The organism is Clostridium ihumii AP5, assembly GCF_000612845.1.
Taxonomy (GTDB): Bacteria; Bacillota; Clostridia; order Clostridiales; family Clostridiaceae; genus Clostridium_J; species Clostridium_J ihumii.
The window spans coordinates 1-57,671 of sequence record NZ_CCAT010000086.1 but is presented as its reverse complement, the minus strand read 5'-3'; the positions used below and the strand labels follow the sequence as shown (position 1 = coordinate 57,671).

The following is a 57,671-nucleotide window of genomic DNA, read 5'->3' as shown; positions in this document are numbered from 1 at the left end:
TATTTGTTATGGTAGAGGTGATAAGAAGAGTTATATTAAAGCCACTATTACGTATATATTTTATTCAATGGTATTAGCAGGAATAACTTTTTATATTTCTATAAATAGCAAAAATTATTTTTCAATAAATAGGAATACATTTACTTTTAATTATAAGAAATTAATGTTGGCTATAATTATTTTTTATTTAATTTGTGAACGATTAATTACTTATATAAAAAGTAGAAAAAATCTATTTGATTATGTTTATAATCTTAATATAAAAATAGGTGAAGAAAATATAGATGTTAAAGGTTTTTTAGATACAGGAAATGAACTTAGAGAGCCTATAACAAATCTTCCAGTTATTATTATAGAAAGGGAATTGTTAAAAAATATAAATATAGATTCTTATACAAAGTATACTATAAGTTATTCTGTAGTTAATGGTGGGTGTGGGAAACTTTTAGGATTTAAACCAGATGATATAGTTATAAAGGGTGAAAATGAGAATATTTTAAAAGAGTCAATATTAGCTATATGCGACAATAAATTGAGTAAAGAAAATGATTATAATGCATTATTACCGAGAGGAATATTAATTTGATGGGAGGGGTTAATTTGATTTTAAAAAAACTAGTAAAAAAAATAACGGAAAAGGTAAGTGTTTTTTTAAGTCAATTCAAAAAATTAAGTAAGTCTATATATTATATAGGTGGAAATGATGCATTGCCACCACCATTAACAAAGGAAGAGGAAGAAGAGTTAGTTAAGAAACTTGTAGATGGTGATGAAAGTATAAGGTCTATACTAATAGAAAGAAATTTAAGGCTAGTTGTATATATAGCTAGAAAATTTGAAAATACAGGAGTTAATGTAGAAGATTTAATATCAGTAGGAACTATTGGATTAATAAAAGCAGTTAACACTTTTGATCCAGAGAAAAAAATTAAGCTTGCTACATATGCATCGAGATGTATAGAAAATGAAATATTAATGTATTTAAGAAGAAATAGTAAAATAAAGACAGAAATATCATTTTATGAACCATTAAATATAGATTGGGATGGAAATGAACTTCTTTTATCTGATATTTTAGGAACTGAAAATGATGTTGTTTACAATTCTATTGAAGATGAAGTAGATAAACAGTTATTGGTTATAGCTATGGATAAGCTGAATGATCGTGAAAAAGAAATTGTTGAATTAAGATTTGGATTAAATGGATACAATGAAAAAACACAAAAAGAAGTAGCAGATATGCTTGGAATATCACAATCTTATATTTCAAGATTAGAAAAAAGAATAATCAAAAGATTAAAAAAAGAAATTAATAAAATGTTATAAGGTTTGTCTCAGGTATAAAAGTTATTGTATAAGGAAATAATTAAAATGCAATTACTCTGAAGGGAATGATGACCTTATGATGATAAACAAAGTAGAAATATGTGGAGTAAATACAGCCAAATTACCAGTCTTAAAGGCTAAAGAAATGAGAGAACTTTTAGAAAAAATGCAAAATGGAGATGAAGAATGTAGAGAAAAATTTATAAAAGGTAATTTAAGGTTGGTATTAAGTGTTATTCAAAGATTTAATAACAGGGGAGAAAATGTGGATGATTTATTCCAAGTTGGATGCATAGGACTTATAAAAGCTATAGATAATTTTGATTTAAGTCAGAATGTAAAATTTTCTACTTATGCAGTTCCTATGATTATTGGAGAAATAAGAAGATATTTAAGGGATAATAATTCAATTAGAGTTAGTAGATCACTTAGAGATATCGCATATAAAGCATTGCAAGTAAGAGATAGACTAATTAGTAAAGATAATAAGGAACCTACAGTATCACAAATAGCTAAAGAACTAAAAATCTCTAGAGAAGAAGTAGTTTTTGCATTGGATGCTATACAAGATCCTGTGTCTTTATTTGAACCTATTTATCATGATGGTGGAGATGCTATTTATGTTATGGATCAAATAAGTGATAACAAAAATTTAGATGATAGTTGGCTTGAAAACATATCTATAAAGGAAGCTATGACCAAATTAAGTGATAGAGAAAAGCTTATATTAAACTTAAGATTTTTTGATGGTAGAACACAGATGGAAGTAGCAGATGAAATAGGAATTTCTCAGGCACAGGTATCTAGACTAGAAAAAACAGCATTGAAACATATGAGAAAATATGTGTAAGGCCTTATTTTAAGGCCTCTTTTTTTATCTTATAATAAATTGTGAATATTTATTATAAGTATAAATATATATATAATAATAAATTTATATTTATAAAACAAAAGGGGGTAAAAAATTGGAAAGTTCAATGTATGCTATTAATGGATTAAAAATGATGGAAGTAATAGATTTAAACACTGGAGCTAAACTTGGATATATAAAAGATTTAAAAATAGATTGTGATGAATACAGAGTAAAATCTATAGTACTTCCAACACAAAAAGTTGGATGGTTTTCTAAAGAAAATAATATAGAGATTCCATGGGAAAAGATTAGAAAAATAGGTGTAGATGTGATATTAATAGATGGAGATGGCATAATTGATATAGATGAAGAGTAAAAAATTAGTTACTATAAAAATAGTTATAGAATTTTGTTTTAATATGTGTATAATAAAAATATAATAAATTGTTTTAAGAAAGTAGTGAATGAAGATGAAATGTCCGTTTTGTAGTGCAGAAGATAGTAAAGTAGTTGACTCAAGAGCTACAGAAGATAGTTTAGCTATTAGAAGAAGAAGAGAATGTCTTAATTGTGGAAAAAGATATACTACATATGAAAAAGTAGAATATATGGCTATATTAGTAATTAAAAGAGGTAAAGATAGAGAATTTTTTAATAGAGAAAAAATAATAAGAGGCATAGTAACTGCTTGTCAAAAAAGACCAGTACCAAGAGCTATAATTGAAAATATTGCTGATGAAATAGAAAAAACATTAAATAACAATATGATTCTAGAAATTAGTTCAGAAGAAATAGGAGAAATGGTACTTGAAAAACTTAAACAAGTGGATGAAGTTGCATATGTAAGATTTGCATCAGTGTATAGACAATTTAATGATATAGATACATTTTTGCAAGAAATACAAAATTTAAGAAAAAATTAGCAATAAAAGTAAATGTTTAATTAAACATTTACTTTTATAATATAGGAATGCAAGTTAAAAAAGTCAATTATTCTTATTTCAGTTGAGAAATATATATTTAAATTATTGCACAAAAATTAGAAATTAATGATAGATAATTAACAGTGAAAGATAAAACTGAAGTCTTAGTTTTTTTTGAATCAATTTTTATAATAGTTTGATTTGTACATTTACTGTCAATTGTCAATTTTAAAAATATAGATTAGAATTTAGCATTAAAATTATTAATTGGAAACATACATAACTTAAAGTTTAAATTTAAATTCCTATATAAGTAAAAAAGATTAAAATTATAAAATATATTATAATTTTATAATAAAAGTTTTGAATTTTATAAATAAACAGTTAGAAAGTGTGGAGTTATGGAAATTTTAAAAAATGATAAAAACAAATTTTTGAAATATAGAGTAGGTAATATAAACGTGGTATTTTCAACTGCGGAAGGAAATCTTAGTTTTAATAAAAGAACTGAAGAAGGGATATATAATTTAAATAAATTGAAGGATACTTTTAAAGTAAATAATGTTGTATACTTAAATCAAATTCATAGTGATATTATATACGAACTTAAAAACAATGATATAGTAAACTTAGAAGGAGATGCCATTATTACTGATGAAAAATCTGTTGCTATAGGAGTATTTAATGCAGACTGTGTGCCAGTAATAATAGTAGATGAAAAAAGTAAAGTGATTGCAGCTATACATAGTGGCTGGAAAGGAACTATAAAAAAAATAGTCTATAAGACAATAATGAAGATGATTAAAGATTATAATTGTAAAGAAGAAAACTTAAAAGTATTTATAGGGCCGCATAATAAAGTATGTTGTTATGAGGTAAGTGAAGAATTAATAGATAATTTTAAGGAAGAGTATGTTAATATTAATATAAATGAAGGTAGACATTTAAACTTAGAAAAATGTATAATATCACAAATAAATGAGTTTAATATCTTACCTGAAAATATTAATCTATTAGGGGTTTGTACTCATTGTTCAAAGGAATACAAATTATTCTCTTATAGAAAATCAGAAGAAAGAGAGGGAAGACTATTCTCATTTGTATATATAGAATAGAGTAATATTATGTCAGATAAAAGAATTTTAGTTGTAGATGATGAGGAACATATTGTAGAGTTAATTAAGTTTAATTTAGAAAAAGAAGGATGCACTGTCTTTACTGCAAATAGTGGGGATGTTGCACTAAAAATTGCAAAGGATAAAATGCCAGATCTTATACTATTAGATCTTATGCTTCCAGGAATAGATGGCTTAGAAGTTTGCAAACTTATAAGAAAAGATGAAAATATATCAGAGATTCCTATAATAATGATAACAGCGAAAAGTGAAGAGATAGATAAAATAGTTGGACTTGAAATAGGAGCAGATGATTATATAACGAAGCCATTTTCAGTTAGGGAAATGGTTGCTAGAGTTAAAGCTATTATGAGAAGAACATCAAATAAAAAAGAAGTTAATAATTTTAGTTTTGATAATATATATATAAATTTTGATAAACATGAAGTTAAAAGAGATGGTGAAAAAATAGAACTTACGCTAAAAGAATTTGAACTTTTAGAGATACTTATAAAAAATGAAGGAAAAGTTGTTACAAGAGAATTTCTTTTGGATAAAATATGGGGTTATGAATATATTGGTGAAACAAGGACAGTAGATGTTCACATAAGGCATTTAAGACAAAAAATAGAGAGTGATGATAAAAATCCTATATATATTCAAACTATAAGAGGGATAGGATATAAATTTAATAATGAAAAAAACTAAAAAAAATTCATTAATGAAAAGAAAGTTAACAATATATATATTGCTTGCTATAATTGCAGTATTTGTATTGGTAACTACGTTGTTTATAAACTCAATAAGTTATCAAAAAGAAGAAAATACAAAAAGAAATTTTAAAATTTATACTGAGATGATTAATGATGTATTGAAAGAAAAAAATTCAGAAGAAGAGTTTGGGAAAATAGTAAATACATTAAAAGATCAAAAAATAAGAGTTACAATTTTAGATTTAGAAGGTAATTTAATAGTTGACAGTTTTAAAGATGAATATGATAGTGAAGAGTATAATATTAAATCGGAAATACTAGAATCTACGGAAAATGGACAAGGCTTCAATGTAAGAAGAAGTGAATATTTAAATAAAAATATGATTTATTATGCTGAAAAATTTGATAGTTATATAATTAGAATTTCTGAAGTTGTTGAAATAATCAATAGTGATGATAAAGCATATATATATATATATGTATTATCTATAATAAGTACTGTGGGTTTTTCTATTTGGATAGCTAGTAAATTATCATATATAATATCTAAACCTATTAGTGATTTAGAAAAAACGACATCGTTAATTGCAGAAGGAGAACTTTGGAGGAGAGTTAAAATTTCTTCAAAGGATGAAATTGGTCAATTAGGTGAAAGTTTTAATGAAATGGCAGATAAATTAGAATTAACCTTAAATGAAGTGAAAGAAAAACAAAATAGATTATCAGCAATATTACAAAGTATGGACAGTGGTGTTATAGCTATTGATATAAACAATAATATAATAATGGTAAATCCATATGCTAAAAAGATATTTAATATTTGTGAAGATGTTATAGGCAAAAATATTAAATGTATAGGTACTGATTTTGATATTTTTTCTATATTTCAAGATGCTGATGAAAATTATAATGAGATTAAAATTGAAAAGCCTAAAGAAATTTATTTAAGGATAAGAACTGCGAATATAATAAATAGAAATCAACATATAGGTAAGGTGGCTGTAATTCAAGATGTTACCGATATAAAGAGGCTAGAAAATGTAAGAAGTGAATTTGTTGCAAATGTATCACATGAACTTAAAACCCCATTAACTTCTATTAAAGGTTTTACAGAAACTTTAAGATATGTAGATGATGATGAAACTAGAAATAAATTTTTAGGGATAATAGAAGAGGAAAGTGATAGGTTAACAAGATTAATATCAGATATACTTGCACTATCAGATATTGAAAGAGAAAAAGAATTCAAGTTAGTAGATGTAAATATAAATGATATAATAGTAAATATATTTGAACTTATGAAAAATTCAGCTAAAAATAAAAATATTAAATTAGATTTAGAATTGGATAATGTAGGCGCTGTAAAAGGTGATGTCGATAAGATAAAGCAAATGATAATAAATCTTGTAGACAATGCTATAAAATACTCAGAGGGTGAAAATATAATAGTTAGAAGTATAAATTCTAAGAATTATTGTATATTAGAAGTAGAAGATGATGGTGTAGGAATATCTAAAGAACATTTATCAAGGCTTTTTGAAAGATTCTATAGAGTAGATAAAACTAGGTCTAGAGCTAGTGGTGGTACTGGACTTGGACTTGCTATAGTAAAACATATAGCATTAAAATTACAAGGTGAAATTGGTGTAGAAAGTACATTAGGAAAAGGTACAAAGTTTATAATTAAATTACCTTATATATAAAATAAAAAATTCCTTGTAGAAGGAATTTTTTATTTTATATATGTTTGTTTTTCAATACGTATATTGACTAATAAGCTTAATTAATATATTATAACATAATGGTATAGATAGCTTTAAATATGGATATAAGTTATATATATCTGTAAAATTGTACATAATCATATATAGTATAGAGAAAAATAATATATATTATTTAAAACTAGCCTATATAATTTTTAGATAAGGAGGAAGAAAATGAAAAATATTGTAGCAAAAGTTCTTCCTAATAGCATAGCAGAAGAAGTAGAAATTGAAAGTGGAGATAAACTTTTAAGTATTAATGGAAATGAAGTTAAAGATATTATAGATTACAAATTCTTAATTACAGATGAATACTTAGAAATAGAAGTTGAAAAGCCTGATGGTGAAATATGGGAAATAGAAATAGAAAAGGATTATGATGAAGATTTAGGTATAGTTTTTAAAGAAGCAATTTTAGATAAACCTATGAGTTGTCATAATAAATGTATATTCTGTTTCATTGATCAATTGCCAGAGGGAATGAGAAAAACTTTGTATTTTAAAGATGATGATTCTAGATTATCTTTTTTACAAGGTAACTTCCTAACATTAACAAACATGAAAGAAGAAGACATAGATAGGATAATTAAATATAGAATTAGTCCTATAAATGTTTCAGTACATACTACGAATCCAGAATTAAGAAAGCAAATGCTTAATAATAGATTTGCAGGTAATATATATGATATATTAAAAAAGCTTGCAAATGCAGGTATTAAAATTAATACTCAAATTGTTTGTTGTAAAGGCATAAATGATGGTGAAGAACTTATAAGAACTATTGAGGATTTATATAAGTTATATCCTAATATAGAAAATCTAGCTGTTGTGCCATTAGGGGTTACAAAGTATAGAGAAAGTTTAGCAAAACTAAAATTATTTGATAAAGAAAGTTCAAAAGATCTTATAGTATATGTTTCAAAATTACAAGAAAGATATATAAAAGAAACTGGAAGTCCTTTTGTTAGATTATCAGATGAATTTTATGTAATGGCAGACATGGAAGTTCCAAGTGAAGAACATTATGGAAATTATGAACAATTAGAAGATGGAATAGGTATGATACGAATGCTTAAAAATACCATTGAAACTGATGTTGATAATTTAAATGAAACTGGAAAAGGAACATTTACTATAATTACTGGAGTTTCCGCAGAGAGATTTATAAAAGATGCTGCAAAAAAAATAATGAAAGTAAACTCTAATATAACTATTAATGTTATAGGGGTTGAAAATGACTTCTTTGGAAGAACAATAACGGTAGCGGGATTATTAACAGGAAGTGATATAATAAGAGCAGCTAAAGAAAATGTTCTTGGAGAATACATAATAATGCCTAATAACATGTTGAAAAGAGGATATGAATTAGGTGATGAAGGTAATGGATTATTGTTAGATGATTACACTGTTGCACAATTAGAAGAAATTTTAGAAAGAAAAATATTAATATGTGATTATTCAGGTGATGACCTTATAAACATAATTAATGAACAGTTAAGGGAGGATTAAATATGGGAAAACCAGTAGTTGCTATAGTTGGAAGACCTAATGTTGGTAAATCAACATTATTCAATAAATTAGCAGGAAAAAGAATAGCTATAGTTCAAGATACACCAGGAGTTACAAGAGATAGAATTTATGCAGAGGCTGAATGGCTTAATCATAATTTTACAATGATAGATACAGGTGGTATAGAACCAACTAATGAAGATATTATAATGGCTCAAATGAGAAGACAAGCGAATATAGCAGTTGAGACAGCGGATGTTATCGTATTTATTGTAGATGGAAAAGCTGGACTTCATCCATCAGATTACGAAGTTGCTCAAATGCTTAGAAAAAGCAACAAGCCTATAGTTTTAGTTGTAAATAAAGTTGATAGAATAGAATTAGAAGATAATGCGTATGAGTTTTATAACTTAGGAATGGGAACACCTGTTACTATATCAGCATCACAAGGATTAGGTCTTGGAGATATGCTAGATGAAGTTGTAAAACACTTTAATAGTGATGGCGAAAATGAAGAAGATGATGAATATGTAAGAATAGCTATGATAGGAAAACCTAATGTAGGTAAATCTTCATTAATAAATAAACTTTTAGGTGAAGATAGAAATATAGTTAGTAATATTCCAGGAACAACAAGAGATGCTATTGACAGTAAATTAGAAACAGAAGAAGGCAAGTTTATATTAATAGATACTGCTGGATTAAGAAGAAAAAGCAAAGTAAAAGAAGAAATCGAAAGATATAGTGTAGTTAGAACACTTGCAGCTATAGAAAGAGCAGATATATGTATATTAATGATAGATGCTACAGAAGGCTTAAGTGATCAAGATGAAAAAATAGTGGGATATGCTCACGAGTTAAACAAAGCTATAATGGTAATTGTTAATAAATGGGATTTGGTTGAGAAAGATGACAAAACTATGAAAGAATTCCAAGCTAATATAGCAAAAGGATTATCATTTATGAGTTATGCTACATATCTATTTATTTCTGCAAAAACTGGTCAAAGAGTAAATAGAGTTCTTAAAGTTGCAAAAGACTGTTATAGTAATTACAGTAAAAGAATTGCAACTGGTGTTTTAAATGATGTAATAAGTAGAGCAGTACTTATGAAAGAACCACCAATAGTTGCGCTAAGAAGGTTAAAAATATTCTATGTAACACAAGTTGGAACTAAACCACCAACATTTATATTCTTTGTTAATGATCCTAATTTACTTCACTTCTCTTATGAAAGATATTTAGAAAATCAATTAAGAGAAAGCTTTGATTTTAAGGGTACAGGTATAAAATTAATATTTAGACAAAGAAAAGAAGATTAGAATTTTAAAACTTCATTTAGTATGATATTATATAATAACATACTAAATGAAGTTTATTTATATTTAAAATAGGATAACTTATTAAGGTTATGTGTAAATTTGAAAAAATTTAGTTAAATACCAAGTTAATAATGTAAATAAATAAATCATAGATTTTTATTAGAGAAATTAAAATATTGAGTATAAAATTCTATTTAGAAATTTTAAATAAATTTGGAGGTGTAATTTATGAATTTAAATAAAGTATGTTTTTTAGGAGCTGGAAGTTTTGGAACTGCATTAAGTGTTATGTTAGCTAAAAAGGGTATAGAAGTAGCTATTTGGGCTCATAGCAATAATACAATTGAGGATATTAATTTAAGAAGGGAAAACATAAAATATTTACCTAATATAATTATACCGAATAATATTAATGCTTATAGTGATATGGAATGTGCTATTAAAGATAGTAAAATAGTAGTCTTGGCAGTTCCATCCCATGCTATAAGAGATGTTAGTAAAAAAGCTTCGAAATATATAAATAAGGATCAAATTTTGGTTACTGTAGCTAAGGGACTGGAAAATAAAACTTTTAAAAGAATGTCCGAAATAATAAAAGAGGAAATACCAATTTCAGAAGTTGTAGTTTTAAGTGGACCATCTCATGCGGAAGAAGTTGCACTAGATATACCTACTACAGTAGTTGTTGCGTCAGAAGATATGAATGCAGCAAAAATAGTTCAGGATGTTTTTATGTCTAATAAATTTAGAGTATACACTAATAGTGATATTATTGGTGTTGAAATAGGTGGAGCATGTAAGAATATAATTGCACTAGCAGCTGGTATTTCAGATGGTATAGGATATGGAGATAATACAAAAGCAGCACTTATGACAAGAGGTATGAGTGAAATAATAGATATAGGTGTAAAACTAGGTGGAAAGAGAGAAACTTTTAATGGTCTTACAGGAATGGGAGACTTAATAGTTACTTGTACTAGTATGCATAGTAGAAATAGAAGAGCAGGAATTCTTATAGGTGAAGGACTTAGTGCTGAAGAAGCTACAGAAAAAGTAGGTATGGTTGTAGAAGGAATCAAAGCTTGTCGTGCTTTTTATGAACTTAAAAATAAAGACAATGTTTCAATGCCAATAACAGATACTTTATATAAAGTTTTATTTGAAAATAAAGATCCTAAATATGGTGTATATGAATTAATGTCCAGAGATAAAAAGGATGAACAAAATATAGAGTAGAAAAAATGATAAAAATAGAGCTTAACTTTATTAAAGTTTAAGTTCTATTTTGTTGTTTAAAATTATAAAAATTATCTACAAGTTTATATGTAAGGTTAAATTAAGGTTAATGTTATTTTTATGTAAGTTAATGAATATATAATAAATTTTGTAAGATAAAAAAATATTTACTAAGATTTAAGGAGAGATTTAAATGAAAAAGAGATTTTTAGCATTAATGATAGTAGCAATAATACCATTTTCAATGGTTGGATGTGGAAATAGCAATAAAACAGTAAAAAATGATAAAAAAATAGAACAAAGTAATAAAGAAGAAAAGAACGAAAATATAATGGAATTTGACAATATGGGAATAGCATTTACTAAACCTGAAGGATTTAATGAAATGAAAGAAAATCAGGGAATTGTAGACATAATGGCAACTGGAGAAGGAAATGATGGAGTTTATGGAACGGTAGTTGGTACATATGCAAGTAGTAGAGGAATTAAAGAAATGCAAGACTTTTCAAAGGAAAATGAAAGTAAATTAGCTGACGATAAAAAATTGACTAAAGAAGAGGAACAAAAGTCAATTGAAGAGTATTCAAAAAAGATGGGAGAAGTATTTAAACCTTTATTTGAAATAGTTGCAGTAGAAAAGGATAAAGTGAAAAAGGAAACTTTAGATGAATTAAAAGTTAAGTATAATAATAGTGAAAAAGTAGGAGAACAAAAAAATATAGAATATTATTTAATGTTTGGAGCAAAAGATGAAAGTCTTAAGGGATTAAATAATGAAGAAAAGAAAGAATATGAAGAATATTTATCTAAAGTTAGTGAAATAAAAAGTAGTATAAAAACTATTGATATAGTTACTGTAAAAGATGAAATGGATAAAATAAAATCTTCCAATATTGTAGAATTTAATTCAAAAGATGTTAAAGGTAATGAAGTTTCTTCAGATATGTTTAAAGATTATAAATTAACTATGATTGATATATGGGGAACTGAGTGTGGACCATGTGTCAGCGAAATGCCAGAACTTGAAGAGTTATACAAAGAACTTAAAAACGAAAAAATAAACCTTATAGGAGTTGTAAATAATGCTAAAGATGAAGAAACTACTAAGGTTGCAAAAGAAATATTAGAAAAAAAAGGAGTATCATATACGAATATAGTTCCAGATGAAAAGTTGGAAAAAGGTATATTAAAAGATGTTGTAGGAACACCAACAATATTATTTGTAAATGACAAAGGTGAAATAGTTGGAGATCCTATTATCGGTGGAAGAGGCAAAGATGAGTATAAGAAAATAATTTCAGAAGTTGTAAAATAGTAATTTGATTTAGGGAGTAAGTGGGTATGAAAAAGATGATTTTGAAATATTCTATTTTAGCTATGAGTATTTCATTTATAATTATTGGGGTATATAGAGATGAGGCGAATATGGTATTACAAAAAGCTATAAATATATGTTTGGAGTGTATAGGAATTGGATAAAAGAAGAATAACACAAATAATTACAACTATACTTACAAACAGTAATATAAATGGATTTTTAAATGGAACAATATTTAAAGGAAAATCCAAGAAAGCTTGTGTTCCGGGACTTAATTGTTATTCTTGCCCAGGAGCATTAGGCTCATGCCCTATAGGTTCATTACAAGCGGTTATAGGAAGTATGAAATATAATCTTTCTCTTTATGTTATAGGAATAATGATGTTCTTTGGTGTTTTGTTTGGAAGATTTATCTGTGGATTTTTATGTCCATTTGGACTTATACAAGATTTATTAAATAAAATTCCATTTAAGAAGATTAAAGTAAATAAAAAAATTAATAATATAATGAAATACTTTAAATACGTAATATTAATGGTGTTTGTAATTATATTACCTATGTTTTGGGTTAATGATGTTGGTATGGGAAGTCCTTATTTTTGTAAATTAATATGCCCATCAGGTACATTAACAGCGGGTATACCACTAGCAATATTAAATAAGCCCTTAAGAGCAACTTTGGGATTTTTGTTTCAATGGAAAGTATTTATTTTAATTATAACTATATTATTATCAATAATAATATATAGACCATTTTGCAGATATATATGTCCATTAGGGGCAATATATTCAGTATTTAATCCTATAAGTTTTTATAAAATGGATATAGATAAAAGTAAATGCAATGGATGTAAAGCTTGTGAAAGAAAATGCAAGATGAATATAGAAGTATATAAAAATCCTAACAGTTTGGAATGTATAAGATGTGGAGAATGCGCTAAAGTATGTAAACAAAATGCTATAGTTACAGGGTTTACTACAAAAAATCAACTTATAAAAAATAGTAAAAATAAATCTGAAAATATATAAATATAAAAAGAACTATAAAATTAGAGTTAACAACTTAATTTTATAGTTCTTTTTATATTTAAAGCATAATAACTTGTATTATAGGGTAGAAGAAAACTTAATTATCAGGTATTAAAACAAAAAATATCATTCATGACTTTTAATTGAAGAGAAAACAAATAAGTACACAAAAGATTAAGATAATATTATTAAAAAATAGTCTATAAAAGAAATGTTAGGAATATATATATAATGTAAATATTTAGTTATGGGAGGGTGGAACTTGGAAAACTTTGATATATATAATGATATAGCAGAAAGAACACAAGGAGATATATATGTAGGTGTAGTTGGACCAGTTAGAACTGGAAAATCAACTTTCATAAAAAGGTTTATGGAAATGATGGTTATACCTAACATAGAAAATGATCATAAGAAGGAGAGAGCTAAAGATGAACTTCCACAAAGTGGATCAGGAAAATCTATTCATACAACAGAACCTAAGTTTGTACCTAATGAAGCTGTAGAAGTAAAACTTGAAAATGGTGCTACATTTAAGGTTAGAATGGTGGATTGCGTTGGATATATAGTAAAAAATGCAATAGGATATAATGAACAAGATGTACCTAAAATGGTAAATACACCATGGTTTAATCATGAAATACCTTTTGAGGAAGCAGCAGAAATAGGAACTAAAAAAGTTATTACTGATCATTCAACTATAGGTATTATGGTAACAACAGATGGATCAGTTACTGGACTTAATAGAGAAGATTATATAGAAGCAGAAGAAAGAGTTGTTGCAGAATTAAAATCTATAAATAAACCATTTATAATATTATGCAACTGTAAAAATGTTGATGCCCCAGAAAGTAAAGAGTTAAAAAAAGAATTGCAGGAAAAATATGACATTCCAGTTCAGTTAGTGAATATAATGGAAATGAGTGAAAAAGAGGTATCAGACATATTTAATGATGTACTTAAAGAGTTCCCTGTTAAGGAAATTAACATAGACATGCCAGAATGGATAGAAGACCTTGACAGCAAACATTGGTTAAAGGTTAATATCATGACTATACTTAGAAGTATGAGCAAAGACATAGTTAAAGTTAGAGATATTAAAAAAGCTTTACAATGTTTCGAAGGAATAGAATTTTTATCAGATATAAAAGTAAAAGAAATGAAGATGGGTAATGGAACTTCAAGATTAGATATAGTTCCAAAACAAGAATTGTTTTACAGAATAATAGGTGAAACATGCAACTTGGATATTAAAAATGAAAGTGAATTATTAAAAACTATTGAAAGTTTCCATAAAGCAAAAATAGAATATGATAAGATAAAAGATGCATTAATAGAAGTTAATAATACAGGCTATGGATTAGTTGCACCTCAATTGTCAGAAATGAGATTAGAAGTTCCAGAACTTGTGAATAGCGGAAGTAGAAAAGGCATTAAATTAAAAGCTTCAGCACCATCACTTCATATTATAAGAGCTGATATAGAAACAGAAGTTCCTATAATGGGTACAGAAAAGCAAAGTGAAGAGTTTTATAAATCAATATTAGATCAATTTGAAAATGATCCTTCTCAAATTTGGCAAAGCAATATGTTTGGAAAACCATTAGAAGAAATTGTTAAAGAAGGTTTACAAAGTAAATTATATAAAATGCCAGAAGATGTACAACATAAACTTCAAAAAACATTGCAAAAAATAATAAATGAAGGTAGTGGAGGATTAATTTGCATAATACTATAACGAAATAAAGAAAATATATAAAGAATATAATTCGTGAAAATGATAATATCTCAGAATAAAATAATTATATTATTTTATTCTGAGATATTTTTGTATGAAAAATATGCAATAATGAAAAAATAAGATATATAGTAATTTCAAAAAAAGATAAAAATACTGCAAATAAAAATATCTATGAATATTAAAATTCATTTTTTGGAAAATAATTAATATTTATAAATAAAAACATTACTTTGAAATATTTTAAATATGTTGTAAAATAATTATTAATAGAGTATTAAAAGTTGCAAAATATAGTATTTATAATTATATTTTATCTAGAAGGGCATAAATTAGTTCTATTTAGATAATTTACCTAAATTCGGGAGGTACATAATAAATGAAAAAAGTAGTAGTTATTTTTAATGGTGGAACAATTGCAATGAAAGTAGATGAAAGAATTCATGCAGCTGTACCAAGCTTAAGTGGGGAAGAAGTTATGTCAATGGTAACTGGGATTGAATCTCATGCAGTAGTTGAATCTCATAATTTCTCATCATTACCAAGTCCACATGTTACACCAGAACTTATGCTAGAATTATCTAACTATGTTAAAACATTTTTAGATAGAGATGATGTTGATGGTGTAGTTGTAACACACGGAACAGATACTTTAGAAGAAACAGCATATTTCTTGCATTTAACAATAAATAGTGATAAGCCAGTTGTTGTTACAGGATCAATGAGAAATGGCTCAGAACTTGGATATGATGGACCAGCTAATTTATCAGCAGCAATTTGCACAGCTATTTCTGATGAGTCAAGAGGTAGAGGTGTACTTGTATGTTTAAATGATGAAATAAACGCAGCTAGTGAGGTTACTAAATCTCATTCAATGAAATTAAATACATTTGAAAGTCCAGAATTCGGATTAGTTGGTATAGTTGATGATAATAAAGCTCATTTCTATAGAGAAAGTTTAGATCATGATTATATTGATATTGATAAAATTGAAACAAATGTAGATTTAATAAAGGCTTGTGCAGGAATGGATGGAAAACTTGTAGATTTTTGTGTTGAAAATGGTGCAAAAGGCTTAGTAATTGAAGCTATGGGAAGAGGAAACATACCACCAAAAATGGCGGCATCAGTGAAGAATGCAATATGTAAAGGTATTCCTGTAGTGCTAGTTTCAAGATGTTATAGAGGAAGAGTCTTAGATAGCTATGGATATGAAGGCGGTGGAAAAGACTTAAGAACAGCTGGTGTAATTTTTGGAGATGATATGCCAGGACAAAAAGCTAGAATAAAATTAATCATAGCATTAGGAAAAACTAATAGTATTGATGAAATAAGAGAAATTTTTGAAAATGGACGTTACTAATACGAATAAAAAAATAAATTTATAAAAAAATATACGTAAATTTCATTGACATAGATTAAAAGAATTGATATCATTAAATCAAGGAAAAGGTGAACGAAAAAATAAAAATAATAAACAAAGTTTGCTTTTAAACGAATAATATGACTTGGTGATATAGAAAATATTAAGAAAAATAGAAGTCACTAGGTTATACTAGTGACTTTTTATTTTTAATTAAATAGAAGTCATTAAATTAAAAATTAGATTTTAAAAGTGGATTGTGTTTTATTAGACAATTAAATTATAAAATTTATGTTTTCGGAGGGTAAGATGGAGAGTTATTTTAATCTAAAAGAAAATGGAACAGATGTAAGACGGGAATTTATAGGGGGAATTACAACATTTTTAACTATGGCATACATAATAGCTGTTAATGCTAACATATTAGGAGCTGATGGAGTAGGAATGGCTCCAGGTGCAATAGTAACAGCAACTTGTTTGACAGCTGGATTAACAACAATATTAATGGGGATGTATGCAAATTTACCATTTGCTTTAGCACCAGGTATGGGGTTAAATGCGTTCTTTGCTTTTTCAGTAGTAATTGGTATGGGAATATCTTGGCAGACTGCATTAACAGCGGTGTTTGTAGAAGGAATCATATTTATTATATTATCTTTAACTAATGTAAGAGAACAAGTAGTTAATGCAATACCAACTAATTTAAAATATGCAGTTACTTCAGGAATAGGATTATTTATTGCATTTATAGGGTTTAAAAATGCAGGAATAGTAGTTGCAAATAAAGACACATTTGTATCAATGGGACATTTAGTTACTCCAACAGTGATAATTACAGCAGTAGGAGTATTTACAATAGTACTATTATCTAAAAAGAATGTTAAGGGTTCAATACTTTGGGGAATATTAGTGAGTTCAATTGTAGCATGGGCATTTGCAATTATATCACCAGAGGCTGCTTTGGAATATGGAATAAGAGTGCCAGAAAAAATTTTTAAGTATGAATCTTTAAAACCTATAGCATTTAAGTTAGATTTCTCTTTCTTAAATAGCAAAGAACATTTGTTTCAGTTTATGACAATAGTTTTCACTTTTTTATTTGTAGACTTTTTCGATACGGTTGGAACATTGATAGGTGTGGCTTCTAAGGTTGGAATGGTAGATGAAGAGGGCAGAGTTAAAAATGCAGGAAAGGCTTTAATAGTAGATGCTGTTGGAACAACTATGGGAGCAGTATTAGGTACATCAACAGTAACAACTTTTGTTGAGAGTTCTGCTGGTGTAGCAGAGGGAGCTAGAACAGGACTTGCATCAGTAGTTACAGGAATATTATTTTTAATAGCATTATTCTTCTCACCATTATTTGTAGCTATACCATCTGCAGCAACAGCTCCAGCTTTAATAGTGGTAGGATTTTATATGATTGATAGTATAAAAAATATAGATTTTTCAGATTATGTAGAAGGTGTTCCAGCATTCTTAACAATAGCATTAATGCCATTAACTTATAGTATTGGAGATGGGTTAACTGTAGGAATATTATCTTATGCAATATTAAGTTTATTATCAAATATTTTTTCAGAGAAGAAGAGAAAAGTTTCGTATGTTATGTATATACTTGCAGTGATTTTTCTAATAAAGATTATTCTTGCTTAATAACTATGAAGATATAAAACAAATTTATTAATTGAAAATAAGTTGTGATAAAGTTATTTGAAATTTGCTTTTTCACAACTTTTTTATTTGTATATATATAAATATTCTTATACTAAAATAGAAATTAATAGAGTATTTTAAAGTAAAACTTCTATTTCTGTAACAATTTAACTATTATTGGAATAACATAGTTTATATCATTAAAATAGATTGTAAGGTGATTATGATTATGAAACTAAATAATAGAATTATTGATATTGGAGAATATCATTTTAAAAATTTAGATCTTTTAAAGAAAACTAAAACTTTAAATGGAGAAGAAGTTTTTGATTTAAGTATTGGTGATCCTAAAATGCCAGTTCATGAAAACATAAAAAAAGCACTTGTAGAAAGTTTAAATTTAGAAGGTTTTAATAATTATCCACCATATGAAGGTATTGAAGAGTTAAAGTATAAGATAATAGAATATTATCACAATGTATTCAATGTAAATTTAACTAAGGAAGAGGTAGTAGTTTTAATAGGATCAAAGGAGGGGATTAGCAATATAGTACCTTCTGTGTGTGATGTAGGTGATTATGTTATAGTTCCTGATCCTGGTTACCCAGTGTATAAGATAGCTACTAAATTGTGGGGGTGCATTCCATATAGTGTACCTTTAAAAGAAAATAAGGGATACTTAATTGAAACTTCAGAGATACCACAAAAAATAACTGAAAAAGCTAAATTAATGTTTGTGAATTATCCTAATAATCCAACAGGAGCAGTTGCAAATAAAGAAGGGTTTGAAGAACTTATAGAATTTAGTTATAAAAATAACTTGGTTTTATGTAATGATTCAGCATATAATGAAATAGTAGATAAAGATGAAAAAATTATAAGTTTATTACAATTTGATAAAGAAAAACGTTGTATTGAATTTGGAAGTTTATCTAAGATATATAATATGACAGGATTTAGAATAGGATATGCAGTTGGAAATAGTGAAGTTATAGAAAGATTATCTAATATAAAAAGTAATTTAGATTCAGGACAATTTATACCAATTCAAAAAGCGGCAGTAGAGGCTTTATCAATAAATAGAGAGTATAATAAAGAAATAGTTTCAGAATATAGCAAAAGAAAAGAAGTTGCAAAAAAAATTTTAAAAGAAAAAAATATAAAATTTTTTGATGGAAAGGGAACATTTTATATTTGGTGTAGAACTCCTAAAGGATATACTTCAAATGAATTTTGTTTAGAACTGTTAAATAGATATGGAATAATTGTTACACCAGGTGAGGTTTTTGGGATTGTTGGATATGATTATTTTAGGATATCCTTAACTGAAAATTCTGAGGTTATAGAAAAATGTCTTTCAAGACTTGACAAATACCAGTAAAAATTATAAAAATTATAGTATATGTTTTTAAATTGTATAAAATATAACTAGATAATTGTGATATGGATAATATTTTAGTATTTTAGGTTAAATACAGAAATATAAAATATTTTATCCATATCTTTTAAATTTTTAAACTAATATTGAATAAAGTAACTAAAATTTGTAGAGGATATTATAAGATTTAAGGATGTTTTTTTATAAGAGAGTTTAGAATATGATATAATTAGTTAATATTATATTTATGGGAATAGTAAAAATAAAACATGATTTACTGTAAAAAAATTAATTTTACTTTAGATTTCTACAAATTAATCGGAAATGCTAAATAATTCATGTATTTTTAGCTTGAAATTGACAATGTAAATTTTGTATAATAGAGTGAATAGAGAATTTACAAAGAACTCGGAAGGATGCGTTGGTTTATGATTAAAAGCATGACGGGCTTTGGGCGTGGGAGTGCAACTTGTGAGCACTCAAATTTTATTGTAGAAATAAAAAGTGTTAATCACAGATATTTTGAATTAAATGTTAGAATGCCAAGAGCTTTAATTTCATTAGAAGATAATATAAGAAAAGTTTTGAGTGAAAAAATTAAAAGAGGAAAAGTAGATGTTTTTATAACTCAAAAATCTGTAGAAAAGGAAAATGTAGAAGCTGTTTTAAATGAAAATCTTGTTAAAAGCTATTTAAATTGTTTGAAAGAAATTCAGGGATTAACTGGAGTTAGAGATGATATTTCAGTAATGAGTTTAGCAAGACTTCCAGAGGCAATAACATTAAAGCAAAATGAAGAAGACTTAGAAGAGGTATGGAAAGAACTTAAGGCTTCTTTAGATATTGCGGTAGAAGCTCTTGTCTCAATGAGAGAAGAGGAAGGAAAAAAATTAAGCGAAGATATAAATTCTAGATGTAACTTAATAAATGAGTATGTTGACAATATACAAGATAGAGTTCCAAAAATGATAGATGAGTATAGGGAAAAATTAAGAAAAAGATTAAATGACCTATTACAAGATACTAATATAGATGAAAATAGATTTTCAATGGAAGTTGCATTACTTGCAGATAAAACTGCAATTGATGAAGAGTTAGTAAGACTTAATAGTCACATATGTCAAGTAAAGGAAACTTTACTTATAAATGAACCTATTGGTAGAAAACTTGACTTTATAATACAAGAAATGAATAGAGAAGCAAATACAATAGCTTCAAAGGTTGTTGATTTAAATATTACTAATGTAATTTTAGAAATAAAAAGTGAAATAGAAAAAATCAGAGAACAAGTTCAAAACATAGAATAACAGGAGGTACTAATGGGTATAAAATTAATTAATATAGGATTTGGCAATATAGTTTCAGCAAATAGATTAGTTGCAATCGTAAGTCCAGAATCAGCGCCAATAAAAAGAATAATTCAAGAGGCAAGAGATAGAGGTATGCTTATTGATGCTACATATGGAAGAAGAACAAGAGCTGTAATAATAACAGATAGTGATCATGTTATATTATCAGCAGTTCAACCAGAAACAGTTGCACACAGATTATCATCAAAAGACGAAGATCATCATATAGATGAAGAAGATGAATAAAATGAATAGTAAAGGTCAATTATTAGTTATATCGGGGCCTTCAGGAGCTGGAAAGGGTACTGTGTGCAAAGCTTTATTAGAAAAAAATGAAATATGGATTTCAGTTTCAGCTACAACAAGAAAGCCACGTAATGGTGAGGTTGATGGAGTAAATTATTTTTTTACTTCTAGAGAAGAATTTTTAGAGAGAATAGAAAATAATGATTTTCTTGAATATGCTGAAGTATATGGTAATTTTTATGGTACTCCAAAATCAAAAGTTTTTGAGATGCTAGAAGAAGGAAAAGATGTAATACTAGAAATAGACATACAGGGTGCATTAAAAATAAAATCTGCATATCCAGATGGCATATTTATATTCATATTACCACCATCTATGGAAGAGTTAGAGTCACGTATAACAAATAGAGGAAGTGAAACACCAGAATCTTTAAAAACTAGACTAAGTGCTGCTTATGATGAAATATCTTTTGCATCAAAATACGATTATGCAGTAGTAAATGATGAAGTTCATAGGGCAGTAAAGAAAATTGAAAGCATTATTGTTGCTGAAAAATGTAGAGTATATAAAATAAAAGATGAAATTTTAGGGAGGTTTTAATTATGAAAAGAAATAGTTCAATGATTAACCCATCAGTTGTTAATTTATTAAATAAAGTTGAAAATAGATATTCACTAGTAGTTGCAGCATCTAAAAGAGCTAGACAGCTAATAGATGGATCAGAACCATTAATTCAAACAGATTCTGTAAAGCCTGTTACAATAGCTGTTAAGGAAATAGATGCCGATGCTCTTTATGTTAAAGAAGATAATGAGGATGTAAAGTAAGATGAGTGAATCAAAAACAGTTGTTATAGGAGTATGTGGAGGAATTGCAGTTTATAAAGCTTTAGATGTTATAAGTAGACTAAAAAAGCAAAATGTGAATGTCCATGTTATAATGACTAAATCAGCAACAGAGTTTGTTACACCACTTAGTTTTCAATCTTTAAGTCAAAATATGGTGGTTACAGATATGTTTGCAGAACCAAAGGCTTGGGAAATACAACATATTTCTTTAGCAAAGAAAGCAGATGTTATGGCAATAATTCCAGCTACAGCAAATATAATAGGAAAAGTTGCTAATGGAATAGCAGATGATATGTTATCTACAACTATAATGGCAACACATGCAAAGGTTATATTTGCACCAGCTATGAATACTAATATGTATAATAATCCTATAGTTCAGTCTAATATATCTAAGCTTAAGGAGTTTGGATATGATTTTATATGCCCAGCTAGTGGAAGATTAGCTTGCGGTGATGTAGGTGATGGAAAACTACAAGAAACAGATATTATAGCTGAACAAATTTTAAGTGCTTTAAATAGTAATAAAGATTTGCAAGGGAAAAAAGTATTGGTAACAGCAGGACCAACTATATCAAAAATAGATCCAGTTAGATATATAACAAATGGTTCTAGTGGAAAAACAGGTTATGCAATAGCAAAAGAAGCAAGAGATAGAGGTGCAAAAGTAACACTTATTTCTGGACCAACAAATCTAAAAAAACCTGTAGGTATAGAGGTTATAAATATAGAAACAAATGAAGAAATGCATGAAAGTGTTATGAAGCATTTTGATGATAGTGATATAGTAGTTAAGTCAGCAGCAGTTGCAGACTATAAAATTAAATGTTATTCTAATGAAAAAATAAAGAAAAATGATGGAGCTTTAAATTTAGAATTTATAAGAGATAATGATATTCTAAAAGAATTAGGAAGTTTAAAGAAAAATCAAATTTTAGTTGGATTTGCAGCAGAAAGTCATAACTTAATTGAAAATGCAAAAGGAAAGTTAGATAAGAAAAATTTAGACTATATAGTTGCAAATAATATAACTGAAAGTGGTGCTGGATTTAGATGTGATACTAATAAAGTCAGTATCATAAAAAGGGATAAGACAGTAATTCCATTAGAAGTTATGACTAAAAAGAAAGTGGCAGAAAAATTATTTGATATAATTAATGAAGATATAAAATAAAAAGCGACATGAGTCGCTTTTTATTTTATAATCAATCTTAACAAGAAAGGAGGTACTACTACTAAGCAAAATTTTTGTGATGAGAAAAAGTTTATATGTAAAATAGTATGAACTTAAGGTTATTTACATTTAGCTGAAAAGTTAGAGTTTAAAATTTGCTTTTATGAGTGGTAGGATGTTATAATGAAAAAATTTGCTGGAGTTGTTGTAAATAATGATGCAGTAAAACTTGATAGAATATTTACTTATAAAATTCCAAGTGAATTACAAGATAAGATATTATTAGGACAGAGAGTAAAAGTGCCTTTTGGTATGGGAAATAAGTATATAGATGGTTTCGTTATGGATTTTTATGATGATAATTATGTTGAAAGTGAAAATATAAAAAGAATAAAAGTTATAAAATGCATCTGTGATGAATTCTCATTAATGAAATCTAGTGATATAAAACTTATAGAGCTTATGAGAAAAAAGTATTTATGCACTTATTTAGAAGCTATAAAAGTTATAATTCCTAACGGAATAACAAAAGGTATGAAATTTAAAGTTAAGTCTGTAGTAGCAATCAAAAGTGAATTAACAGAAAAATATTTAAAAGAAAATTACATAAACATATATAATTTTATAAAAAAAAATAATGCTGAATTTACTAAAAGTGAGTTGGTAAATAATAATAAATTTTCATTATCATCTATAAATACATTGATAAAACATGACGTACTTAAAATAGAAGATAGTGTTGTAAATAGATATAATGACAAAGAATATAAGTTGTATGAAAGTAAAGTTTTAAATGAAGAGCAAAAGCATGCGGTAAATACAATTATGAATTCTGAAAAGAAACAGTTTTTAATACATGGAGTTACAGGTAGTGGGAAAACTGAGATATACATGAATTTAGTTTCTAAAATGATTCAATTAGGAAAAGATTCTATTATATTAATTCCAGAAATTGCGCTTACACCACAAATGGTAGAAAGATTTAAAGGTAGATTTGGAAAGAATGTAGCTATATTTCACAGTAAACTTAATGATGGCGAACGGTTTGATGAGTGGATGAGAGTAAAATTTAATAAAGTTAAGGTTGCAATAGGAGCTAGATCTGCTTTGTTTCTACCATTTAATAACTTAGGATTGATTGTTATAGATGAAGAACATGAGACTAGTTATAAGTCGGAGAGTGACCCTAAATATGTTTCAAGAGAAATAGCCGAAATGAAGTGTGAGCTTGAAGGATGTAAATTGATTTTAGGCTCTGCTACACCATCAATTGAAAGTTATTATAAGGCATTAACTGGTGAATATGAAATTTTATCTATAAAAAACAGAGCAGTAAATTCAAATCTTCCCAGTACTATGATTATAGATATGAGAGAAGAGTTAATTAGTGGAAATAGAACTATATTCAGTTCAGAATTATATAAAGATATAGATGAGGAATTGAAGAAGAAAAATCAAATTATTTTATTTTTAAATAGAAGAGGATATTCAACTTTTGTATCTTGTAGGTCTTGTGGATATGTTTTTAAATGTGATAAGTGTGATATTTCTTTGACGTATCATAATGCATATTCATCACTAAATTGCCATTATTGTGGAAGTAAGGTAGCACAACCTAAGGTTTGTCCTAAATGTAATAGTAAGTATGTAAAACATTTTGGTATAGGAACTGAGCAATTAGAGGCTCAAGTGAGGAAAGCCTTTCCACAGGCTAGAACATTGAGAATGGATTTTGATACTACTAGAGAAAAGAATTCCTATGAAAGAATATATAAGACTTTTAAAAATAAAGAGGCAGATATTTTAATAGGTACACAAATGATAGCAAAAGGTTTAGATTTTCCAGATGTTACATTAGTAGGAATAGTAGCAGCGGATTTATCCCTTAATATACCAGACTATAAATCAACAGAAAAAACATTTCAACTTATAACGCAAGTTTCAGGAAGAGCTGGTAGGGGAGTAAAATCAGGAAAGGTTATAATTCAAACATATAACCCGGATAATTACAGTGTGAAATATGCAGCAAATAATGATTATGAAAATTTTATAAAAGAAGAATTACAAATAAGAAAAATAATGGATTATCCGCCTTTTGCTAAAATTATGTGTATAAATTTTAGTAGTGAGAAAGAGGATATATTAATTAAAAAAATTCAAGAGTTAGGATATAGGTTAAAAGAATTTTTAAAAGAAGTAGATGTCTTATTATTGGGACCATGTCCATGTGGCATTTCAAAAATAAAAAACTTTTATAGGTGGCAAATTATTATAAAAGGTAATTTTAATGAAGAAATTCCATTAAAAATAAAGAATTTTATTTATGAAAATATAAATGATAATTATAATGATATAAGGATAGGGATGGATGTAAATCCTAATAATATGCTGTAAAATATATTATGTTATAATAGCTATTTAGAGTATAAAATTATTTAGTAAGAAAGGAAGATTTAATTTATGGCTATAAGAAATATTAGAACTCAAGAAGATGAGATATTAAGAAAAAAAAGCAAAAAAGTAAGTGAGATTGATGAGAGAGTATTAACTCTAATTGAAGATATGAAAGAAACAATGTATAAAGCAAATGGAGTTGGTCTTGCAGCAGTGCAGGTTGGTATACTTAAAAGACTTGTAGTAGTTGATATAGGTGAAGGCCCTATAGTTTTAATAAATCCTGAAATAATTGAAAGAAAAGGAGAAGTTTTAGGATATGAAGGATGTTTAAGTGTTCCAAATGAACAAGCAAAAGTAAGAAGACCTAAATATGTTAAAGTAAAAGCTATGAATGAAAATGGAGAACAAGTTATTTTAGAAGGTGAAGATTTTTTAGCAAGAGCTTTTTGCCATGAAATAGATCATTTGGATGGAATACTTTATATAGATAAAATAGAGATGTAGGTGATAATATGGAAAAATTAAAAATAGTATTTATGGGTACTCCAGATTTTGCAGTACCATCTTTAAAATTATTAATAGAAGAATGTGATGTTAAGGCAGTTTTAACTCAGCCGGATAGACCTAAAGGTAGAGGAAAAATGGTTGCTATGTCTCCAGTAAAAGAATTGGCAGTGGAATATAACATCCCAGTATACCAACCTATAAGACTTAGAAAAGAACAAGAAATAATTGATAAGATAAAAGAAATAGAGCCAGATTTCATAGTTGTTGTTGCCTTTGGGCAAATACTTTCAAAAGAAGTATTAGATATTCCTAAATATGGTTGTATAAACTTGCATGGGTCACTACTTCCAAGATTTAGAGGAGCTGCTCCAGTAAATTATGCAGTAATGGCAGGAGATAAAGTATCTGGAAATACAACAATGCTAATGGATGAAGGTTTAGATACTGGTGATATGCTTCTTAAAAATGAAGTTGAGATAGATGATGAAATGACTGCAGGAGAACTATATGATAAGTTAATGCAAACAGGAGCACCATTGCTATTAGATACATTAAATAAGTTAGTTAATAATGAAATAGTGAAAGAAAAGCAAGATGATACATTAACATGTTATGCTCACCTGTTAAACAGAGATATGGCTAATATAGATTGGAATAAAAGTGCTTATGAAATACATAATTTTATAAGAGGATTGAATCCATTCCCAATAGCATATAGTTATTATAATGATAAAATGATGAAGGTTTTAAAAAGTAAAGTATTAGAAGAAAAAACTAATAAAGAACCTGGAACTATATTAAAAGTAAATAAAGATGGAATAAGAGTAGCAACAAATGATGGTGTACTACTTATAATAAAAGTTCAATTTCCGAATAAAAAAGCACTAGAGGTATCTGAATATATTAAGGGAAATACTATAGAAGAAAATATAATTTTACATTGTTAAAATATATTTATTAAAAGATGGATAAAATGTAATATAAATAACATCAAATTGTAATGAAAAACATTTATAATTATTAAAAATAATTAATACAAAGGAGAATGTTAAATGTTTTATGTTGATTCTACAATGTTAATACTTATACCAGCTATGTTAATAGCTCTATGGGCACAAGCCAATATAACATCGACTTTTAATAGATATTCTAAAATGTATAGTAGAAGTGGATACACTGGTAAAGATGTGGCAAGAATGATATTAGATGCATATGGATTATATGATATTCCAATAGAGATGACAGGTGGAAAATTGACAGATCACTATGATCCTCAAAGAAGAGTTGTAAGGTTATCTAGGGATGTATACACAGGGACATCAATAGCATCTATTGGAGTTGCTGCTCATGAGATAGGCCATGTAATTCAGCATAAAGAAGGGTATTTGCCTATAAAAATTAGAAATTCGTTAGTACCTGTTGCAACTATAGGGTCAAATGCATCCTGGTTTTTGTTTATCTTAGGAATATTTTTAAGCATAACACCATTAGTTAATATAGGAATAGTATTATTTTCTGCAACAGTATTATTTCAAATAGTAACACTTCCAGTAGAATTCAATGCATCAAATAGAGCGGTAGCTGTATTAGAAAGTAAAGGGATTTTAGTAGGTGATGAAATTAAAGGTGCTAGAAAAGTTTTAAATGCAGCTGCACTTACTTATGTTGCAGCTGTTATAACAGCAATATCCCAACTTCTTAGATTATTAGCAATTAGAGATAGAAATGATTAGATAATTTAAAGAAGAATTAGGAGTTATGAACTAAGAATAACATTATTATTTAATTGTAATAAATTATGCTATATTATATAATTCATAACTCTTAATAATTAATGATTGATTCAAATAATAAAATTGTAAGTTGTAGTATAAAGTTTGAAATCATATATAAATAGTTATTTTAAAGATAGAGGTAAAAGAATGAATAATGCAAGAAAAATAGCGGTAGATGTTTTAATACAAGTATTTAAAAATAAGGCATATTCAAATATTGTTTTAGGAATAGAATTAAATAAAAGTAAATTAAGTGATGTGGATAAGGGATTAACAACTGAAATTGTTTATGGAACTATAAAATATAAATATACAATTGATAAAATTATAGAGAGTTTTACACAAAAAAACTTTAAAAAGTTAGATGATTTTGTATTAAATATTTTAAGGATATCTGTGTATCAAATAAAATATTTAGATAAAATACCAGATTTTGCGGTAGTTAACGAAGCTGTTAATCTTACTAAAAAAAATGCATCAGTAGGAGCATCAAAGCTTGTTAATGGCGTTTTGAGAAATTATTTAAGAAACTTAGATAAAGAATATTGTGAAGATGATAAGTTAGAAAAAATGAGCTTTGAATATTCTTTCCCTAAATGGATGATAAATCATTTTATTACTCAATATGGAGATGAAAACACTATAAAGATTCTAAGTGGATTAAATGAAAGACCGGCATTAACTGTTAGAGTTAATGAATTAAAGTCAAATTATGAAGATGTTTTTGAAAGATTGAAAGATAATGGTTATGAAATTCAAGATGGATTTGTAGCACCAGAGGCAATAAGAATTGTAAATGGTAGAAGTGTTGAAGTAAATGAAGTTTTCAAAAATGGATATGTAACAGTTCAAGATGAAAGTGCTATGCTTGTAGCACCTTCTATGGAATTAAAAGATAATGATGTAGTTTTAGATTTATGTAGTGCACCAGGAGGAAAGACAACTCATATTTCAGAAATACTTAATAATACAGGAAAAGTTTTAGCTTTTGATATACATGAAAATAAATTATCTTTAATTATGGATAATGCTAAAAGATTAGGTATAGAAAATATAAAATGTGATGTTTTAGATGCAACAGTATACAAAGAAGAATTAAAAGAATTTGCTGATGCAGTTCTTATAGATGTGCCGTGTTCAGGGCTTGGTATAATAAGAAAAAAACCAGAGATAAAATATAGCAAAACAAAAAAAGAATTAATTAGCATAAATAAAATACAGAAAGAAATTATGAAAAATGCATCTAAGTATGTAAAAAAAGATGGAATTATATTATACTCTACTTGTACTTTAAATAAAGATGAAAATGAAAGTAATATAAATTGGTTTTTGAATAATAATCCTGATTTTAAATTAGAACCATTATTTTTCGGAAATGCAGAAAATCTTGTGTATGACAAAAGTGGATGTGTAACTATACTTCCAAATCAATATATGGATGGATTTTTCATAGCAAAAATAAGAAGAATAGGATAGGTGCAATTATGAAAAATATATTGGACTTAAACTTAAATGAACTAAAAGTTTGGATGAAAGAAAATGGAGAAAGTGAGTTTAGAGCAAAGCAAGTATTTACATGGTTATATAAAAATACATATGATTTTGATAATATGAAAAATATATCAAAATCCACTATTTCTAAACTAAAGAATAATTTTTCAATAGAGCTTCCAAAAATATTAGAAACATATAAGTCTATAGATGGAAATACAAGAAAACATTTGTTAAAATTAAAAGATAATAATTTAATAGAAACGGTAGTTATGCAATATCATCATGGAAATTCAATATGTGTATCTACTCAAGTAGGATGTAGAATGGGATGTAAATTTTGTGCTTCAACTTTAGATGGTGTTGTAAGAAACTTAACAGCAGGAGAAATTTTAGGGCAAATTATAATCGCTCAAGAAGAACTGGGAGAAAGAATATCTAATATAGTTCTTATGGGGAGTGGTGAACCATTAGATAATTATGATAATGTTTTAAAGTTTTTGGAACTTGTAAACGCTGAATATGGTTTAAATATAGGCCAAAGACACATAACATTATCAACTTGTGGGATTGTTCCTAAAATTAAAGATTTAGCAGATAAAAATTTACAAATAACACTTGCGATTTCTCTTCATGCGCCTAATGACAATGTTAGAAAGCAAACTATGCCTATAGCTAAAGCATATAATTTTGAAAATTTATTTGAAGCATGTAATTATTATGTTTTAAAAACTAATAGAAGAATAACTTTTGAATATGCATTAGTTAGGGGGTTTAATGATAGTGAAGAAGATGCTATGGAACTTTCAAAGGTATTAAAAGGAATGCTTTGTCATGTAAACCTAATTCCTATAAATGAAATTAAGGAAAGTACTTTAAAAAGGGCAAATTTAGAAGATATAAATAAATTCAAGAATATTTTAAGTAAAAATGGCATAGAAACAACTATAAGGAAAGAAATGGGATTAGATATAAATGCAGCTTGTGGACAACTTAGAAGAAGTTATTTAGAAAAAAAGGAGTTGTAACAATGGGGAGATTAATAGGTATAAAATCTGATGTAGGAAATAAGAGAAGCTTAAATGAAGACTCTGTAATTTATTTTGAAGAAGATAATTTAAGTTTCTTTGGAATTGCTGATGGAATGGGTGGACATAATGCTGGAGAAGTAGCAAGTAAAATGGCTTTAGAGATAGTTGTTGATTATATAAAAAAACATAAAGATGATGAAGGGAATATAGCTTTAAATAAAGCTATAGCACTTGCTAATCATGATATATACAAGAAATCATTGTTAGAAGAAAAATACAATGGAATGGGAACAACTATTACAGCATGTTATGTAAAAGATGATAAGTGTATAATAGCTAATGTTGGAGATAGTAGATGTTATAGTTTTTCTAAAGGTAAATTAGAAAAAATCACTAAGGATCATTCTCTAGTTCAAGAACTTATAGATAATGGAACTATAAGTGAAGAAGAGGCTGTAAATCATCCCAATAAAAATGTTATAACAAGAGCAATAGGAACTAAAATTAATGTAGATGTGGATATTTATGAGTTAAATATCCATGAATTTGAAAAAATAATACTATGTACAGATGGACTTACTAATGAATTAAAAGATGAAGAAATTATATCGATAGTTGAAAATGATAAAAAAGATATTTGTGAAGAACTTATAAGAGTTAGTAAAGAGAGAGGCGGAAGAGATAACATTTCAGTTATCATATTTAAAGGAGAGTGTGGAGATGATTGGAACCATATTAGGAAGTAGATATGAACTGATTGAAAAGATTGGCGAAGGTGGAATGGCTGTAGTCTATAAAGCTAGATGTCGACTTTTGAATAGGTATGTAGCAGTGAAAATCCTTAAAGAACAATATACTTCTAATATTGAGTTTATGGATAAATTTAGAAAAGAAGCAGCAGCTACTGCAAGCTTTTCACATACTAATATTGTAAATATTTATGATGTTGGTGTAGAAGGAAAATATAATTATATAGTTATGGAACTTGTTAATGGAAAAACATTAAAACAAATTATTTGTGAAAAAGGAAGTTTAGAACCATCAGAAGTTATAGATATGGGAATACAAATTGCTAAGGCGTTAGAGTGTGCACATAAAAATGGAATTATTCATAGAGATATAAAGCCACATAACATATTAGTAACAGAAGATGGAATAGCAAAGGTAACAGATTTTGGAATAGCCAAAGCTTCCAATAGTGATACAATAACGCATACTAGTAGAGTTATTGGATCTGCACATTATTTTTCGCCAGAGCAAGCAAAAGGTAAAGTTGTAGATTTTAGAACAGATATATATTCACTAGGAATTGTTCTTTATGAGATGGCAACAGGCAAGGTACCGTTTGATGGAGATAGTCCAGTATCAATAGCATTGAAGCATATACAAGAACCTGTAGTGCCTCCTATAGCTATAAGATATGATATACCATTAAGCCTTAGTAATCTTATATTAAAGGCAATTGAAAAAGAGCCTATTAGAAGATATCAGAGTGCAACGGAAATATATCATGATTTAGAGCAAATAAAAAATAACAATAATTATACTATACATCAAAAAGATAGGGAGACTGAAGAATTTACAAGAATAATGTCCCCAATAAACCCAGAACCTAAAAAAGCTTCAAAAGTGAATTATACATCTAAGAATGAAGAGTATGAAGATGATTATGAAGAAGATGATGATTATGAAGATGATGATGATTTTGAAGAAGTTAAACCTAAAAAGAAAAGTTCAAAAGATGCTAAAAAGAAGCGAAATATAGTAATAGCATCAATAATGGTTTTGGTTGTACTATTAGGAGCATTTGGAATTACAATGTCAATAAAATCTTTTAGTGGTTCAGCAAATGAAAAAAGTAGAAAAGAAGTTAAAATTCCTCAAATAGTAGGTAAAGATAAAGATACTGTTAAAAAAATGTTAGATGAGCTTGGACTTGTTTTAGTTGTAGATAATGAAGAAAAAAGTGATAAGGAAAAAGGAACAATACTTAGAGTTATGCCAAGCGAAGGTACTACTGTAAAGAAAAATTCTGAAGTAAAAGTTACAATTAGTTTGGGAGAAGAAGAACTTTCAGTTCCAGATATAAGAAATTTAGATTCAGCTGAAGCACAAAAACAAATAGCTGCTCTTGGACTAAAAGTAGGAAAAATTGAAAAGGAAAACAATGAAACCTATGGTGAGGGAACTGTAATAAGACAAGATCCACAACCAGGAAGCACAATCAAAAAAGGTGGTACAGTAAATATAGTTATAAGTCAAGGATCTGCTATTGTATATGAAAAAGTTCCAAGTCTTACAAATATGACTATAGATGAAGCAGCAAATGTTTTAAGTGTATCTAATTTACAATTAGGAGAAACTACAGCTGTAATAACAACTGATAAATCTTTGGATGGTAAGATATTTAATCAAAGTGCAGCGGTAGGATCAAAAGTAAAACAACAAACACCGATTAATGTTAATTATTATAAATATCAAGAACCGGAGCCAGAAAAAGTTTCAGTACCAAGATTTGTTGGAAAAACTTTAGGTGAAGCAAAAAGTCTTGCAAGTAGCTTAGGATTAAATATTAATGCTACTGGGGAAGATAAAGATATAGTTGAGTCACAAAGTACATCAGAAGGCGAAAAAGTTGTAAAAGGTGAAACTATATGGGTAACAGTAAAAAAAGCACCAACAGAAGAAGAAAAACCAGTAAAGCCTGAGAATGGAACAAATCAGCAATAATTTGGAGGATGTATGGAAGGAATAATAGTTAAAGGTATAGGTGGACTTTATTACGTAAAATGTGAAGATAAGCTTTATACATGTAAGGCTAGAGGTAAATTTAGACATAATAAATTATCACCAATGATAGGAGATTATGTTAAAATTTCAATAGATGGAGAAGATGGAGTTATAGAAGAAATCTATGATAGAAAGAGTGAATTAATAAGACCAGTAGTTGCTAATGTAACTCAAGCTTTTATAGTTTTTTCTTTTAGACATCCAGATTTGAACAGGGATTTGCTTAGCAAATTCCTGTTATTATGCGAGTATAATAATTTAAAATCTATAATTTGTTTTAATAAAATGGACTTAGAAAACGAAGAAATAGATAAAGTTAGAGAAGAATTAGAATCAGCGGGATATGAGGTTTTATATTTAGAAGCTAAAAATAATGTAGGTTTAGAAAAATTAAAAGATAAAATAAAAGGAAATATAAGTGTTTTTTGTGGACCATCTGGTGTTGGGAAATCAACTATATTAAACAAATTTCTAGGTAGAGAATTTATGGAAACTGGTGAAATAAGTAATAAGCTAAAAAGGGGAAAACATACTACAAGGCATAGTGAACTTGTTGAAGTTGAAGATGGACTTTTAGTAGATACTCCAGGATTTTCATCTTTAGAATTAGATTTTATACCTAAAGACGAATTACAATATTGTTTTAGAGAATTTGATAAATATAGAGATGGTTGCAAATTTAATAATTGTATGCATTATAAAGAACCAAACTGTGCAGTAAAGGAAGCTGTGCAAGATGGGAAAATTCATAGTTCAAGGTATGAATTCTATATAAAAACATTAGAAGAAATTATGAGTTGTAGGGGGAATAAAAAATGATAAAAATATCACCATCAATACTATCAGCAGATTTTGCAAATTTAGGTAGGGATGTAGAAAAATTAGAGCAGTGTGGAGCTGATATGGTTCATATAGATGTAATGGATGGAATGTTTGTTCCAAATATATCTTTTGGATTACCAGTAATTAAAGCAATTAGAAAATATACAACTATTCCATTTGATGTTCATTTAATGATTGAAGAGCCATCAAGATATATTAAAGAGTTTGCAGATGCTGGTGCAGATATAATAACTATACATGCAGAAGCAGATAGACATTTAGATAGAACTATAAATTATATTAAAAGTTTTGGTGTTAAAGCAGCGGTAGCATTGAATCCAGCAACACCAGTAGAAGCTATAAAACATCTAATTCCTAATTTAGATATGGTGCTTATTATGTCAGTTAATCCGGGATTTGGTGGTCAAAAATACATAAATTATAGTGCTGATAAAATAAAAGAAGTAAAAGAACTAAGTGATAAGTTTAATAGAAATTTAATGATTCAAGTAGATGGTGGAGTAAGTAAAGATAATATAGAAGAAATAGTTAAAAGTGGTGCAAATGTTATAGTTGCTGGATCTAGTGTATTTAAAAATGGTGAAATAGAAAAAAATATAAAATCTTTAAAAGAAGGATTTTAATATGAAATATATTATAGTATCAGGAGGAACACCACCAAGCTATAGGCTTTTAAAAAGATATATAGATGATGGATATAATGTTATAGCAGCTGATAGTGGTGCTAATGTATTGTATACAAATAAAATAATTCCTAAATTTCTTATAGGAGATTTTGATTCTATAGATAAAAAAGTTCTTGAATATTTTAAGGGTAAAGTTGACATAGAAAAATATCCACCAGAAAAAGATTATACAGATACAGAATTAGCTCTTTTAAAAGCTATTGATAATGGAGCTACTGAGGTAATGTTTTTAGGCTGTACAGGTAGTAGGATGGATCATGTAATAGGGAATGTGTGTGTGCTTTATAAGGCTATAAATAAGGGCTTAAAAGCATATATAGTTGATGATAACAATAAAATAACTATAATAACGAAACCAAGTAAAATAATGGGTTGTAGAGGCGAAGGATTTTCATTATTTGCATATGATAAAGAAGTAAAAAATCTAAAAATAGAGGGTTCAAAATATAATTTAGATAATTATAATTTAAAAGTTGGTGATAATTTAACCGTATCAAATGAATTTTTAGAAAATGAAGTATATCTAAATTTTAATTCAGGAAGCTTAATTTTAATAAGGGCAGTAGATTAAAATAGACTTAAATTAAGTCTATTTTTTTTGTGTCAATTTGAGATGTAATACATATATTGGTAATATGAAAACATATTTATGGGGGGAGGTAAATGTCTAAAAAAAAATATAATAAAAGCATTACTCCAAAAAATAATAACTTAGAAAAAATTAATAAAAATACTATAACTGCATTAATTATAGGTATACTTTTAGGTCTTATAATACCATTTTGGGGATGGGTAGTTGTAATAATTATAAGTGTAATTTTTATAGGTGCTGAGATAATAAGTAAATAAAAAAATATATATGTATACATGGAGGTGATTATATGAAAATAATGGCAGTTAAACTTCCTAAATTTTTATCTAAAATTGTTAAATTATTTGTTAGAAAAGAAAAATAAACTTTAGTTTAGGCAACAAGCTTCAATGATTATTTGTATACATATAGCTTGAAAACCTATATAAAAAAATATTTGTGAAAAATAAAAATGCAACTTAAATATAAGTTGCATTTTTAGAACTATATAGCACGTTGAACTTTACCTGAACGTAAGCATCTAGTACATACATGGATAGTTTTAGGAGATCCTTTAACTATAGCTTTAACTTTTTTTAAGTTTGGAGCCCATGTTCTTTTTGATTGACGGTGTGAGTGGCTATACTGAGTACCTGCAACAACACCTTTGTTACATATTTCGCATCTTCTTGACAATTCAAACACCTCCTTATAATTCCCAAGATTAATGTTTAAATCAAACACAAGCTATTTTACCATAATACTTATAAGTTATGCAAGTAAAAAAATATAAACAGTTGAAAAATATATAAATATATTTTCAAAATATATATGTAATAAAAGGTAAAATATTGAGATTACAGCTTGTTATAAATAAAACATTATATATAATATTTTAATATGAATAAAAATAAATTAGAAGTAAAAACTAGTAAAAAGCATAAATTTATATTGAAAATGTTATATATAGTATATTTTTTAATTAATATATAGTATAATTATGAAATTAATATATTTATATAAAATTTAGAAGAGAATTAATTTCTTGATATAATTTATTTTATAATATAAAATAAATTTATATGGTGTTATTTAAGGAGGAGTTATTATGAAAGCTAGCATAACTAATCAAATAGGTAACGTTTATTACTCAGAAGAAGTTTTGGCTAACATAGCAGGAGTTTCAACAATGGAATGTTATGGTGTTGTTGGAATGGCATCTAAAAATGCTAAAGATGGATTATGGGAGCTTTTAAAAGGTGAGAACCTTGGAAAAGGTGTAAAAGTTAATACAAAAAATGAATCTTTAAGTATAGAGTTATATATAATAGTTGAATATGGAACAAAAATATCTGTAATTGCTAATAATATAATTCAAAAAGTGAAATACAATGTAGAAAGTTTTACAGGACTTAAAGTTTCACAAGTCATAGTAAATGTTCAAGGTGTTAGAGTCTAGGAGGTACTAAAGTTGGAATACTTAAAAATAAATGGGCAAGATTTTTGCAACATGTTAAGAAATGCGTCCAATAGATTAGAAGAGCAAAAAGAATATGTAAATGCGTTAAATGTTTTTCCAGTTCCAGATGGAGACACAGGAACTAATATGTCTATGACATTTAAAGCTGCTGTAACTGAAGTAGATAGCATGGAAAATGAAGGCGTTGGAGAAATAGCTAAAAAATTAGCAAAAGGTGCTCTTATGGGAGCAAGAGGAAATTCTGGAGTTATTCTTTCTCAAATATTTAGAGGAATAGCTAAAGGTGTTGAAGGTAAGGTTGAAGCAGAAGCGGATGATATAAAAAATAGTATTATAGAAGGTGCTAATTTTGCTTATAAAGCTGTTATGAGACCTACAGAGGGAACAATACTTACAATAATAAGAGCAGCAGCAGAAGGTGCTAAAGAAAGCAGTGAAATAGATTTAGTTAGTCTATTTAAAGAAATATGTGATAATAGTGAGGAAATGTTAAGCAAAACTCCAGATATGTTACCACAATTAAAAAAAGCAAAAGTTGTAGATGCTGGTGGTATGGGATTATTAATCTTATTTAAAGGTATGTATGAAGTTTTAAAAGATAACTTAACAGTAAAACTAAATACTAAAGCTGTTGAAAGTAAAAATGTAGAACAAGTTAATCCGGAAGCTAACATAAATCCAGAAGATATCAAGTTTGGATATTGCACTGAATTTTTAATATTATCAGATAAAGTTGATAGTAAAAATTTTAAAACTTACTTAGAAGAAAATGGAGATTCAATAGTTCTAGTTGGTCTTGATGAATTCTTTAAGGTTCATGTTCATACTAACAATCCAGGAGCAATTTTATCAAAAGCAATGACTTTTGGGGAATTAACTAAGATAAAGATTGAAAATATGAGAGAACAAAATAGAAGTTTAAAAAATGATTCAGATGAAGAAAAAGCTATTGAAAAAATAGAAGAAGAAGTAAAAGAAGAGTTAAAACCATACGGATTTGTTACTGTAGCTAGAGGAGAAGGTATTAAAGATATTTTCAAAGATCTTGGAGTTGACGTTGTAATTGAAGGCGGACAGACAATGAATCCAAGTACTCAAGATATAGTAGAGAGTATAAATAAAGTTAATGCTAAGACAGTATTTGTATTACCAAATAATAAAAATATTATAATGGCAGCAAATCAAGCAGTTGAATTAGTTGAAGATAAAAACGTAGTGGTTATAGGTACTACAACAATTCCACAAGGAATTACAGCAATAACTATGTTTGATAGTGAACAAAGTGCTGAAGAAAATCAAGCTACTATGGAAGATATAATAGGAACTGTTATATCAGGTGAAGTAACTTATGCAGTTAAAGATACAGAACATGATAATAAAGTTATAAAAGAAGGTAACATTCTTGGAATATTAGAAAAAGATATAAAAGAAGTTGGCACAGATGTTTATGAAGTTTGTGAAGACTTAATATCAGATATGGTGAATGAAGATAGTGAAATAATAACATTATTTTACGGAGAAGATTGTGATGAAGAAAAAGTTCAAGAGCTTGTTTCTAAATTAGAAGAAAAATATACTGAGATGGACGTACAATGTTTTAATGGTAAACAGCCATTATATTATTTTATAACAGCTGTAGAATAAAAGCCTTAGGGCTTTTTTCTATTATATAGAAGTATTATGGAGTGTTGGTATGAATATATATGACGATATAGCTTATGTAAAAGGTGTTGGGCCTAAAATGGCTGAAAAGTTAAATAAGTGTGGTATATACTCAATATTAGATTTACTTTTATACTTTCCAAGAGACTATGATATTATTAAAGTAGGAAGCAACTTAGAGACTTTTAATGAGAATGATAAAGTAATATTAGAATGTAGAGTAAAGAGTATAAAACCAGACATAAGAACAAAAACAAATAAGATAATATCTACTGTCATTTTCCAAAGTGATGAAGATATAGTTAGAGGTCAATGGTTTAATCAACCATATGCAAAGAATAGTTTTAGAATAAATGAGACATACATTATTACAGGTAAGATAAATAAATTTAATAAGGAATATAAAATTAGCAATCCTAAAATTTTAAAGAATATAACAAATGATACGAATAAAATACTAGCTAAATATTCATTAAAAGATAATCTTAGTAATAACTTTTTAAATAAAATAATAAGTGAAGTTCTAGCACATGTAAAAATAATTGAAAATTTACCAAGGCATATCATTGATAAGTATAAATTCATGTCATTAGATGATGCGCTTAAAAATATTCATAATCCTAAAAATAGAAGTGATTTAGATGAAGCGAGAAGAAGATTAAAGTTTCAAGAACTTTTTACATATTCTATGAAGATTTTAATGCTAAAAAATAGTAATACAAATTCAACAGGAATACCTTTTAAAATTTCTCCAGAACTTAAGGAATTAAAAGCAAAATTACCATTTGAATTGACTGATGCTCAAAATAGAGTAATAAGAGAAATATTAATAGATGAGAAAAAGCCTATAGTGATGAATAGGCTTGTACAAGGTGATGTTGGAAGTGGAAAAACTATAGTATCGTTAATAACACTTTTTAATATAATTAAAAATGGATATCAGGGAGCATTAATGGCACCAACAGAGATTTTAGCCAAACAACATTACTTAGAAGCAGTTAAACTATTTGATGAGTTTGATATAAAAGTAGGATTATTAACTGGAAGTATTACAGCTAAGAATAAAAAGATTTTAAAAGAGAATGTAAAAGATGGAGAAATTGATTTGCTTATAGGAACGCATGCGATTATAGAAGATGATGTAGAGTTTAAAAAGTTAGGTATGATAGTAACTGATGAGCAACATAGATTTGGTGTAAATCAAAGGAATAAATTAAGTTCTAAGGGGAATAATGTTGATGTTTTAGTTATGAGTGCAACCCCTATACCTAGAACTTTAACATTATATATGTATGGTGATTTAGAGGTATCTATAATAGATAAATTACCACCAGGAAGACAGAAGATAGATACATATTATTTAGATAAAAAAGAGAAGAATAGAGCTTACAACTTTGCTTTAAAACAAATAGAAGAGGGAAGGCAAATTTATATAGTATGCCCTTTAGTTGAAGAAAATGAAGATTTAAAATTAAGTTCTGTAGAAAATTTATATAACGAAATAAAAAAAGACTATTTTAAAAATATAGAAGTTGCAATTCTACATGGTAAAATGCCAAATAAAGAAAAAAATGATATAATGGAAGAGTTTAAAAAAGGTAATATAAAGGTGTTAATATCTACTACAGTTATAGAAGTGGGTGTAAATGTCCCAAATGCAAGTGTTATGATAATAGAAAATGCAGAAAGATTTGGACTTTCACAGTTACACCAATTAAGAGGAAGAGTTGGAAGAGGTAAATATAAATCCTACTGTATTTTATTACCTGAAATTAAAAGTGAAACAACTAAAAAAAGAATGGAAACTATGAAAAATAGTAATGATGGCTTTTTTATAGCAGAGGAAGATTTGAGGATTAGAGGAGGAGGAGAAGTTTTCGGATATAAACAATCTGGTGAAAATGGGCTTCTGCTCGCTGATTTAGTAGAAGATTTTAAGATTTTTTCTTTTGCTAATAGAGAAGCTAAGGAAATTATGAATAACAATTCAGAAGAAAGTTTAAGAATAAAAAATGAAATAGCAGAAAAATTGGAAAAGAGTTCAAAATATATTTGCTTTAATTAAACAGTAAAAACTTAAGGAGGAACAATATGAGAGTAATTGGAGGAATTGCAAGAGGAAGAAAATTATTGCCACCAGAAGGTATGGGAACTAGACCAACTTTAGATAGAGTTAAGGAAGCAATGTTTAATATAATACAAAATAAAACTCCTGAAGCAATAACATTAGATATGTTTTCAGGAACAGGAAGTTTAGGTATAGAAGCAGCAAGTAGGGGAGCTGAAAAGAGTTATTTAATAGAAATGGGAGATAGAAGTTATACTCTACTTAAACAAAATATAGAAAATTTAAAGCTTAAGGATGTATGCGTTCCAATAAAAGGAGATTCTTATAAATATATTGAAGAATTTCACAAAAAAGGTGTTGAATTTGATATTATATTTATAGACCCACCATATTCCAAAGAAATGATACCTCCTGCAATTGATTTGATTTCAAAAAATAAAGTATTAAAAAAAGATGGATTAATTGTTACAAAAATAGATGCAGGAGAGGAAATTTACGAGGGTAATGATGAGGTTATTTTAATTAATCATAGAAAATATGGAAATACAATAGTTTGTTTTTATGAGTATAAGGAGATTTAGAGAATGAAAAAAGCGGTATACCCAGGGAGTTTTGATCCTATTACAAAAGGACATTTAGATATAATAAAGAGAGCTTCAAGTATATTTGATGAGGTTATAGTAGCAGTGCTTATAAATCCTGATAAAAAGGGATGGTTTAGTATTGATGAGAGAGTATCGCAAATAGAAAAAGTTACTAAAAACATTAAAAATGTAAAAGTAAAAAACTTTACTGGCCTTCTTGTTGATTTTATGGAAGAAGAAGATGTAGACGTAATAGTAAAAGGTTTAAGATCTATGTCTGATTTTGATTATGAATTTCAAATGGCACTAATGAATAAGAAGTTAAATAGAGATAAGGAGACATTTTTTATGATTACAAATGCAAAGTATTCATATTTAAGTTCTTCTTCAATAAAACAAGTTGCATTATTTGGAGGATGTCTTGAAGATTTAGTTCCAGAAGAAACGCAAGAAGAAGTTAAGGCTAGAGCTAAGGTGTATTCAAAAAATAACAAACCAACGTAATGATTAATTTTGTGTAATGAATTATTTGCAGAAATATTGAATAGATCAAACTATTTATATGAACTTTTGAATGTACTCAAATTTATTTTGTGAAATTGGTTATCTATTTTTTCTATATACTAAAACTAAAAGGAGGGATTAGTTTATGGATAGAAAAGTCAACAATATATTAGAATTAATAGACTATCTAGAAAAAACAGCAAAGACATCAAGTAATTTATTAGGAAAAGTAAGTATAAACAAAAATGAATTATTAAAAATAACTGCAGAAATAAAAGAAAATTTGCCTCAAGAATTTGAAGAAGCAAAAATGATTGTAGAAAAAAGAGAAGAAATATTTTTAGCAGCTAGAAAAGAAGCAGAAGAGATGAAAAAGGAAGCATCTATAATAATACAAAAGCAATTTGAAAATGCTGATATATTGAAAAAAGCAGAACTTAGAGCAAATGAAGTTTTAAATGAAGCAAATATGGAAGCAAGAAAAATAAAAGCAGAAGCAAATCAGTTTTCAAAGGAATTAAAATCAGGTACTGTTGATTATGTAGATGAAATACTTACAAGATTACAAAGAGAAATAGATTTAAAGAGTGAGTCAATGATTTTAAAAGTAAACAAAGAAGTGGATATGACACTTAGAAGTATATATGAAGATTTTCAAGGTACAACATCCACTATAATAGATAATATTAAAGAACTAGGAGAGTTTAGATAACTTCCTTTTAAGTGAAATTATAAATGGCAAAATAATTATAAGAATAGTAATAATATAAAGGTGAGAAGCAGTAGTGTTATAGTTGATGCTAGGTGAAAAAGTCTCTAAAGAAGAGAAATTTAAGATGGACACATTACATAAAATTGCTGTAATAACACTGCTTATTATACCTTGGATGGTTTTTAAAAATAGATATTTTTTCATATTTATTTTAAATTTATATATCATTGAATAAACTTGAGAGGTTATAGAAATGCCGCTAAATCCAATTAAAAAACTTAGTATTATTAATTTAATACTAGTAGAAAGATTACTTGTGCATATAATACTACAACCATTAGTTAATTCAATCATACCTAAAGATAATCCTTTTATAATTTCGCTTGGTATATTGAAAAAATTAGAAATGTTTTCTGTGGCAATGCTAAATAGAGCATTGTCTTTTATTATGTTTATAAATACAGAAAAAATAATTATAAAGCCTCCGATAGAAAGTACTGTTTTTATGGAGTCTTCTATGGCATTCTTAAAAGATAAACCTAAATTAATATTACTTTTGGATTGATTAGAGTTAACGTATGGCTTATAATCTTTTAATCTGAATTTATTTGGTAATATAAGGCCCATTACTATACAAGATAAACAATTAGAAAGTAAAAGTATATATCCTAGTTTAGAGTTAGAAAGCATTGAAGTTCCAACTGCACCAATTATAAATAAAGGACTACCATTAGATGCTATATTTAGTAATCTCTCATAAGTTTTAAAATTAATTAAATTTTTTTCATGAAGGTCAGAAGAATATTTAGCACCAAGTGGATAACCACAAAATAAACTTATTATAATGGCTAAACTGCAAGTTTTAGGTAGACCTAAAGGTTTGCAAATTACGTTACCAAACAACTTAGAATAAACGTTAATACCACCACAAGATATAATTATATTTATTAAAATTAAGAATGGAAAAAGTGATGGAAAAACTGAATAGAAAAAAAGTTTAGTGCCAGAAATAGTGTAATTTATACAATCTTTTGGGTTTACAATTATGTATATAATTATAAAAGTGCAAAGCATGGTTATAAGTAGATTAGACCCATGTTTTTTTATTGTTATATACATACATAATATAAAACATAATAGAAGAAAAAAAGAAAAAATATTCAATAGTAATCACCACCTTAATACTTGTACATATTAAAAATATATTTAAATTAGGTTCTGAATATGATTTATTATAAAAATAAATTAAAAATGCAGGAATTTAATAAAAATAAATTCCTGCATTTTTAATTAAATATTATTTAATATTATAGGACTCTTTAAAAAATCTTCATTATATCTATAATTATTATTTATTAAACTATATGCTTTTGAAGCCTGCAAATCTAATGAAAGTGAATTATTATAAGTTTTAGGTAATTTTGTATACAATGGTATTGAAGAAGTTGATTTTAAAAGTTTTAATATTTTTTTACCAGTTGTATTCATTCCTAAAATTTTAGCATAACTGCAAGGTTGCGTTCTTAAATAATTACAATTAAAAGTGTCAAACCCTATAAAATATTGACATAGTATTCTACTAATTCTAGTAAGAGTGTATCTTTTGCTTTTGATATTTTCAAGAACATCATAATAATTAAAATTGTTAAGTAAAGATTTTTCAATTTTATTATGTATTCCCTCTGAAACATCAGGTATATTTTCAAGTGATTTTGGATTTGTAAGGCATTTGTACTTTATAAAAGGCAAAATTTCAAAGTCAAATGTAAAATCATAATTAATATCTTTTAAGTGTTTAAAACGCTCAAAATTATAATTTGGTATATGATTTTTTAATAGGTCGATATCACAATTATTCATAAGCGAATTTCTAATAGAAGTAGCACTAGAAAATTTGTTATCTAAAATTTGGTCATTATAATTACTACCTTCTCTTTTGATTGTGTATGATTTTATAGGACTGTTAATTCGTAAAATTGATTTTATATATTCAATACCTAAAATATTATTAGATGAATTTACTATAGATGATATATTCTCACATGATGAATCAATATATTGGTTAAAATATTTTTCAAGAGCGTAAGACCTAGCGGTTGGAAATAATGAACCTTCATCAAGTTTTAATCTAAGTAATTCTTTAAATTCTTTTGGCTCCCTCGTTAAAATCTCTGATATTTTATATAATATATCGGTAGAACCATATTCACTTCCAAAACAAATACTGTCAATCATATTAAGATTATTTAAAAGGCTAATAGCACCAAAAGCAAAAAATTCAGCAGATGATACTGCATAAATAGTTGGAAGCTCAAGTACTAAATCAATACCGTTATTTAGTGCCATAAGGGTTTTTTCATATTTATCAATTATTGAAGGAATACCTCTTTGGTTGAAATTTCCACTTATAACAGCTACAATACCATCACAATTGGTCAATTCTTTTGTTTTATTTATATGATAAATATGCCCATTATGCATAGGATTATATTCAGCTATAATTCCAGCTAATTTCATCATTAATCACTCCGTTATTTTAATATAGATTATTATAAAATTTAGTATATCAAAGTTTTTAAATTTTATATAGGTTATATACTTAAATAAATTACAAAATAAAAAATTAACAATAAAAAAATAGAATATTACAATAATATAAATATGCAATTTTAGTTTTTTTAATATTTTGATAAATAAATTTAAAATATACTAGTTAAAGTGAAATAAATTTAATATATTAAACATAAAAATAATAAAATGTATGACAGAAAATTCAACAAATTGCGGTTGAGATTAAGATATAATCTAATATTTCACATTTTTATATAATATATTTTAAAAAAAACCATATTTTATGAATAAAATTTTACTTAAAGGTTGAAAACTATATTGAAAAAGGGGTATATTAATAAGGTATTAAAGTTTCTATCGAAAGGAGAATTTGAAATGAGTTTTGTAGATAAAATATGGAAATTAGCTCAACAAGATATGAAAAAAATAGTTTTACCAGAAGGTGACGAAGAAAGAAACTTAAAAGCTGCTGAAATAATAGTTAAAAATAAATTAGCAGAAGTTGTTTTAGTAGGATGTACTGAAACGATAAAAAATAACGCTAAAGAACTTGGTGTAAACTTAGAGGGAATAGAAATAGTGGATCCAGCAACTTCTGATTTAACACAAAAATATTCTGAAGCATTTTATGAATTAAGAAAAAATAAAGGTGTTACAATTGAGAAGGCTTTAGAAACAGTAAAAGATCCAGTTTATTTTGGAACAATGATGGTTAAAATGGATGATGTTGACGGATTAGTTTCAGGTGCAGTACATAGCACAGGAGATTTATTACGTCCAGGTCTTCAAATAATAAAGACAGCTCCAGGAATAAAAGTAGTTTCAAGCTTTTTTGTTATGGAGGTTCCAAATTGTGAATACGGTACAGAAGGAACTTTATTATTTGCAGATTGTGCTGTAAATCCAAATCCAAATGCAGAAGAATTAGCATCAATAGCAATAAGTACTGCAGAAAATGCTAAAGCATTATGTAATATAGATCCTAAAGTTGCAATGTTATCATTTTCAACTATGGGAAGTGCTAAACATGAAAATGTAGATAAAGTTAGAACAGCAACAGAAATTGCAAAATCTCAAAGACCAGATCTTGAAATTGATGGAGAATTACAATTAGATGCAGCTATAGTTGAAAAAGTTGCAAACCAAAAAGCTCCAAATAGTAAAGTTGCAGGAAATGCTAATGTATTAGTATTCCCAGATTTACAAGCTGGAAACATAGGATACAAATTAGTTCAAAGATTTGCAAAAGCAAATGCTATAGGACCAGTTTGTCAAGGTTTTGCAAAACCAATAAATGATTTATCAAGAGGATGCAACGTAGACGATATAGTAAATGTTGTAGCAATAACAGCTATTCAAGCTCAAAATGCTTGCAATAAGTAAAAAAAATATTATATACTATAAAGCATGATTGTAAATTTATTTATAATCTAAAATAAAATAAATAAACTAATAAAAAAATTATTAGTTTATTTATTAAATTAAAAATTAGTTTAAGTTTAAGGAGGAATTACAATGAAAGTACTTGTAATTAACTGCGGAAGTTCTTCATTAAAATACCAATTAATAAATATGGAAAATGAAGAAGCTATAGCTCAAGGATTAGTAGAAAGAATAGGAATTGAAGGTTCAATATTAACTCAAAAGGTTCCAGGAAGAGATAAATACATAATACAGGAACCAATGCCAACACATAAAGAAGCTATACAACACGTTATAGATGCTTTAACTGATAAAGAGCATGGAGTAATAACTAGCATGAGTGAAATCAATGCTGTTGGACACAGAGTTGTTCATGGAGGAGAAAAATATGCATCATCAGTAGTAATAACAGATGACGTAATGGCTAAATTAGAAGAGTGCATAAAACTTGCACCACTTCATAACCCAGCAAACATAATAGGAATTAATGCTTGTAAAGAATTAATGCCAACTACACCAATGGTAGGAGTATTTGATACAGCATTCCACCAAACTATGGGAGAAGAAGCTTATATCTATCCATTACCATATGAACTTTATGAAAAACATGGAATAAGAAAATATGGTTTCCACGGAACATCTCACAAATTTGTTTCAGCTCAAGCAGCAGAAATGATGGGAAAAAACATAGAAGATATAAAAATAATAACTTGCCACTTAGGAAACGGTGCTAGCTTAGCTGCTGTAAAAGGTGGAAAAGTTGTTGATACAAGTATGGGATTCACTCCACTTGAAGGTATAGCAATGGGAACAAGATGTGGAAACATAGACCCTGCTATAGCTATGTTCTTAATGAGAGAAGAAAATATGACTGCTGATGAAGTTGATAACTTATTCAACAAACAATCAGGTGTTTTAGGAATTTCAGGAGTAAGCAGTGACTTCAGAGATATAGAAAATGCAGCTAAAGAAGGAAATAAAAGAGCAGAGCTTGCATTAGATGTTTACAACTTCAGAGTAAGAGAAACTATAGGTGCATATGCTGCAGCTATGGGTGGAGTTGATGCAGTTGTATTTACAGCTGGACTTGGTGAAAATTCTCCAACAACAAGAGAAGCAATATGCCAAGGTTTAGAATTTATGGGAATAAAAGTAGATTCTGAGAAAAACAATGTAAGAGGAAAATCTGTTGAAGTAAGTACTTCAGATGCTACAGTTAAAGTATTTGTTATACCAACAAATGAAGAGTTAATGATAGCAAGAGATACTAAAACTTTAACTGCAAAATAATTTATATTTCTCTTAATATAAAAAGCAAACCTAAATTTAATTATAAAAATTAAGTTTAGGGTTTGCTTCAACGATATTTTTGAAAATATAATATTATTATATTTAATAATTAACTATTGACTTTTATAGATATAATTTATATAATAACTTATGTTTGAAAATAGTAAAGTCTTGAATGAAAAATAAGGAGGGGCGAAGTAGCTATTGCTCGAGCTATGTGAAGTTATTCACATTATGTATGGACAAAATTCATTTATATATGGATGAAATTCATATGAGAAAAATATATAATGTTTTTCAGAGCGAAAAATATGTACATAGACCTTTCAGAATTAAAAAATAAAAAACATGGAAGAAAAGAACTAAATCTAGAAATTTGTAAAGAATATTTCAATGATAATGGTGAAATCGTAAAGTTTTTAAGGCCTATAAAATTTAATGGATCTGTGAGATATGTAGATGGAATATTTGATTTAACAGGTAAAGCAGAAACAGAAGTTTTATTAGCGTGTTCAAGATGTAATGATAGTTTTTCTAAGAGTATTTCAATAGATATAAAAGAAAAGCTTTCAGATACTATTAATAACGATGATGCAGAGATTATCTTAATTGATATCGATAAATTAAATCTTTACCAAATCATAGAAAATAGTTTAGTATTAGAACTTCCTGTAAAAAGACTTTGCAGTGAAAGTTGTAAGGGATTATGCCAACAATGTGGAACGAACTTAAATTCTTCAGAGTGCAAATGCAATAATGAAGATATTGATCCCAGGTTGGCAAAATTAAAGGAATTATTTTCTAACTCATAAGGAGGTGTTACAATGGGAAATCCTGCGAGAAAGTTCTCTAAAGCTAGAAGAGATTCAAGAAGAGCACAAACATTTAAACTTGGTTTACCAGGAATAGTTGAATGTCCTCAATGTCATGAAATGAAACTTGCGCACAGAGTTTGCAAGAGCTGTGGATATTACAAAAATAGAGAAGTTGTTTCAACTGATAAATAATAAAAGAAAGTCACTTGACTTTCTTTTATTTTTTATATAATATTTTTACATGATATATTAAATATAAAGTAGCTTAAAGATAGTGGAAATATTTTTATATTGTAATATAATTAATTTATAGAATAAGTGAGGATTTAATCTATGAAATTTGCAGTAGATGGCATGGGTGGAGATAATTCACCATCAGCAGTTGTAGAAGGCACTGTGATGGCTGTAAATGAGTTTAATGATATAGAAATAGTTATTACTGGACCAGAAAAGACTATAAAAGAGGAATTATCAAAATACCAATATGATAAAAATAGAATAACAGTATTAGATGCAACAGAGGTTATAAGTCCTAATGAGCATCCTGTAATGGCTATAAAGAGAAAAAAGGACTCAAGTATCAATAAGGCATTAAACTTACTAAAAAACAAAGAAGTAGATGGAATAATATCTGCAGGAAGCACAGGTGCGTTTTTGGCAGGATGTACTCTTATTGTTGGCAGAATAAAAGGGATAGATAGACCTGTTTTAGCACCAGTTATGCCAGGATTAAATGGACCTTTTATGGTTGCAGATACAGGTGCTAATGCTGAATGTAAGCCTCATTATTTAGTGCAATTTGCGCTTATGGGAAAAATTTATTATGAGAGTGTATTAAATTTTAAAAATCCAAAGGTTGGGCTTATAAATATTGGAGCAGAAGAAGAAAAAGGAAATGAGCTTACTAAAAATGCACATAAACTTTTAAAGGAAACTTCATTGAATTTTGTGGGTAATGTAGAACCGAGAGATATTACATCAGGTGATGTTCAAGTATTGGTGTGTGATGGATTTGTAGGAAATACAGTTCTAAAAATGTATGAAGGTGTTACATCAAATTTATTTTCTATAATAAAGAGTAATCTAATGAGTACTATGAGAACTAAAATAGGTGCTATGCTTGTGAAACCAGCATTCAAAAAGATAAAAAAAGATTTTGATTATACAGAAGAAGGCGGAGCAGCTTTTTTAGGTGTTAAAGGGATTTGTATCAAAGCACATGGTAGTTCCAATGCTAAAGCCTTTAAAAATGCTATAAGGCAAGCAAAAAAGACATATGATAATAAAGTGGTTGAAAAAATTCAAGCTGAATTAGAAAATCAACAAGGAATGAATAATCTGTAAATAGTGAATAATTTTGAAAATTTTAAGTATATTATTAAAATGTATTTAATATTAAAATATATATTGATTAGTATTAATATATATTTTAATATTAATAATGACATGTTATATATTATTAGGAGGCTGAAGTAAATGTTTGAAAAAATTAGAGAAAAAATAGCAGAACAATTAAGTATTAATCCAGAGGAAATCACATTAGAGTCTTCATTTATAGATGATTTAGGTGCAGATTCTTTAGACATAGTTGAATTAATAATGGCTTTAGAAGAAGAGTTTGATATTGAAATTCCAGATGAAGATGCTGAAAAAATATCTACAGTTGGAGATGTAACTGAGTATTTAAAAACACGTATAGAAGAATAATTATTCTATATTTAGAAAAACTTAGATGTAGAATTATATTTGAAAAGTGCAGAAATGACACTTAATTAATACACTATTGAAGAAGTATTGAAATGAAGTTCTGTAAAGATGCGGGACTTCATTTTCTAAAAAAAGATAACAGGGAGTTTTTTCCTCAACTTATTAAATTTATAATAAGCTGAGGAATACACTCCTAAAAGGAGAAAAGTAATGAAAATTAGGCAAACTACAGTAGAATTAAAAGAAAAGTTAGGTATAGATATGAACAATATAAGGCTTTTACAAAAAGCAATTACACATAGTTCATATGCTAATCAAAAAAAAGGTGTTGAATATAACGAAACATTAGAATTTTTAGGAGACTCGGTTTTACAACTTGTCATATCTGAGTATTTATTTAATAATAATGAAAAAGAGGGTGAAGGATATTTAACAAGGGTGAGATCTTTAATTGTTTGTGAAAATTCTTTATATGAAGTAGCTAAAAAGTGGGATTTAGGAAATTACATAACTATGAGCAGGGGAGAAGAACTTACAGGGGGAAGAACTAGAACATCTATTTTAGCGGATGCTGTAGAAGCAATAATAGCGGCGGTTTATTTAGATAGAGGACTTGAAGTTGCACGTAAGTTTATTCTAGAAAATTTCAATGTCATAATTGAAAAAGCTATGAAAAATGAAATTATTATAGATTATAAAACTAAACTACAAGAAAATTTACAAAAAAATGGTGAGGTAAGTATAGTATATAATCTTTTAAAATTTGAAGGACCACCTCATAGAAGATTATTTTATGTAGAAGTTGTTATAAATGGGAGTTCTAAAGGTCAAGGTGTAGGATATAGTAAAAAAGAAGCAGAACAAAATGCAGCTAAAGAAGTAGTTTTAGGCAAGGAGATAAAAGATGAGTAAAAACCATTATATAATACCTATATTTGTTCCACATGAAGGATGTCCACATACTTGTGTATTTTGTAATCAAAACAGTATAACAGGAATTCAACAAAAAATTGATGGTGAGTATGTAAGAAGAACTATAGAAGAATATTTAGAAACTATAGATCACACTAATGCAACAATAGAGGTATCATTCTTTGGAGGAACATTTACAGCTATAAATATAAATAAACAAAGAGAACTTTTAAAAGTTGCTAAGGAATTTAAGGATATTGGAAAAATTAAATATATAAGAATGTCAACGCGTCCAGATTATATAGATGAATTTATACTTGAGAATTTAAAACAATATGATGCAGATATAATAGAATTAGGAGTTCAATCTCTTGATGATGAAGTTTTAATAAAAAGTGGAAGAGGACATAGTGCAGAAGATGTAGAAAAGGCATCTAAGCTAATAAAAGAATATGGTTTTACATTAGGGCATCAAATAATGTTAGGACTTCCTGGTGATACTGAGGAAAAAGATATAAATACTGCAAGAAAGAGCATTGAAATGAAGCCAGATATATGTAGGATTTATCCATCTTTAGTTATAAAAAATACACCTATGGAGCTTTTGTTAGAGAGAAAAGAGTATAGTCCATACACTTTAGATGAAGCTGTTGAGATAAGTAAAAACATTTATAAAATGTATGCAGCAAATGGCATAAATGTTATAAGAATAGGATTGCAACCAACAGAAGAGATAAATTATGATAAAGAAATAGTTGAAGGCCCATTCCATCCAGCATTTAGAGAACTTGTTGAGTCTTCTATATATAAGGATTTGATATTGAAATATGTATCTATAAATGGAGAACTTAACAGTTTGAAGATTAATCCTAAAGATATATCTAAACTATATGCAAATAAGAAGAGATATTTTAATGATATGTTAAAGAATATTAATAAATCCAAATTGAAAGTTTATCAAGATGATAAGATAAAAAGAGGTAGCATTGAGTTAAACTTTATTGATAAAGATGTATTAGTAAGTGAACTAGATGTATTATAGTAAAATAAAATTTAATTAATTATGAAAATAACTAGTTATATGCAATTGATATTACAATAAAATGTAAAATTAACACATTTATATTATAATATTAAAAAAGTTGCGGATAACTTGTTATTTTTTTTATATGACTTGTACAATTTATATATTATAATATAATAAATATGGTGTATAGGAAAATGAGAATAGTCAAAATAAAACTGAAGTTTTTTATAGAAATAAACAAATAAATTTTTAATTATAGAATATATAGGAAAAAACGATTTAAAAAGTATTCAATACAATTAAAGGATGATAATAAAATTTAATGTTGAAGTTAAAATATTTTAGGGGAGCATTAAGTTTAAAAGTGTTTAGAGTTTGACTTAAAGCCCTATAAAAAAGAAAAGGAAAGAGGTAATATATTATGAATAAGAAAAAAAGGGAAAAAATGATTAAAATAATGGCCACAGTTATTTCAGTAGTAATGATTTTAGGAATTGTTATGCCATTAATAATAAGATATTAGGAGAAATTATAGATGTTTTTAAAATCTATTGAAATAAGAGGATTTAAATCCTTTGCAGATAAGACAGAATTAGTATTTAAAAATGGAATAACAGCAGTTGTAGGGCCAAATGGAAGTGGAAAAAGTAATATATCAGATGCAGTAAGATGGGTTTTAGGTGAGCAAAGTGTTAAAAATTTAAGAGGAGACAAAATGGAAGATGTAATTTTTGCAGGAACTCAATTTAGAAAGCCTGTAGGACTTGCACAAGTTTCGTTAATTCTTGATAATTCAGATTCAGAACTAGCTGTAGAATATTCAGAAGTAGTTATATCTAGAAGATTATATCGTTCAGGGGAAAGTGAATATCTTATAAACAATACTATATGCAGATTAAGAGATGTACAAAATCTTTTTATGGATACAGGTATAGGAAAAGAAGGATATTCTATTATAGGTCAAGGAAAAATAGATGCTATTTTGAGCGGAAAGCCAGAAGAAAGAAGAAAACTTCTTGAGGAAGCAGCAGGAATAGTTAAGTATAAGAACAGAAAAGAGGAATCTGAGAGAAAGCTAGAAAATACTGAGCAGAACTTAGTGAGGATAGATGATATTTTAGGAACTTATGAAGAAAGAATAGAACCTTTAAAAATGGAAAGTGATAAAGCTACAAAATTTTTAGAGTTATCCCAAGATTTAAAGGTTAGTGAGATAAATATTATCATTGACTTTATAGAAAAAAATCACATTAAGATATCTAGTTATAAAGGTCAGTGCGAAGTTATAAATAGAGAATTACAAGAAAAGTTAGATGAGAGACGAAAGTTAAAGTCAAAAGTAGAAGAACAAACAAAAATATTAGAGGAATTTGAAGTTAATATATCAAGGGATAAGCAAGAATTTTATAATAATAAATCTAAACATCAGCAAGTATTATCAGAAATAAAAATATTAGAAGAGAGAATACAAGTTATAAATGAATCAATTATAAAAATTGGTAAAGAGAGAGAGGAAATAGGAAACAGATTAAATGAAGTTTCTGAAAGTCTTTGTAAAGCAGAAGATGAATTGAAAAAGTTTTTAGAGTTAAAAACTAGTATAGAAAACAAAATAAAAGAAAAAGAAGATGCAGTTGAAGATATATTAGGAGATAACTTAAAAGAAAATAAAAAACTTGAAGAAAATGAAAGAACAAAAGACAAGTTAAATTTAGAAAAAAATAAACAAAATAATAACATTGTTATTTTTAATAATAAAATAGAAAGTATTAAGCAAAAAATAGAAAGCTTAAAATATGAGATAGAAAGTATTGAGAGCTCTATAAAAATAAATAAAAGTACAAAAAATGTTTTAGAGAATGAAAAAGAAAATATATCTAAAAAAATAAATAATTATGAAGAACAAGTGAAAGTAAATAAAAATGAAATAGGGAAGCTTAGACATAGTCATACAATAGAAGAGAAGAAGTTAAGGGAATTAGTTGCTACATCTAATAGAGTAGATGCAAATTTAAATATGCTTGTAAATTTAGAAAAGCAATATGAAGGATACAACCGATCAGTAAAAACCTTAATGCAACATGTTGACCAAGGTAAAGTGGAAAATTTAAAAGGTAATTGCTACATATTAGGTGAAATTATTGAAGTTGATAAAAAGTTTGAAACAGCTATAGAAATTGCATTAGGTGGAAGTTTATCTAATATTATAACAGAAAATGAAGATCAAGCTAAAAGACTTATTGACTATTTAAAGAAAAAATCACTAGGTAGAGCTACATTTTTACCGCTTGGAATTGTAAAAGGAAAAGTTATAGAGCTAGGTAATAATGTTAAATCAATGAATGGATACATTGGTATAGCAAGTGAACTTTTAAAATTTGAAGATAAGTTTAAAGGGATAATTGATTACTCGCTAGGAAAAACTGTTATTTGTGATAATATGAATAATGCATTAAATATAGCTAAAGTACTTAATTATAAACAAAAAATTGTTACATTAACAGGAGAAGTTATAAGTCCTGGTGGAGCATTAACTGGTGGTAGTATATATTCTAAAGCTAATAATGTTATAGGTAGAAAAAGAGAAATTGAAGAATTAAAGATAAAATTAAATGAAGTTACTAAGGATATAGAAAATAAAAATCAAACTATAACAAATTTAATGGATAGCATAAAGTTGTTAGATGAAGAAAACTTAAATTTGAGAGATTATATTCACTTTGAAAATATAGAGAAAACTAAAGTAGAAGAAAAAATAAATGCCATAAAAGAGGAAAGTATAAAATTACAGAAGGATTTACAAAGTAATTTTGAATTATCTAAAACTATTAATGAGGAAGAAAGCATTATAGCTAGGGATTTGAATGATAGTAAAGAAATATTAAAAACTATAGATGAAGATTTGAAAAATATAGAAGAAGAAGGTAAAATTCTTAAAGAGGGCCTAAAAGAAAGAAATGAAATTGTAGAATCTCATAAAAATAAGTTAACTGATTTAAAGATTGAAAAAGCAAAAAATGACGAGATTCTTAACTCTAAGGAAAGTGATATAAGTAGAATAAAGGAAAGTATAAAAGAGTATAGCTTAAAAATAGAGTCTTTAGAAAAGGAAAAAGTTTCATTTAATGATAACTTAGAAAAATATAAAGAAATTTTGAATAGCAATAAAAATAGTATAGAAGATATACTTTCAAATTTAAGTGTTATGGAAAAAAATATAGAAGAAAGTGAAGTAAAAAGAATAAGTTTAAAAGAAGATAGTACAAAACAAAAAGCAAAAGAAGAAGATTTAACATTGGAATTAGAAAATATAGAAAAAGAACTTCATAAATATCAGGTGGCACTTGCAAAAATAGAAACAGAAAAAGAAAATTTATTTACAAAATTAAATGAAGAATTTAAATTAACCTATGCTGAAGCTTTAGAGTTTAAAGAAGATATAGAAAATATTAATATATTAAAAGAAGAAGTTTCTTCAATTAAGTTGCAGATAGCTTCATTAGGATCAGTTAATGTTGGTGCCATAGAAGAATATAAAGAGGTTAAAGAAAAATATAATTTTATGCTTTCACAAAAAGAAGACTTAGTAAATGCTAAAAATGAATTATTACAAGTAATATATGAAATGACAGATAAAATGAGAGAAGTTTTTAGGGAGAATTTTGTTAAACTTAGAAAAAACTTCAATGAAACTTTTAAGGAATTATTTAAAGGTGGAAGTGCAGATTTAATTTTAAGTGATGGAGATGAATTAACTTCAAAAATTGATATTAATGTTGAACCGCCTGGGAAAAAACTTCAAAATATCAATTTATTATCAGGCGGAGAAAAAGTTCTATCAGCTATAGCATTATTATTTGCAATATTAAAGATGAAACCTACTCCATTTTGTATATTGGATGAAATTGAAGCTGCATTAGATGATGCTAATGTAATAAGATATGCAGAGTTTTTAAAACAGTTTTCAGATAATATACAATTCATAGTTATAACACATAGAAAAGGTACTATGGAAGCAAGTGATATGTTGTATGGAGTTACTATGGAGGAAAAAGGAGTATCTAAAGTTGTATCAGTAGATTTTACAACTTAGAGATGATTTTAATATTATATATGGTTACAAATTAAATTTTGAAATTATGACTTTGTTAAATGAAATTTTAGTTTATAAGTGGAAATGTAGAAAACTATAAAATTAAATTTGATAAATTTATAAATATAGTTTGTAATCTCATACTTAAGGAGGAATTTTTATGTTTGGAAAATTTTTTGATAAATTAAAGGAAGGATTGACAAAGACAAGAGATAATATAGCTAGTGCTGTTTCTGACGCTTTAAGTTTAGCAGTAACTATAGATGATGACCTTTATGAAGAACTTGAAGAAGCGTTAATAGTAAGTGATATAGGTGTTGAAACATCAGTAGAAATAATTGAGAAGTTAAAAGAAAAGATAAAAAGAGAAAAGATAAAAGATGTTGCTATGGTTAAGCCATGTATGAAAGAAGTTATAATTGAAATGATGGGTGAAGAAGTTACATCTATAAAGCCAGAAAAAACACCGGAAGTTAAACTTATTATTGGGGTAAATGGTGTAGGAAAAACAACTTCAATAGGAAAAATAGCAACTAAAATAAAAAATGAAAACTATAAAGTGTTGTTAGCAGCAGCTGATACATTTAGAGCAGCTGCAATTGATCAATTAGAAGTTTGGAGTAAAAGAGCAAACGTGGATATAATAAAACACCAAGAAGGTTCTGACCCAGCAGCAGTAGTATATGATGCAGTTCAAGCAGCGAAAGCTAGAAATACAGATGTACTAATATGCGATACAGCAGGTAGGCTTCATAATAAGAAAAATCTTATGGATGAATTGGCAAAAATAAATAGAGTTATAGATAGAGAATTTAGTGAAGCACATAGAGAGACGTTATTAGTTTTAGATGCAACTACGGGGCAAAATGCAGTTATACAAGCAAAACAATTCATGGAAGCATGTCCGATTGATGGAATTGTACTAACAAAATTAGATGGTACAGCTAAGGGGGGAGTTGTTATATCTATAAAGAGCCAATTAAATATACCTGTAAAATTCATTGGTGTTGGTGAAGGAATTGATGATTTACAAGAGTTTAATTCAAAAGAATTTGTTGAAGCATTATTTTAAAAATTTAAACATTAATAAAAAATGTATATGTTAAGTAAAAGTACTTGACAGTGAAAAAACTTTTTGTTAATATAATCTTTGTGAGTTGGTGATTATATGGAGAAAAGATTTGAGTTATCATTACTCTTAGATTTTTACAGTCCATTGCTTACTGAGAAACAGAATAATGTAATGGAGTTTTATTTTAATGATGATTTATCATTAAAGGAAATATCAGAAATTACTCACACCAGTAGGCAAGCGATTCATGATACGATAAAGAGATGTGAAAATCTTTTATTAGAGTATGAAGAGAAACTTCATCTTTTAGAAAAAAGTATGGAGAATGAAAATCGTAAACAAAAGATTATAGAAAAACTAAAGAGTTTAAGTATAGATAATAAAAAAAATTCTACATTAATTGATGATATTATAGAAAATATCATTGAAATTTAGGAGGTCTACTATGGCTTTTGAAGGATTAGCTTCTAAATTACAAGAAACTATTAAAAAGTTAAAAGGTAAGGGTAAGCTTTCAGAAAAAGATATAAAAGAAGCCATGAGAGAGGTAAAATTAGCCTTACTTGAAGCAGATGTTAATTTCAAGGTAGTAAAAAACTTTGTAAAAGATGTCAGTGAAAAGTGCCTTGGAAATGAAGTTTTAGAAAGTTTAACTCCAGGTCAGCAAGTTATAAAAATTGTTAATGATGAATTAACAAAGCTTATGGGAGAATCTGAAAGTAAATTAGAACTTAATTCTAATGGGATTTCAGTTATTATGCTTGTTGGATTGCAAGGTGCAGGTAAAACAACTATGGCGGG

At 27.2% G+C, this 57,671-nt stretch carries 56 protein-coding genes (1 of these 56 running past the window's edge); 53 read left to right on the top strand and 3 right to left on the bottom strand.

Features of this window, described 5'->3' with window-relative positions:
• From spoIIGA to BN346_RS19175, 35 genes are all read left to right on the top strand, one after another.
• Positions 1–586, top strand: the 3' portion of a protein-coding gene (gene spoIIGA, locus BN346_RS19340; protein ID WP_040330744.1) for a sigma-E processing peptidase SpoIIGA. 218 nt of this gene lie to the left of the window's left edge; the window shows 586 of its 804 coding nt (coding positions 219–804); its start codon lies off the left edge, out of view; its stop codon occupies positions 584–586.
• Positions 586–1,326, top strand: coding sequence for an RNA polymerase sporulation sigma factor SigE (gene sigE, locus BN346_RS19335; RefSeq protein WP_051540530.1), 741 nt, complete (start codon positions 586–588; stop codon positions 1,324–1,326). The genes spoIIGA and sigE overlap by 1 nt, the downstream gene beginning before the upstream one ends.
• 76 nt (positions 1,327–1,402) lie before the next feature.
• Positions 1,403–2,176, top strand: a complete 774-nt coding sequence (gene sigG / locus BN346_RS19330; RefSeq protein ID WP_040330743.1) for an RNA polymerase sporulation sigma factor SigG — start codon at positions 1,403–1,405, stop codon at positions 2,174–2,176.
• A gap of 115 nt (positions 2,177–2,291) precedes the next feature.
• Complete coding sequence (locus BN346_RS19325) at positions 2,292–2,555, top strand: YlmC/YmxH family sporulation protein (protein WP_101541728.1); 264 nt, start codon at positions 2,292–2,294, stop codon at positions 2,553–2,555.
• Positions 2,556–2,649: 94 nt separating this feature from the next.
• On the top strand, positions 2,650–3,102 hold the full coding sequence (gene nrdR / locus BN346_RS19320; protein ID WP_040330768.1) for a transcriptional regulator NrdR: 453 nt from the start codon (positions 2,650–2,652) through the stop codon (positions 3,100–3,102).
• 401 nt (positions 3,103–3,503) lie between these two features.
• A complete protein-coding gene (pgeF, locus tag BN346_RS19315) occupies positions 3,504–4,217 on the top strand; it encodes a peptidoglycan editing factor PgeF (RefSeq protein WP_040330740.1) in 714 nt (237 codons plus the stop codon).
• 9 nt (positions 4,218–4,226) lie between these two features.
• Entirely contained in the window at positions 4,227–4,925 is a 699-nt protein-coding gene (locus BN346_RS19310; RefSeq protein ID WP_040330739.1) for a response regulator, read from the top strand.
• Positions 4,912–6,633, top strand: coding sequence for a sensor histidine kinase (locus BN346_RS19305; RefSeq protein WP_081771081.1), 1,722 nt, complete (start codon positions 4,912–4,914; stop codon positions 6,631–6,633). The genes BN346_RS19310 and BN346_RS19305 overlap by 14 nt, the downstream gene beginning before the upstream one ends.
• A 234-nt stretch (positions 6,634–6,867) precedes the next feature.
• The gene (locus BN346_RS19300) at positions 6,868–8,202 is read left to right on the top strand and encodes a radical SAM protein (protein WP_040330738.1); all 1,335 of its coding nucleotides are present in this window, start codon (positions 6,868–6,870) and stop codon (positions 8,200–8,202) included.
• 2 nt (positions 8,203–8,204) lie between these two features.
• The gene (der, locus tag BN346_RS19295; protein ID WP_040330737.1) at positions 8,205–9,524 is read left to right on the top strand and encodes a ribosome biogenesis GTPase Der; all 1,320 of its coding nucleotides are present in this window, start codon (positions 8,205–8,207) and stop codon (positions 9,522–9,524) included.
• A gap of 228 nt (positions 9,525–9,752) precedes the next feature.
• A complete protein-coding gene (locus BN346_RS19290; RefSeq protein WP_040330736.1) occupies positions 9,753–10,760 on the top strand; it encodes an NAD(P)H-dependent glycerol-3-phosphate dehydrogenase in 1,008 nt (335 codons plus the stop codon).
• 193 nt (positions 10,761–10,953) lie between these two features.
• Positions 10,954–12,075 carry a TlpA family protein disulfide reductase gene (locus BN346_RS21275; RefSeq protein WP_051540529.1) on the top strand — a complete coding sequence of 374 codons (1,122 nt, stop codon included), beginning with the start codon at positions 10,954–10,956 and terminating at the stop codon, positions 12,073–12,075.
• Positions 12,076–12,101: 26 nt separating this feature from the next.
• Positions 12,102–12,239, top strand: a complete 138-nt coding sequence (locus BN346_RS21990) for a CD1871A family CXXC motif-containing protein (RefSeq protein WP_187372151.1) — start codon at positions 12,102–12,104, stop codon at positions 12,237–12,239.
• Positions 12,232–13,107, top strand: coding sequence for a 4Fe-4S binding protein (locus tag BN346_RS19280; RefSeq protein WP_040330735.1), 876 nt, complete (start codon positions 12,232–12,234; stop codon positions 13,105–13,107). The genes BN346_RS21990 and BN346_RS19280 overlap by 8 nt, the downstream gene beginning before the upstream one ends.
• Positions 13,108–13,369: 262 nt before the next feature.
• Positions 13,370–14,845, top strand: a complete 1,476-nt coding sequence (spoIVA, locus tag BN346_RS19275) for a stage IV sporulation protein A (RefSeq protein WP_040330734.1) — start codon at positions 13,370–13,372, stop codon at positions 14,843–14,845.
• Positions 14,846–15,224: 379 nt separating this feature from the next.
• Complete coding sequence (locus tag BN346_RS19270; protein WP_040330733.1) at positions 15,225–16,208, top strand: asparaginase; 984 nt, start codon at positions 15,225–15,227, stop codon at positions 16,206–16,208.
• A 309-nt stretch (positions 16,209–16,517) separates the two neighbouring features.
• Positions 16,518–17,864 (top strand): NCS2 family permease, encoded by a 1,347-nt coding sequence (locus BN346_RS19265; protein ID WP_081771080.1) that lies wholly within the window; start codon positions 16,518–16,520, stop codon positions 17,862–17,864.
• A gap of 229 nt (positions 17,865–18,093) precedes the next feature.
• Complete coding sequence (locus BN346_RS19260; protein ID WP_101541727.1) at positions 18,094–19,245, top strand: aminotransferase class I/II-fold pyridoxal phosphate-dependent enzyme; 1,152 nt, start codon at positions 18,094–18,096, stop codon at positions 19,243–19,245.
• Between the two features lie 425 nt (positions 19,246–19,670).
• Entirely contained in the window at positions 19,671–20,549 is an 879-nt protein-coding gene (locus tag BN346_RS19255; RefSeq protein WP_040330729.1) for a YicC/YloC family endoribonuclease, read from the top strand.
• 12 nt (positions 20,550–20,561) lie between these two features.
• On the top strand, positions 20,562–20,837 hold the full coding sequence (gene remA / locus BN346_RS19250; protein WP_040330728.1) for an extracellular matrix/biofilm regulator RemA: 276 nt from the start codon (positions 20,562–20,564) through the stop codon (positions 20,835–20,837).
• A 1-nt stretch (position 20,838) separates the two neighbouring features.
• Positions 20,839–21,438, top strand: a complete 600-nt coding sequence (gene gmk, locus BN346_RS19245) for a guanylate kinase (RefSeq protein WP_040330765.1) — start codon at positions 20,839–20,841, stop codon at positions 21,436–21,438.
• A gap of 2 nt (positions 21,439–21,440) precedes the next feature.
• Positions 21,441–21,665, top strand: a complete 225-nt coding sequence (rpoZ, locus tag BN346_RS19240; protein ID WP_040330727.1) for a DNA-directed RNA polymerase subunit omega — start codon at positions 21,441–21,443, stop codon at positions 21,663–21,665.
• A 1-nt stretch (position 21,666) separates the two neighbouring features.
• On the top strand, positions 21,667–22,860 hold the full coding sequence (gene coaBC, locus BN346_RS19235; protein WP_040330726.1) for a bifunctional phosphopantothenoylcysteine decarboxylase/phosphopantothenate--cysteine ligase CoaBC: 1,194 nt from the start codon (positions 21,667–21,669) through the stop codon (positions 22,858–22,860).
• A gap of 183 nt (positions 22,861–23,043) precedes the next feature.
• Complete coding sequence (gene priA, locus BN346_RS19230) at positions 23,044–25,254, top strand: primosomal protein N' (protein ID WP_040330725.1); 2,211 nt, start codon at positions 23,044–23,046, stop codon at positions 25,252–25,254.
• A 66-nt stretch (positions 25,255–25,320) separates the two neighbouring features.
• Entirely contained in the window at positions 25,321–25,761 is a 441-nt protein-coding gene (gene def, locus BN346_RS19225) for a peptide deformylase (RefSeq protein ID WP_040330724.1), read from the top strand.
• 8 nt (positions 25,762–25,769) lie between these two features.
• Complete coding sequence (gene fmt / locus BN346_RS19220; protein ID WP_040330723.1) at positions 25,770–26,711, top strand: methionyl-tRNA formyltransferase; 942 nt, start codon at positions 25,770–25,772, stop codon at positions 26,709–26,711.
• A 105-nt stretch (positions 26,712–26,816) separates the two neighbouring features.
• Positions 26,817–27,497 carry a zinc metallopeptidase gene (locus BN346_RS19215; protein ID WP_040330722.1) on the top strand — a complete coding sequence of 227 codons (681 nt, stop codon included), beginning with the start codon at positions 26,817–26,819 and terminating at the stop codon, positions 27,495–27,497.
• 189 nt (positions 27,498–27,686) lie between these two features.
• Complete coding sequence (rsmB, locus tag BN346_RS19210; protein ID WP_040330721.1) at positions 27,687–29,015, top strand: 16S rRNA (cytosine(967)-C(5))-methyltransferase RsmB; 1,329 nt, start codon at positions 27,687–27,689, stop codon at positions 29,013–29,015.
• 8 nt (positions 29,016–29,023) lie between these two features.
• Entirely contained in the window at positions 29,024–30,058 is a 1,035-nt protein-coding gene (gene rlmN, locus BN346_RS19205) for a dual-specificity RNA methyltransferase RlmN (RefSeq protein ID WP_040330764.1), read from the top strand.
• A gap of 2 nt (positions 30,059–30,060) precedes the next feature.
• A complete protein-coding gene (locus tag BN346_RS19200) occupies positions 30,061–30,807 on the top strand; it encodes a Stp1/IreP family PP2C-type Ser/Thr phosphatase (protein WP_040330720.1) in 747 nt (248 codons plus the stop codon).
• A complete protein-coding gene (pknB, locus tag BN346_RS19195; RefSeq protein WP_040330718.1) occupies positions 30,782–32,791 on the top strand; it encodes a Stk1 family PASTA domain-containing Ser/Thr kinase in 2,010 nt (669 codons plus the stop codon). Before BN346_RS19200 ends, pknB begins: the two co-directional genes overlap by 26 nt.
• Positions 32,792–32,803: 12 nt before the next feature.
• The gene (gene rsgA, locus BN346_RS19190) at positions 32,804–33,670 is read left to right on the top strand and encodes a ribosome small subunit-dependent GTPase A (protein WP_040330717.1); all 867 of its coding nucleotides are present in this window, start codon (positions 32,804–32,806) and stop codon (positions 33,668–33,670) included.
• A complete protein-coding gene (rpe, locus tag BN346_RS19185) occupies positions 33,667–34,317 on the top strand; it encodes a ribulose-phosphate 3-epimerase (RefSeq protein WP_040330716.1) in 651 nt (216 codons plus the stop codon). The genes rsgA and rpe overlap by 4 nt, the downstream gene beginning before the upstream one ends.
• Before the next feature lies 1 nt (position 34,318).
• Positions 34,319–34,951: a thiamine diphosphokinase gene (locus BN346_RS19180; protein ID WP_040330714.1), complete on the top strand. Its 633-nt coding sequence runs from the start codon at positions 34,319–34,321 to the stop codon at positions 34,949–34,951.
• Between the two features lie 92 nt (positions 34,952–35,043).
• Entirely contained in the window at positions 35,044–35,229 is a 186-nt protein-coding gene (locus BN346_RS19175) for a hypothetical protein (protein WP_040330713.1), read from the top strand.
• A 226-nt stretch (positions 35,230–35,455) separates the two neighbouring features.
• Here the strand turns inward: BN346_RS19175 and rpmB are convergent, their stop codons facing one another.
• Positions 35,456–35,647 carry a 50S ribosomal protein L28 gene (gene rpmB / locus BN346_RS19170; protein WP_040330712.1) on the bottom strand — a complete coding sequence of 64 codons (192 nt, stop codon included), beginning with the start codon at positions 35,645–35,647 and terminating at the stop codon, positions 35,456–35,458.
• Positions 35,648–36,059: 412 nt separating this feature from the next.
• Here rpmB and BN346_RS19165 point away from each other — a divergent pair, with 412 nt between their 5' ends.
• From BN346_RS19165 to BN346_RS19140, 6 genes are all read left to right on the top strand, one after another.
• Positions 36,060–36,410, top strand: a complete 351-nt coding sequence (locus tag BN346_RS19165) for an Asp23/Gls24 family envelope stress response protein (protein WP_040330711.1) — start codon at positions 36,060–36,062, stop codon at positions 36,408–36,410.
• 12 nt (positions 36,411–36,422) lie between these two features.
• Positions 36,423–38,075 carry a DAK2 domain-containing protein gene (locus BN346_RS19160; protein WP_040330710.1) on the top strand — a complete coding sequence of 551 codons (1,653 nt, stop codon included), beginning with the start codon at positions 36,423–36,425 and terminating at the stop codon, positions 38,073–38,075.
• Positions 38,076–38,124: 49 nt separating this feature from the next.
• On the top strand, positions 38,125–40,158 hold the full coding sequence (gene recG, locus BN346_RS19155) for an ATP-dependent DNA helicase RecG (RefSeq protein ID WP_040330709.1): 2,034 nt from the start codon (positions 38,125–38,127) through the stop codon (positions 40,156–40,158).
• A 26-nt stretch (positions 40,159–40,184) separates the two neighbouring features.
• Complete coding sequence (rsmD, locus tag BN346_RS19150; RefSeq protein WP_040330707.1) at positions 40,185–40,742, top strand: 16S rRNA (guanine(966)-N(2))-methyltransferase RsmD; 558 nt, start codon at positions 40,185–40,187, stop codon at positions 40,740–40,742.
• 3 nt (positions 40,743–40,745) lie between these two features.
• Positions 40,746–41,249: a pantetheine-phosphate adenylyltransferase gene (coaD, locus tag BN346_RS19145; protein WP_040330706.1), complete on the top strand. Its 504-nt coding sequence runs from the start codon at positions 40,746–40,748 to the stop codon at positions 41,247–41,249.
• A 145-nt stretch (positions 41,250–41,394) separates the two neighbouring features.
• Positions 41,395–41,961, top strand: a complete 567-nt coding sequence (locus BN346_RS19140) for a hypothetical protein (protein WP_040330705.1) — start codon at positions 41,395–41,397, stop codon at positions 41,959–41,961.
• Here the strand turns inward: BN346_RS19140 and ylbJ are convergent.
• Entirely contained in the window at positions 41,944–43,035 is a 1,092-nt protein-coding gene (gene ylbJ, locus BN346_RS19135; protein WP_423219661.1) for a sporulation integral membrane protein YlbJ, read from the bottom strand. The genes BN346_RS19140 and ylbJ overlap by 18 nt on opposite strands.
• 216 nt (positions 43,036–43,251) lie before the next feature.
• Entirely contained in the window at positions 43,252–44,481 is a 1,230-nt protein-coding gene (locus tag BN346_RS19130) for a nucleotidyltransferase (protein ID WP_341350029.1), read from the bottom strand.
• A gap of 426 nt (positions 44,482–44,907) precedes the next feature.
• Here BN346_RS19130 and pta point away from each other — a divergent pair, with 426 nt between their 5' ends.
• The 12 genes from pta to BN346_RS19070 all read left to right on the top strand — a co-directional run.
• A complete protein-coding gene (gene pta / locus BN346_RS19125) occupies positions 44,908–45,915 on the top strand; it encodes a phosphate acetyltransferase (RefSeq protein WP_040330702.1) in 1,008 nt (335 codons plus the stop codon).
• Positions 45,916–46,047: 132 nt separating this feature from the next.
• Positions 46,048–47,244, top strand: a complete 1,197-nt coding sequence (locus BN346_RS19120) for an acetate kinase (RefSeq protein WP_040330701.1) — start codon at positions 46,048–46,050, stop codon at positions 47,242–47,244.
• 311 nt (positions 47,245–47,555) lie between these two features.
• Positions 47,556–48,056 (top strand): YceD family protein, encoded by a 501-nt coding sequence (locus tag BN346_RS19115; protein ID WP_040330763.1) that lies wholly within the window; start codon positions 47,556–47,558, stop codon positions 48,054–48,056.
• Positions 48,057–48,068: 12 nt separating this feature from the next.
• Positions 48,069–48,251, top strand: coding sequence for a 50S ribosomal protein L32 (gene rpmF, locus BN346_RS19110; RefSeq protein WP_040330700.1), 183 nt, complete (start codon positions 48,069–48,071; stop codon positions 48,249–48,251).
• 141 nt (positions 48,252–48,392) lie between these two features.
• The gene (plsX, locus tag BN346_RS19105; RefSeq protein ID WP_040330699.1) at positions 48,393–49,403 is read left to right on the top strand and encodes a phosphate acyltransferase PlsX; all 1,011 of its coding nucleotides are present in this window, start codon (positions 48,393–48,395) and stop codon (positions 49,401–49,403) included.
• Positions 49,404–49,535: 132 nt separating this feature from the next.
• The gene (gene acpP, locus BN346_RS19100) at positions 49,536–49,766 is read left to right on the top strand and encodes an acyl carrier protein (protein WP_040330698.1); all 231 of its coding nucleotides are present in this window, start codon (positions 49,536–49,538) and stop codon (positions 49,764–49,766) included.
• Between the two features lie 210 nt (positions 49,767–49,976).
• The gene (gene rnc / locus BN346_RS19095; protein WP_040330697.1) at positions 49,977–50,678 is read left to right on the top strand and encodes a ribonuclease III; all 702 of its coding nucleotides are present in this window, start codon (positions 49,977–49,979) and stop codon (positions 50,676–50,678) included.
• Positions 50,671–51,720 carry an elongator complex protein 3 gene (locus tag BN346_RS19090; protein WP_040330695.1) on the top strand — a complete coding sequence of 350 codons (1,050 nt, stop codon included), beginning with the start codon at positions 50,671–50,673 and terminating at the stop codon, positions 51,718–51,720. The genes rnc and BN346_RS19090 overlap by 8 nt, the downstream gene beginning before the upstream one ends.
• A gap of 520 nt (positions 51,721–52,240) precedes the next feature.
• Positions 52,241–55,798, top strand: a complete 3,558-nt coding sequence (gene smc, locus BN346_RS19085; RefSeq protein ID WP_040330694.1) for a chromosome segregation protein SMC — start codon at positions 52,241–52,243, stop codon at positions 55,796–55,798.
• Between the two features lie 160 nt (positions 55,799–55,958).
• Positions 55,959–56,870 (top strand): signal recognition particle-docking protein FtsY, encoded by a 912-nt coding sequence (gene ftsY / locus BN346_RS19080; protein WP_040330693.1) that lies wholly within the window; start codon positions 55,959–55,961, stop codon positions 56,868–56,870.
• Positions 56,871–56,966: 96 nt separating this feature from the next.
• Positions 56,967–57,305: a putative DNA-binding protein gene (locus BN346_RS19075; RefSeq protein ID WP_040330692.1), complete on the top strand. Its 339-nt coding sequence runs from the start codon at positions 56,967–56,969 to the stop codon at positions 57,303–57,305.
• Positions 57,306–57,315: 10 nt separating this feature from the next.
• Positions 57,316–57,671, top strand: a 356-nt coding sequence (locus BN346_RS19070) for a signal recognition particle receptor subunit alpha (protein WP_040330691.1), incomplete at its 3' end; no start/stop codon positions are given.

Coding starts and splice junctions, on each gene's coding strand:
- sigE (WP_051540530.1), top strand. CDS start 586: ATGGGAGGGGTTAATTTGATTTTAAAAAAACTAGTAAAAAAAATAACG.
- sigG (WP_040330743.1), top strand. CDS start 1,403: ATGATGATAAACAAAGTAGAAATATGTGGAGTAAATACAGCCAAATTA.
- nrdR (WP_040330768.1), top strand. CDS start 2,650: ATGAAATGTCCGTTTTGTAGTGCAGAAGATAGTAAAGTAGTTGACTCA.
- pgeF (WP_040330740.1), top strand. CDS start 3,504: ATGGAAATTTTAAAAAATGATAAAAACAAATTTTTGAAATATAGAGTA.
- BN346_RS19310 (WP_040330739.1), top strand. CDS start 4,227: ATGTCAGATAAAAGAATTTTAGTTGTAGATGATGAGGAACATATTGTA.
- BN346_RS19305 (WP_081771081.1), top strand. CDS start 4,912: ATGAAAAAAACTAAAAAAAATTCATTAATGAAAAGAAAGTTAACAATA.
- BN346_RS19300 (WP_040330738.1), top strand. CDS start 6,868: ATGAAAAATATTGTAGCAAAAGTTCTTCCTAATAGCATAGCAGAAGAA.
- der (WP_040330737.1), top strand. CDS start 8,205: ATGGGAAAACCAGTAGTTGCTATAGTTGGAAGACCTAATGTTGGTAAA.
- BN346_RS19290 (WP_040330736.1), top strand. CDS start 9,753: ATGAATTTAAATAAAGTATGTTTTTTAGGAGCTGGAAGTTTTGGAACT.
- BN346_RS21275 (WP_051540529.1), top strand. CDS start 10,954: ATGAAAAAGAGATTTTTAGCATTAATGATAGTAGCAATAATACCATTT.
- BN346_RS21990 (WP_187372151.1), top strand. CDS start 12,102: ATGAAAAAGATGATTTTGAAATATTCTATTTTAGCTATGAGTATTTCA.
- BN346_RS19270 (WP_040330733.1), top strand. CDS start 15,225: ATGAAAAAAGTAGTAGTTATTTTTAATGGTGGAACAATTGCAATGAAA.
- BN346_RS19265 (WP_081771080.1), top strand. CDS start 16,518: ATGGAGAGTTATTTTAATCTAAAAGAAAATGGAACAGATGTAAGACGG.
- BN346_RS19260 (WP_101541727.1), top strand. CDS start 18,094: ATGAAACTAAATAATAGAATTATTGATATTGGAGAATATCATTTTAAA.
- BN346_RS19255 (WP_040330729.1), top strand. CDS start 19,671: ATGATTAAAAGCATGACGGGCTTTGGGCGTGGGAGTGCAACTTGTGAG.
- remA (WP_040330728.1), top strand. CDS start 20,562: ATGGGTATAAAATTAATTAATATAGGATTTGGCAATATAGTTTCAGCA.
- gmk (WP_040330765.1), top strand. CDS start 20,839: ATGAATAGTAAAGGTCAATTATTAGTTATATCGGGGCCTTCAGGAGCT.
- rpoZ (WP_040330727.1), top strand. CDS start 21,441: ATGAAAAGAAATAGTTCAATGATTAACCCATCAGTTGTTAATTTATTA.
- coaBC (WP_040330726.1), top strand. CDS start 21,667: ATGAGTGAATCAAAAACAGTTGTTATAGGAGTATGTGGAGGAATTGCA.
- priA (WP_040330725.1), top strand. CDS start 23,044: ATGAAAAAATTTGCTGGAGTTGTTGTAAATAATGATGCAGTAAAACTT.
- def (WP_040330724.1), top strand. CDS start 25,321: ATGGCTATAAGAAATATTAGAACTCAAGAAGATGAGATATTAAGAAAA.
- fmt (WP_040330723.1), top strand. CDS start 25,770: ATGGAAAAATTAAAAATAGTATTTATGGGTACTCCAGATTTTGCAGTA.
- BN346_RS19215 (WP_040330722.1), top strand. CDS start 26,817: ATGTTTTATGTTGATTCTACAATGTTAATACTTATACCAGCTATGTTA.
- rsmB (WP_040330721.1), top strand. CDS start 27,687: ATGAATAATGCAAGAAAAATAGCGGTAGATGTTTTAATACAAGTATTT.
- rlmN (WP_040330764.1), top strand. CDS start 29,024: ATGAAAAATATATTGGACTTAAACTTAAATGAACTAAAAGTTTGGATG.
- BN346_RS19200 (WP_040330720.1), top strand. CDS start 30,061: ATGGGGAGATTAATAGGTATAAAATCTGATGTAGGAAATAAGAGAAGC.
- pknB (WP_040330718.1), top strand. CDS start 30,782: ATGATTGGAACCATATTAGGAAGTAGATATGAACTGATTGAAAAGATT.
- rsgA (WP_040330717.1), top strand. CDS start 32,804: ATGGAAGGAATAATAGTTAAAGGTATAGGTGGACTTTATTACGTAAAA.
- rpe (WP_040330716.1), top strand. CDS start 33,667: ATGATAAAAATATCACCATCAATACTATCAGCAGATTTTGCAAATTTA.
- BN346_RS19180 (WP_040330714.1), top strand. CDS start 34,319: ATGAAATATATTATAGTATCAGGAGGAACACCACCAAGCTATAGGCTT.
- BN346_RS19175 (WP_040330713.1), top strand. CDS start 35,044: ATGTCTAAAAAAAAATATAATAAAAGCATTACTCCAAAAAATAATAAC.
- BN346_RS19165 (WP_040330711.1), top strand. CDS start 36,060: ATGAAAGCTAGCATAACTAATCAAATAGGTAACGTTTATTACTCAGAA.
- recG (WP_040330709.1), top strand. CDS start 38,125: ATGAATATATATGACGATATAGCTTATGTAAAAGGTGTTGGGCCTAAA.
- rsmD (WP_040330707.1), top strand. CDS start 40,185: ATGAGAGTAATTGGAGGAATTGCAAGAGGAAGAAAATTATTGCCACCA.
- coaD (WP_040330706.1), top strand. CDS start 40,746: ATGAAAAAAGCGGTATACCCAGGGAGTTTTGATCCTATTACAAAAGGA.
- BN346_RS19140 (WP_040330705.1), top strand. CDS start 41,395: ATGGATAGAAAAGTCAACAATATATTAGAATTAATAGACTATCTAGAA.
- ylbJ (WP_423219661.1), bottom strand. CDS start 43,035: ATGCTTTGCACTTTTATAATTATATACATAATTGTAAACCCAAAAGAT.
- BN346_RS19130 (WP_341350029.1), bottom strand. CDS start 44,481: ATGATGAAATTAGCTGGAATTATAGCTGAATATAATCCTATGCATAAT.
- pta (WP_040330702.1), top strand. CDS start 44,908: ATGAGTTTTGTAGATAAAATATGGAAATTAGCTCAACAAGATATGAAA.
- BN346_RS19120 (WP_040330701.1), top strand. CDS start 46,048: ATGAAAGTACTTGTAATTAACTGCGGAAGTTCTTCATTAAAATACCAA.
- BN346_RS19115 (WP_040330763.1), top strand. CDS start 47,556: ATGTACATAGACCTTTCAGAATTAAAAAATAAAAAACATGGAAGAAAA.
- rpmF (WP_040330700.1), top strand. CDS start 48,069: ATGGGAAATCCTGCGAGAAAGTTCTCTAAAGCTAGAAGAGATTCAAGA.
- plsX (WP_040330699.1), top strand. CDS start 48,393: ATGAAATTTGCAGTAGATGGCATGGGTGGAGATAATTCACCATCAGCA.
- acpP (WP_040330698.1), top strand. CDS start 49,536: ATGTTTGAAAAAATTAGAGAAAAAATAGCAGAACAATTAAGTATTAAT.
- rnc (WP_040330697.1), top strand. CDS start 49,977: ATGAAAATTAGGCAAACTACAGTAGAATTAAAAGAAAAGTTAGGTATA.
- BN346_RS19090 (WP_040330695.1), top strand. CDS start 50,671: ATGAGTAAAAACCATTATATAATACCTATATTTGTTCCACATGAAGGA.
- smc (WP_040330694.1), top strand. CDS start 52,241: ATGTTTTTAAAATCTATTGAAATAAGAGGATTTAAATCCTTTGCAGAT.
- ftsY (WP_040330693.1), top strand. CDS start 55,959: ATGTTTGGAAAATTTTTTGATAAATTAAAGGAAGGATTGACAAAGACA.
- BN346_RS19075 (WP_040330692.1), top strand. CDS start 56,967: ATGGAGAAAAGATTTGAGTTATCATTACTCTTAGATTTTTACAGTCCA.